A 56,073-nucleotide genomic window follows, 5' to 3' on the forward strand; every position below is an offset into this window, starting at 1 on the left:
CCGAGCCGTCCAGCAGCTCGTCGCTCACCCCGACCACCGTGCGGCCCGCCAGGCTCAGATGGCGGCGCCGACGCAGCCCCATCGGGTGCACCGGGGTCGCCTCGTAGAAGGCCCGCGCCGCCTCCGCCCGCCAGTCCACCAGCACCGGCAGCTCGTCCTCGTCCCGGTGCAGGCCCAGCCGCCCGATCCGCAGCACCATCCCGTCCGCCAGGTCGATCCGGCCGAAGACCAGCCCTCCCTCGGCGCCCTCCAGCCGGCGCACCTCCCCCGCCAGCCGCCCGGCCGCCACCTCCCGCTCGTACACCTCGCCCGCGCTGTCGGCCGCCGACGCGAGCACCCGGCCCAGCTGCTCCCGCGCCCCGGCGAGCCGCTCGTCGAACAGCTCGCCGATGACGGACACCTGCACCCGCTCCAGCTCCACCTGCTGTGCGGCGCTGCCGTGGATCTGTGACAAGAAAGAGCCCCCTCCTCGATTCGACGCACCACTATGCAGAGCTGTTCCGGGAAAGTAAACGTTGATCTTCCGGCACGAATGTGGCCCTCGGGGGACTTCGGGGACTTCGGGGACTTCGAGGGCTTCGGGGGGCTTTGATTTCCGGCGCCGCGTTTTCCGGGAATTCCGGAACGGCCGACCGGGCGCCGCGTTCCGGGGCACCGAGTTCGACGGCGGGTCCCCGAGGTCAGCGCAGGACGGCGAGTTCGGCCACCACGGCGCGGTGGTCGCTGCGCGGCAGGGCGTGCTCGGTGACGTCGACGGCGGTCAGCGCGGGCCCGTGCAGGACGTGGTCGATCTGGATCGCGGCCGGGACGCGGTAGTCGGGGTGGTCCTGGGGCCAGGTCGGGAAGAGGCCGGCGCCGAGTTCCTCATGGGTGTCGGTCAGGCCGGTGTCGATCAGGTCGCGCATCGGCTTGTGGTCCAGGGTGGCGTTGAAGTCGCCCAGCATGACCGCGTTGTGGGCGCGCCCGGGCGCGGCGGCGCGCAGGCGGTGCAGGTCATCGGCCCAGCGACGGGCGTCGCCGACCGGGTAGTAGGTGTGCACGGCGACCAGCCGCACCGGGCGGCCGCCGACCTCGACGGTCAGGTTGGTGGTCGGCCAGGCCGGGTCGGCGGCAGAGCTGACGGGCAGCCGGGTGTAGAGCGCGGTGTCGGTCCCGGCGGGCCGCTCGCGGTGCGGCAGCAGGTCGCGGATGCCGGCCGCGTCCAGCGCGTCGGCGGCGGAGTCGCTCTGCTCCTCGACCGCGAGCACGTCGATCCGCTGGTCGCGCACCAGGTCGACCAGGGACGTCGGCGAGACCTGCCCCATGAAGTTGTTGCTGGTCGCCACGCGCAGCCGGGGCGCGTCGGCGGGCGCGTCCGTCCCGTTCGGGACGAGCCGGGGTATCAGCCACCACAGGTGCAGCACCACCAGCGCGGCCGCGACCCCGGTCAGCCACCGCGCGCGCAGCACCACCACCGCGCGCGCAGCACCACCACCGCCACCAGCAGCAGCACGCCTAGCAGCGCCGCGTACGGCAGCCCGGCCATCGGCAGGGCCAGCACCGTCCCGTCGTCCCATCCGAGCAGCCGCACCCCCGCGAGCGCGGCCGGCCCCAGCAGCAGCACCCCGCACCCGGTCAGCGCGGCGGTACGCCAACGGTTCCGGCTGCCGGGCGGCGTGCTCTTCGACGTACGGTCCGTCACGGTGCTCCTTCCAGGGGTGGACGGCGGCCGTGATCACCGGCCGCCGTTGTGAAGCACGGACGCCCGCGTCCGGGGCCCGGTTCCGCCCCGAAGGCGGAGACCGATCGATGCTTCGTGGCCGAATCGGCCGTCGAACCGGCGGCGGGTACGTTGAACTCCGGCCGGTGTCCGGGACGGCGGACCGGCTACGACGAACCGGCTTCGACGAACCGGGAGATTCGGTGGGCAGCGCCATGGAATGGCTGGAGAAGGTGTTCGGCAACGGATTCTCCGTGACCTTCGCGGAGAGCCTGGAGGCACGGGAACTGCTGCTCAGGCTGGGCTGTGACGCCGAGAGCCTGGAGATGATCGATCAGGAGGACGCCGAGGAACGGCAGCTCGACGACGGCGTCACCATGATCCGGGCCGGTGTGCACGGCGGCTGGGCGTACGCGGTGCAGGCCTGGGGGACGCGGGTGTTCGAGGACGGGGTGCTGGACGTGGTTTCCGCGGGGACACGCGCCGTCGCATTGGTCAGTACGGAAACGATTCCGTACTTCACCTATCGCGAGAACACGGAAGAGGTGTGCGGATTCGATCCGGGCATGCCGTGGATACGTCACGGCAGTGACCCCGACCGGTTCAACGCCCTGATGTCGGAGGTCGGTCTGGACCCCTCCGGGGAGGCGGCCGGGTCCGGGGCGGTGGCCGGGATGCTGGTGCTCGCCGAGCGGGCGTTCGGGCTCGGCCTGCCGTACGCGGACGTGGTCGAGGAGGAACTCCTCGGCGGGGTGGTCCCCGAGTAAGGGGTAGGGTCCGCCCGGATGCGGTACCGGCACAGGCCTGCCGCCTGGACGGCGGGAGAGGCCGGATGACCGGATGGCGGCGGTTCGAGCGGCAGGGGGCCGCCGGGCCCGGGTACTGGGAGATCCGGCGGGAAGGGATCCGCTGCCACATCCGGTGGGGCTCCGACCGGGCCTCGTGCAAGGCGAGTACGACGACGCTCGACGACGAGGAACAGGCACGGCGGCACGCGGCGCGCAAGATCGCCGAACGCCTGCGCAAGGGCTTCACCGAGGTGGAGCCGCCCGCTGATCCGGCCTCGGCCGAGGCGGCGGCGCCCGTCCTGGACATCGTCGCCAAGACCGCCCGGCACCAGCCGGTCGACGGCTTCGACGAGGTCTACCGCAGCGCGCAGACGCCCCGTCACCCCAGGGGCTTCTACGAGTACTACGTGCTGCGCGAGCAGGGGCGCAGCGCGATCCGCTTCGCCGTACGGGCCGACAGCCACCAGGACGGGCCGGTCGCCGCCTTCCTGGAGTTCCTCTGCGCCAGACGCGACCTCGCCTTCGACGGCCGCTCCCACCACAAGGTCCGGCTGCCGAACCCGGTCGGGCCCTTCGACCACGCGCTGTTCTGCTCGCCGGCCCTGGGCCGGGCCTGCGCCGCGTACCCGGCAGCGGCGGCGCGGGTGGCGACGGCCTTCCCCGTGTCCGACTGCGAGATCGGGGACGAGGACCCGGAGGTGCTGGTCGACGCCCGCATCCACGGCCGCGCCGGGCTGCCCCACAGCGACTGGGGGCGATCGCCGCACCCCGTCGTCGACCTGCGCTTCGACATCGAGCCGTCGCACTACCGCCCGTCCTCCCCGTCACGGAAGTTCCGGGTCTACCGGCCGGACGACCTCCGGGCGCTCCTGGACGCGCTGGCGCAGGCATCGCCGCGGAGCTGGCTGGAGGTGCGGAACTTCCGGTGCGAAACGATGCGCCTCGAAGCCGGGACGGCCGTCTCCTTCGCCGACGTGTCGTCCTTCCTGGGCGGCTGAGGGAGCCGGCTGAGCGAGCGTCATCGTGGCCGGACGCCACCGGGGCGACGGCCGCCGCTACACGCGGATCGTCATCAAGAGCCGGTTCCTGGTGAACGCCCGGGTCCAGGCGCTCCACAGCCCGGCGCTGGTGCGTGCCCTGACGGGGGCGGAGCCCGGTGAGGAGAAGGAGTCCGGTGAGGAGAAGGAGCCCGGTGAGGAGAAGGAGCCCGGCGCCCGCTCCCTGTGGCCCCTGGAGCAGGCGGAGAGCTGGGCGCGGTCCTGGAACGCCCGGGCGGGCGCCGAGGAGGAGCTGTGACCGGTACGTCGTGAAACAGGCCGCTCAGCAGGCCCGGGCGTTCAGCCGGCGCCGCAGCGCCACGCGCAGGGCGAAACGGAGCCGGCCGGTGGCCGGGCGGCCGGCGAGGACGGCCTCGAAGCGGCGGTGGTCGCGGGCCGCGCGCAGCACCGCGAGGTCATGGGTACCGGGGGCGGGCGGGGCGGGTTCGGCGCGCTGGGCGGCCCGGTAGCTGTCGAAGAGGTGCTGGTGCAGTGCGTTCATGGGCTCACCGTGCACTCCGGCCGCCCCGCCGGTCCCGTCGATTGACGGCCCTCGTCAATCCGCACACGGACGCCCCCGCCCGGCCCGGCAGAATGGGGACCGTGAGCGTGACCATCGACATCACCGGACTTCCGCACGAGCGGATCACCTTCTGCCCCTCGCCGCTGGCCGAGCTCGGCAACGCGTTGCACGCGCTGGCCGAGCCCGCTCACCACTCCCGGCTGCACGCCTGGACGACGGCCACCTCCGCCGCGCTCAAGCCGGAGCTGGCCGACCGGCTGCTCGAAGCCGAGTTCATGTGGCGCGCCACCCGCTCCGACTTCCTGATGCCGGCCCAGCCCCGGGAGACCCTCGCCGAGGAACTGGACGACCTCGACCGGATGGACGACGAGCGGTTCGTCGGCGCGGCCCTGGAGATCTCGTGCAGCACCAGCCACTACCCCAAGGGCCTGCCGTCGCCGCTGGTCGACGCGTGGGCGCGCCGCCGCGCGCTCGACCTGGCGGCCGCCCGCGGCCCGCGCCAGGCCGCGTTCGTCGAGCGGATGCTCGCCGAACCCACCGCCACCCGCGCCTGGATACGACGCCTGCTGGAAGACTGCGACCAGGCCTTCTTCGCCGACACCTGGCGCCGGGTCGGCGTCCAGCTCGCCGCCGACGCCCGGCACAAGACCGAGCTGCTGCGCCGCAAGGGCCTGGCGGAGGCGCTCACCGCGGCGTCGTCGGCGCTCAGCCTGGAGGAGGACGACAACGGCAGCCGCATCGTCGTCGACAAGCTGGTGCACGGCCGCACCGACGCCCGCGGCACCGCCGTCACCCTGCTGCCGACCATCTTCGGCTGGCCGCACCTGTTCTCCCTCTACTCGCCGGGCTGGCAGCCGGTCATCCAGTACCCGACCGCCTCCCACGAGGTCGGCGGCACCGAGCCGGTGGAGACCGTCAAGCTGCGCCTGGACGCCCTGACCCACCCGATGCGGATGAGCCTGTGCCGCAACCTGTCGCGCGGCGCGTACTCGACGAGCGAGCTGGCCGACGCGTACGGCATCACCGCCCCGGAAGTCTCCCGCCACCTCGCCGTCCTGAAGAAGGCCGGGCTGCTGATCACCCGGCGCCGGGGCCGCTACGTCCTGCACCAGCTCGACCTCTCGGTGGTGGCCCGGATCGGCAGCGACTTCCTGGAGTCGGTGCTGCGCTAAGGGATCCCTACTGCGGCGCCGGAGCAGCGGCTAAGGTCGGCGGCGACACCGCGTGCCGGTCGCCGACCGGGCGAGGCATGGAGGTGTCGGGAGTTGCCCATCGGAGGCATCCCTTGTCAGTCGAGTTGAACCACACGATCGTCCACGCCCGCGACAACCGGGAGTCCGCGGAGTTCTTCACGGACCTGCTGGGCCTTGAGATCACCGGGGAATGGGGCCCCTTCATCGCCGTCCGCCTCGCCAACGGCGTCACGCTGGACTTCGCCGCCATCCCCGCCGACAAGATCACCCCGCAGCACTACGCCTTCCTCGTCTCCGAAGCGGAGTTCGACGCGGCCTACGCGCGCATCACCCGGCGCGGCATCGAACACTACGCCGACCCGCACGGGAAACAGCCCGGCACCATCAACCACAACGACGGCGGCCGCGGCGTCTACTTCACGGACCCGGCCGGGCACGCCATGGAGCTCATCACTGTGCCGTACGGCGGATGGCAGTCGTAGGCGGGTAAGGCCCGGGGCCGCACTCGTGCGGCCCCGGGCCTTCAGCCTGCGCGGCGCGGCCAGCAGGTCATCATCCGGTCGGCGACCGTGACCAGCAGTCGGGCGAGGGCTGTGGCCTCCGCACCGGGAGGCAGACCGTCGGATCCGGAGAAGGCCCGGAGTCGTTCGGCGAGCGTCGTCACCCCGGCCTCCCGCAGCCCGGTGAGGTAGTCCCGTACCGTGGCCGAGCGGGGGTTCACGGCCAGCGCCTCGGCCGTCGGCTGGCCGCAGGCGGTTCCCAGGTAGGAGCCGGGGCCCGCCATGTAGCGCTCGACGACCTTCCGGAACAGGGACTCCTCGTCCCCGAACGCCGCGTAGATGCTGGGGGTGCTCATGCCCATGACCGCCGTGAGGTCGGACATGGCGGTGCCCTCGTAACCCCCGGCTCCAGAAGGCCAGCATGGCCGCGTCCAGCGCGCGCTTGGAGTCGTAACTGCGAGGTCGACCAGTTCACCGCCACCCCGGCGCTATCGACGAGACCAGCCGCCAGATCTACGCCCGCGCCTACGACTCCCCCGCCGCGATCCGCGCAGTCGCCGGCTGGTACCGCACCTGCGCAAAGACCTCCGAGGGCGGCTGCCCCCCCCGCGGCGAGTGCGGGACGACCGGCGACCAACGCCAATTGCCCAGCGATCATCCGGCTGACCCCGGCGAGTGCGGGGACGACCCGGACGAGATGAAGGTCTTGCCCACCCCGCCTGGCTGACCCCCGCGAGTGCGGGGACGACGCGTCCAGCTCCGCCAGAAGCTCCGGCCGGTCCGGCTGACCCCCGCGAGTGCGGGGACGACCTGCCCCGAGAAGAGCGCGAGCGCCTAACCAACGGCTGACCCCCGCGAGTGCGGGGACGACCTGCTGGCGGTGGGTCAGGCGGCGAGGCGGCCCGGCTGACCCCCGCGAGTGCGGGGACGACCCCTTCGCGACCTGCAGCGATGCCGACGCTTTGCTACTTCTTTGCACATGCTGGTGTGCCGCTGCACGAACGTCCTGTCGATGAACGCGGTGAGATGGAGTCGGTGTTGCCGATCATCGTTCCTTCACAGGAACGCCTCGGGGCTGGAGGCGCTTCACCTCGGAGGTGTGCCGGGTGAGGTCGCGCAGGAACGGCCCCTCGCCTCATCGGCCGCAGCTGGTGCACAGCCCGTGTTCCGTCTGCGCCTCAACGGGGTTCCCCAACGGCGGTCACCGGACGACCCGGGCGCCGGGCCGCCGGCAACCGACGTGCTCGGTGATCCAGTCGTAGAGGCCGTCGGCCGCTCCGGCGTAGCGGCCGAGGCCGTACTGTCCGCAGTCGCGGCAGTTCCCGCACACCGGCTCGTCGGGGTCGGCCGGGGCACGGTCGACGGTCTGCTGTTGCGGCTCGCTCACTTCTTCTCCATCGGGGTGAGGCAATTGGGGTGTGCCACGACGGCCCAACCGAGCGGTGCCTGACCGGGGCCGGTCACGGTGTGGACGTGTCCGGCCGGGGTCAGCGGCGGCTCAGGGGAGCCGCAGATGAAGCAGGCCTCCCCGTGTAGACGCGCCGGGCTTATGGCGATGGGGTCAGTCACGATTCGTGTCGGTGTCCCTGTCACGCCCACTACGATCCACGTCGCCAACCCCCGGAAGTGCCACAAGCTGTGGCACTCTCCGCTACACGGCCTTGGCCCATCGCGCGAGCGCCATCACCCGGGTGTCCCGGCCCCGGGTCAGTCGAACCATCGTCGCAAGCTCGGCCCGCACCTGCTCATGCGCACGCACATGCTGCGGTGCGATCTGTCGTGCCACCAGCAGAGACTCGGCGGCGTGCTGCGGGCGCCCGAGTTGAACCTGGGCCCTGCTGAGGTCGATGTAGTAGTGCGAGCGGCGCTCAGCCGGCAGGTCCCGAGGCGGGGCCCACCGTGTCGCGGCGCTAACCGCTTCCCGGAGGTCCTCCGGCTCTCCGAGTTCCACCGCCACCGCCAGCCGGTGGACCTCCAGGGAGTCCGGCCCCACTGCGGTGCCGTCGTAGAGCCGCTCCCGCACCTGGGAGGCCAGGGCCTCCGCTTCTCGCAAGTGGAGTCGCGCGTCGTCCGCCCCCTGCATCCGGTCGGCTACCACCGCAGCCCGCATGTGCAGAGCAGCCGCGGCCGCGGCCAACCGCTCTGACGACGGTGCAGGCATCTGGTCGACGGCAGCCCGCAGCGCACGGAGGCCAGAGCCGAGCTGCTGGGCTGCGAAGAAGACCTCTGTGCGGACGTACGCGGCGGCCGCGTCCAGGGCCGGATCGTTGACGAGCTTGGAAGCCCACCGCATCAGCTCTACCAGGCGGCCGCTGAGGTCGTGGTACCCGTACTTGTACGCCACCGCGTCCGCTGATCGCACTGCCAGTGCCAGGAGCCGGGCTGCCGACGCCCGCTCCCGCCCGTCAGGGGCTTGGTCGACGGCGCGGAAGAGTTCGGCCAGCAGTCCGGGAGCCCGGTCGCCGAGGCGCGCGTACCTGGCCTCCACCCGGTCCTCGACCGCGGCCTCGACGTCGGCCGCGATCTGTTGGAGCGGCCGTACCGGGCCGTCCTCCGGCAGGTCGTACGCTGCGATGACTCGCCGGAGAGCCGGGATGTCCCGGTGTACGCGACTGTCAGTCCGGCGTGTCCCGCCAAGGAGGTCTTCCGGCGTCGACCGGACGGCCCGCGCGAGCGTTTCGAGGACTTGGTCGCTGGGCCGACGCTCGCCGCGCTCGACCTTGCGGAGCATGCTGATGCTCACCCCGGACGCGTCACAGACCTGGCGCCGCGTCAACCCGGCAGCGTACCGGGCAGTTTCGATCTGTTGGCCGAGTACGGCGGCAGTGGTCCCGGGCATGCATTGGCTCCGTTCCGTGGTGGCATGCGGAACGGTACCGGCGCCCGTACGAGGTCGTACTGGGTTTGCCCCGACAGGCACGCCATCGGGGTGGTTCTGCTACGGGCCGACCAACAGCTCAACCAGCTCAGCCAGCGAATCGATGGTCCAGTCCGCATCCGGCGCGGTCGTGGTCAGGCCGATCGGGCCGCGGCGAAGGTGCGCGGCCCGCAGGCCCGCCGCCCGGGCCGGGGTGATGTCGTTCGCCGGGTGGTCGCCGACGTACACGATCTCGTCCGGCTCACCTGGCGCCCACGTGAGAAGCCTCTCGAAGAAGCCGGGCGCTGGCTTCGAGATGCCCCACTCGGCTGAGGTGGCGATGGCGTCCACCGGCAGGTCGAGTCTGCGGAGAAGGCCGGACACGGCGGCGTTCTGGTTGCCCGCGATGCCCACCCACAGTCCCTTGACGCGCAGCCGGGACAGTGCGGGCCGCACGTCCGGGTAGAGGTCGCTCTCGTCCAGGCAGTCACCCCGACCGGCCGCTTGCCGGGCCCGCCACTCCTCCGCGATGTCCACGCCCGGCCGCAAGATCCGGATCGCGTCGGCGTTGTCCCGTCCCTCAGCCAGCACCGCCCCGACCAGAGCCGACATGGTGTGCGTGGGAACGCCGAGCCACCGGGCCCAGTCCCCCCAGTACCTGGTGTCGCTGGTCAGGGTCTCGCCGATGTCGAACACCACGGAGCGCAACATGGCCGCAGCCTAACGACCTGGCCATGCTGCGAGAAGGCGTGGCGTCTCTGAGCTGTGCTGTCCGACCGTAGCTGCCTCAGCGCGGTCGACGCCGAGGGCTGCGCCCGAAGGCAGTGAAACACTCCCATGAGTGCGGGGACGACCCGGGCCGGGGCAGGACGCCGGCGTCGCAGTACGGCTGACCCCTGCGAGTGCAGGGACGACACCGCATCCAGTACCTCCACCACCGTCGCCTCCAACTGACCCCCCGCGGGTGCGGGGAGAACGAGGAATGGGTGATGGTCATCGTGTCCAGCTACGGCTGACCCCCGCGGGTGCGGGGAGAACGGGTCAGGGCGGAGCCGGATCTGAGAATCAACCGGCTGACCCCCGCGGGTGCGGGGAGAACTTGGGCACCCCCGGCGGCAAGAACAAGGGCAACGGCTGACCCCCGCGGGTGCGGGGAGAACCCTTCGCGACCTGCGGCGATGCGGGCGCTTTGCCACTTTTTTGCACATGTTGACGCCCCGCCGCACGAACGCTTCGACGCCGCCGCCGATCGGGTGCGGCGTCAACGCCCGTGCGCATCATCCCATGTGCCGCTTCCGCTACCCCACCCTCAGTGCCCGCTCCCCGATGGCCCACCGGGGCCCGTCCGGCCCGCCCTGCCAGGCCCATTGGGCGGCCGGGGTGACGGTGATGCCGTAGTCGTACCGGTCGGGGCGGCCGAGGTCCTCCCACTGCGCCCACGCCGCCAGTACCTCGTCGCCGATCCGTCGGGGCCCGCCCTGGAGGAGTAGCGGCGGTGAACCCGCGCTGCGGGAGGTGAGGGTGGCCCAGGACTGGTGGCCGTCGTGGATCCAGGCGTTGACGCCGTCCTCGTCGCGGCCGGTGAGCAGGACGGCGTCCGGGACGGCTACCCGTAGGGCGAAGCGCAGGTCCCAGTCGTCGTCGAGCGGGGCCGGGTCGCGGTCGACCTTCCGCCGGGTCTCGGGTTCGGCGTCGCCGCGTACGGCCGTGTACGCGGCGATCGAGGTGTTCGGCTGGGCCGGGGCGTGCCGGTCGCCCATGAACTGGGCGAGGCCCTGGACCCATCCGGTGGCGGACTGGCCGTCGTCGGCGACGGTGAGGGCGACGTGGCCGAGGCGGCCCCAGGGGTAGACGATCCGTCCGCCCGGCCGGACGGCCGTCACCCAGGACCATGGCACGGCCTCCACCGCGTACGTCGCGTGAACGCGGTCGACGAGACCGCCGGGCGGACCGTCGGCGGTGCCGTCGGCCACGGTGACCTCGGTGTCGAGTCCGGCGGCCGCGAGCCGGGTGCGGGCGAACGCGGCCAGGCGTTCGTCCACCTCGGTCGAGACCACCCGCCCCGGCCCGGCCCGCCAGGAGGCCAGGGCCGCCGTCCAGCCTTGGCCGGTGCCGATGTCCCAGACCTGGTGTCCCGGTTCCAGCCGCAGGCTGTCCAGCATGTCCGCCACCGCGAAGGGCGCGGACAGCGACGAGGACGGCCGGTCGTCGGCGAGCTGGGTGATGGCCGCGGCGTAGACGCCGGAGTACAGTTCGCCGGCCCAGCCGTCCGGGTCCACCGCGCGGTCGAGCGGCAGGTAGGCCCAGCCGTCCCACCGCCACAGCCGGTCGGGCGCGAATCCGTCCCGGGGCAGCGCGGCGAAGGCCTCGCGCAGCCACGGCGAGTCGGCCGGCCAGGCCCCGTGCTGCTCCATCTCGGCGTCCAGGCGGGCTCGGCGCCCGGTCAGGTCCTCGTCGCTCACCCTCGCTCAGCCCTTCTTGTGCTTGCCCGTGCCGGCCGGGGGCTTTTCGACCTTGCTGTCGGCGTTGTGCGGCGGAGGCGTTCCCTGCCCCGGGTCCGGTGCCGGCTTCTCGTGCTCACCCATCTCGGGCTTCCCTTCCGTCGGTCTCGAACGGCCGGTTGGTCATCCTGGCGGATCCCCGCGCCACACGGTAGACGGCGCACGGAGGTACCCAGGGGCGCGCGGTCGCCCGGCGCACCATGGCTCGGTTCACCGCCGCCGGGGCCGAGGAGAGGTGCTGGATACGTCTCTGTTCGACCCGGGCTCGCCCGGAGGACGCCCACTTGAACGGAGCGCTCGAACAGCCTCATCATCGGGACCCGGCCCACCTGTCGCGCTGCCCGGAACTCGGCCTCCACGCAGGCGACTTGATGAGCATCGACAACCCCGAGGAGCAGCCGGTGATCAACTTCGACGTACTGACCGACCAAGCCCTGCGCGAGGGCGTCGAGGGGATCGGCGTCGGCGTGGTGGTCCGCGACGCCTCCGGCCGGATCCTGATGATCCGCCGGGCCGCGCACGACGTCCTGCCCGGCCTGTGGGAATACCCGGGCGGCGGCCGGGACGACGACGAAGGCGTGGCGGCCGGCGCCGCCCGCGAGCTGGCCGAGGAGACCGGGCTCGCCGGCCTGCCGCTGGAGTACGTGCGGCACCTGGACTTCACCAACCAGAACGGACGGCGGGTACGGCAGTTCGTCTTCACCACCGTCGTCCCGGACGGCACCCCCATCGCCCTCTCCCCCGACCACGACGACCACCAATGGGCCGACCCGGACGGGCTGCCGCCGACCAGCACCGGCCGGCGCGAGCTGATCCGGTGGCTCACCGACCGCCTGGCCCGCCCCGGTTGGCGGCCCGTCGGCGGCTATCTCGCCACCATCGCCCGGCCCCTCACGTACGGCTGCTTCCTGGTCACCGACCCGCAGGGCCGCGCCCTGGGGCTGCGCTCCGCCGTCGACCCGGGCGTGTGGCACTTCCCGGGCGGCAACGTCGAGCACGGCGAGACCCCGTTCACCACCGCCCTGCGCGAGGCCGAGGAGGAACTGGGCCTCGACCTCGCCGCCGAGAACCCGGAGGCCGTCGCCCGCCGTCGCCTGGTCGCCGTCATCCACGAGCAGGCCGGCGCCGAACACCCCGTACCGGCCTGCGGCTACGTCTTCGACGGCGGCGTCCTCACCGAGGAGCAGCAGGCGCGGATCCGCCTCGACCCCGCCGAGCACACCGAGTGGCGGTTCGAGAGCGCCCACGACTGGCGCACCCTGATGACCCCCGACCGCTACCGGCGGCTCCGGCAGGTGCTGCGCGCCCAGCGCTCCGGTGTCCCGCTCTACCTGGAGCGCCCCGCCCCGGACAGCGACGACTTCGAGGGCGTCCTGGTCTTCGTCACCGACCGCGCGGGCCGACTGCTGATGCACCTGCGCGAAGACCGGCCGGGCATGCCGTGGCCCGGCTACTGGACGCCGATCGGCGGCTGGCGCGAGGCCGACGAGAGCGCCCGGGAGAGCGCGGCGCGCGAGGTCCGGGAGGAGGCCGGCATCGAGATCACCGGGCTGCGGCCCCTCCCCGACCCGCACCCGGACCTCGGCCTCCCGCTCACCCGGGTCCTGCATGCCCACTGGGACGGGGACGACACCGACCTGCGCCTCGGCGACGAGGGCCTGGCCGTCCGGATGGTGCCCCTGGACGAGGTGCTCGACCTGACCGTCCCGCCGTACCTGCGGCACTACCTGCCGCTGCTGGCCGAGATCGCCGCGGGACGGGCGGTCTCGGCCGTCGGCTGGCCCGCCCCACTTCGCGTGCGTCGATCTCCTTCGTGAGCACTGCTCTCCCTCCCCTTTCATCCCTCCCCTTTCGTCCCCCCCGATCGGAGCCCCGCCATGGAGTCCCTGCTTCAGGCCGTGTGCGTCATCGTCCACGACGAGGCGGCGGGCCGGATCGCCTGCGTCCACTACGCGAACGGCAGCTGGTCCACGACCCCGGTGTGGACGGTGCCCGGCGGCAAGGTCGAGGAGGGCGAGCGCCTGGACGAGGCCGCCGCCCGCGAACTGCGGGAGGAGACCGGGCTCACCGTCGCCCCCGAGGAGCTGCGGCTGGTCCACACCGTCCAGGTCAAGGCGGGTTGGGACGGCAGGACCCCGTTCCTGCTCTCCGCGTTCGCCGCCACCCGCTGGCACGGCGAGCTGACCAACCCCGAGCCCGACAAGCACCTCACCGTCGAGTGGAAGGACGCCGCCGCGCTGCCGACCCCGATGTTCCCCACCGCCCACGCCGCCCTCACCGCCTACCTGCACGGCGGCCGGGGCTTCTCCCTCCACGGCTGGGACGGCGACCCGGACCCGCGCGCCCTGGTCGGGGCCGTCGAACCTACGGAGTCCTGACGTGCCCGGCCGCCACCGCCGCCCACCCGCCCCCGGCCCGCTCCACCCGCCTCCCGGTCTCCACCCCGCCGACTAGGGAGCTGTTGGCCTCACACCTGATCACGTCACCAGGCCCGGGGCCGGTGGCGGTCACCGCCCTCGATCTCCTCCGGCCGGTCAACGGACCCGCGGTCCGTCCGCACCAGGATTCCGGGTTCGGGCGCGTTGTCGTCCGGCGGTCCGGACCAGACCCTGCGGGTACGCGGAAGGGGTACTTCCACCAGTCGACCAGGCGGGTGTCCGCGTCACTGACGACCTGGTGGCCGGTGGAGTACCGGTAGTTCTCTGACTGTTCAGCGATGCCGTGGTCCCGGGTGGGCACCAGGGTGCCGTCGACTACCAGCACGGTGCCTCGGCGAACCGGCGGCGAGCCAGTAGGCGACCACCGACAGCGCCCGGTTCTCCAGCGGCAGTTCCCACGGCCGCCCCTGGCCCGGGGGGCCTCGCGGCGCAGCGCGGTCACCAACGTGCCGAAGACGCGCGGGCTCAGCCCGGTAAACGGGGCTATCCAGGACGGTTCCGACGCCGTGATCACACCTGACACGATGGAGATCATTGCAGGGCGAGATCACTTACGGGACAGCCCTTGGGAACGCCCGGCGCTACCGGCTTCCCAGGTGGTCGGCCCCGGGCCCGAGCCGCCTGATCAGCAGTGTGACGCCGAGCTGATCTTGATGCCGGTGAGCGTTTCCACCGCGTCGAAGCTTTCCATCGAGTTGGGGGACAGACAGGTGTACTTCGTCTCGCCGTATTCGATGTAGCGCAGCCACGCAACGTCGTCGTTGCGGGTGTTGTAGACGTAGTTGGCCCCGCGAGCGGCGGTGCTGAGGTTCTGGTAGCCGGATGTGATGTCCTGGTACCGGGCGTCGGGATTCCCGGCGTTCCACCTGATGATGTTCTGGTAGAAGCAGACCTGGGGGTAGTTGCAGCCGTTCCATGAGACGGCGGAGGCGTCGGGGGCCAGGACGAGTGCGGTGCTCGCGAAAGCTGCGAGCGAGGCCGTCACGGCAGCGATGCGCTTCTTGAGTTCCATGGGTCAGAAGTATGTTGGTGGAGGATTCGACTCCGCAGATCAGATCCGGCCGCATCTCTCAGCCGATTCGCCCCTTCCTTGGGGGTGCTGCGCCACGCCCCGCCGCTCCGCCCTGCCGGGTGCTGTGGCCGGAAACCACCGCCGGGTGGTCGGCGGCGAGGGGCCGGGCTGGTCGGGGCCCTTAGAGTCCTGGCCGTGTCGAGAAGGCAGAGCTGGGACAGCCTCCCAGAAGACGTTGTCGCGGCGGTGCGCGAGCACACCGGTTCCATCGACCGGGCCGAGTCCGTGAGCTCCGGGTTCAGCAGCCAGATCGCCGTCATGGTGGACGGCGCTCGCGGCCGGTTCTTCGTCAAGGGGATGAGGACGGACCACGCGGAGGCGTGGACGCAGCAGCGCGAGTGGGCGATCAACCCGTACGTCGTCCCCCTCGGGCCGCGGGCGCTGTGGCGCACGGTCGTGGGCGGCTGGGACCTGGTCGGCTTCGAGCACCTCGCGGGCCGGAGCGCCGGCTACGGCCCGGGATCCGCGGACCTTCCCCTGGTGGTCGAAGCCCTGACGGCTCTGGGGCAGCTGGGCTGTCCCGAGGTGGAGCCGGGGGACGCGGTGGAGCGGTGGGGTGCCTACCTCGACGATCCCGCCGAGGCGGAGCTGTTCGGCGGGGGCGCGCTCCTGCACACCGACTGGAATCCCAGCAACGTCCTCGTCACCGGCCTCGCCACCGGTCCGGACACCGCGCGGCTGGTCGACTGGCCCTGGGCGACCCGCGGCGCCGGGTGGATCGACCCGGCGTGCTGGATCGTCTGGCTGGTCTTCTCCGGGCACGCCGTTCACGAGGCCGAGCAGTGGGCCGCCAAGGTGCCGGTGTGGTCCACCGCGTCCGATCGCGCCCTCGACCTGTTCGCCACCGCCCACGCGAACTACTGGCGGCGCACGGCCGATGATCACCCCAACGCATGGACGTTCGGGCTCCGTGATGCCGCGGTCCGATGGGCCGGATACCGGATGGGCAAGCCGTCGCTTGCCTAATGCCTAACCGGTGCGCCGACCGCCTGGGCGATCGCGCGGCCCGTCACTGGACCTCGACCAAGTCGAGGGTCCTATGGTCAGCGGCCATGGCATCACTCGGTAGCACGGAACCCGTTGTCTCCCCTGCCCCCTCGCGAACGGCTCTTCCCCGGTCGTACCTCCTCTGGCTCGCGGGGACCCGCGCCTCGCTGGTCGGTGACGCGGCCCTCTACTTCGCCCTCGGCTGGGCGGCCAGTGCCCACGGCGGTCAGACGGCCGCGCTGGTGCTGACCGCGATCACCCTGCCGCGGACCGTGCTGCTGTTGCCGGGCGGGGCGGTGGGTGACCGCTTCGGCGCCCGCCGTGTGATGATCGCCGGCGATGTGGCGATGCTCGCGGCCGTACTCGCCCTGGCCGTGGTGGCCCGGACGTGGGGGACGCCGCCATGGATGCTGCTCGGGTTCGCCGCTGTGGTCGGGACCGTCGACGCGTTCTACCTCCCGGCGACGGGAGCCATGCCGCGATGCCTGGTGAGCGGGGAACAGCTTCCCCGGGCGCTGGCCCTGCGGCAGGCCGGTGGCCAGGTGGCCTCCCTGTTGGGGGCCCCGCTGGGGGCGGTGCTGGTGGGGATGGCGGGCTTGAGCGGGACGGCCCTGGTCGACGCGGGCAGCTTCGCCGCCGTCCTGGCCGTCATGGTGTGGGTGCGTCCGGCGGCCGAGGCGAAGCGGCCCTCCCGGACGAAGCGACCCTCCCGGACGAAGCGGCCCCCTCGGACGAAGCGGCCCCCTCGGGCGGAGGGCCTGCTCGCGGGGATCGCCGACGGGGTGAAGCTCGCGGCGACGGATCCCGTCCTTCGACCCGCGCTGCTGCTGACGGCAGCGGCTGCGGCGGTGCTGCTGCCGGCGGTTTCCCTGCTCGGCCCGCTGCTGGCCCGTTCCGAGGGCTGGGGGCCGGGATCGGCGGGCCTGGTCGCGGCGGGGCAGGGCGTCGGAACGTTCCTGGCCGCGCTGCCGGCCGCCCGCCTGGGTCCCATGCGCCGGATCGGCACGGGCGCGAGCCTGGGCCTGGCGCTCGCCGCCGTGGGGCTCGCCGGACTCGCGGCGGCTCCGACCCCTGCCGCAGCCGTGGCCGCGGCAGGGGTCGTCGGTGCGGGATCGGGCATGTTCGCCTGTCACATAGGCCCGCTGGTCCTTGCCGGTGCCCCGGACACGCATGCGTCCCGGGTCCAGTCGCTGCTGACGCTCGTGCAGAGCCTGGCGCTGGTCATGGCGAACAACCTGCTGGGCCGGCTCGCGAGCGCGGCCGGCGCCAGGAGCGCGATCGCGCTGTGCGCTGTCCTCGGCTGCGTCGCCGGAGTCACCGGGCTGGCCTCGGCACCACTGCGGGATCAGCGCCAGGCCCGGTCGTAGGGCCGCCAGACGCCGGGGACGAGCGGGCCGTCAGACGCCGACCAGGGTGTACGTGCCCGTGCCGTCCGGCCTGCCGCTGGCGTACTGGCGGATGAACTCCCCGTCCGCGTACCGGTCGTGGCCCATCATGGAGCCGGTGTACTTGTTCTGCACGCCGATCTTCGAGCTGCCGGGTACGTCGCGGTAGATGAAGAACCGCTGGAGGTCGTCCTCCGCGCAGGTGGCCGTCATCAGGACCGCCCGGTCGGTGGCCGCGTCCGGCGCGGCGATGGTCGCGCACCCGCCGTTGCCCCAGTTCCACAGGGACGCCTCAAGGACCCCGTTGGTCTCCGTCACGTTGCACAGGCGCCAGTTGTCCAGATGGGCGCTGAAGATCGTCGAGGGCCGCAGGCGGACACCGTCGGACGCCAGGAGCGGCGCGCCCCAGGACAGGGGCGTGCCGGGTACGGCGATCTTGTAGACGGCGGTCTCGCAGGTGAGGGCGGCCAGCGAGCCGTGCCCGGTGGCCTTGGGCTGTTCGGCGGACGGGCCGCCGGTGGGAGCCGGGCCCTGCGCGAGGCGGTCCCGCTCCCGCTCCTGCTCGGCCGTCGGGGCGACCTCGCCCGCCGGGTGCTCGGCCTTCGCGGCGGGCGAGCCGCAGGCGAGGAGGCCCTGTGCCTTGGCCATGATGCTGCCGGAGGGCACCTGGTCCTGGCAGCGCACCACGCCTTCCTCAAGGGTGGTGTAGGTGGTGAAGCTGCCGCTGCCGGATCCCTGGATCCACTTCAGCGCCCAACTGCCGTCGCCCTGTTGGACACGGTTGCAGTTGAGGCTTCCGTACGTTCCGGTGACCTTCTTGGTGCCCTTGTAGACGCCGTAGTAGCCGGGCTGGTTGAAGTTCCACGTGACCGAGTTCGACACGCTGCTGGTGGAGGAGTAGCTGACCTTGACGTCCAGGCCCAGGGTCGCGGCGACGGTGCCGAGGGTCTCGACGGAGAAGGTGTCCTGGACGTTGCCGCTGAGGCCGACGGAGACCGTGATGGTGGTCTCGGTGCTGGTGCTGACGGTCTGGTTGCCCGTCGTGCCCTCGGTGACGTACCAGCCCTTGAAGTGGGTGATCGTCGGGGACACCTCGGTGGTCTTGATGTACGGGTGGCGCGTGCCGAGGTCGGCCGCCGTACAGGTGTTGCCAGGCTGGGGCGCGGCCGTGACGGCGGGTGCCGCGGCGGCCGGTGCGGCGGCGAGGCCCACGGCGGTGACCGCTACGGCGGCCGCCTGGGCGGTCACCGCCATGAGTGACGTGCCGATGCGGCTGACGGGTCGTACGGGGCGCATCATCATCCACCCTCCCATGGTCATGTATATGTCAGGCCAGGAATGACTGTAGCGACCACCGGAGGGCGGCGTGAGGCCGGAACCGGCCAGCCCTGACCGCCCGCGCCCTACCGCCCGGGCGCCGTATCGGTGGAATGACCGATGCGCGGCGGCGGGGCGCGCGGCGATAGTCCTCGGGAGGGCGGTCGCGGGGTGGCCGCGGTGCGCCCGGTCTCCGGAAGGGCTCTCCATGGACACGCATGCGGATCTGGTGTTTCTCGACGGGCGGGTGGTCACGGTCGACGCGGAGTTCTCCGTGGCCGAGGCCCTGGCGGTGACCGCAGGGGTGATCAGCGCCGTCGGCCGGCGGGACGAGGTCGTGCCGCTCATCGGGCCCCGCACCCGGGTCGTCGACCTGCGGGGGGCGACGCTGCTGCCCGGCATCAACGACTCCCACCTCCACGGGTGCGCGTTCGGCATGGCGACGCCGCCGCTCTCCCTCGACCTCGGACACCCCGCCGTCTCCTCGCTCGCGGACGTGGCCGAAGCGGTACGGGAGGCGGTCGCGGGGGCCCCGGCCGGGCAGTGGATCACCGGACACGGCTGGGACACCGGCTACCTCGACGAGTGCGTCGGGGATCCGCTGCGGCAGCCCTCGCGGCATGACCTCGACGCGGTGAGCCCGGACCATCCCGTCGTCCTGTACTCCTTCTCCGGACACGCCACCTGGGTCAACTCCAAGGCCCTGGAGCTCATCGGGATCGACCGCAGCACCGTCGCCCCGCCCGGCGGAGCCATCGTCGCGGACGAGGCGGGCGAGCCGACCGGGCTGCTCCACGAGGGGGCTCAGGACCTCGTCCGGAACGCGCTGCCGCCGCTCAGCCGGCCGGAGCGGACCGACGCGATCAGGTCGACCCTCGCCGCCCTCGCCCGGCTCGGCGTGACCAGCTACACCGAGCCCGGCCTCGGCCCCGGCGGCGAGGGCATCATGCGCGGCGCGCTCGGCGGGGAGACCCTCGACGTCTACCGCGAACTGCTGGCCGACGGCGAACTGACCGCCCGCGTCGGCGTCCTGCTGCTGCCCACCGGCATGGCGAGCACCACCGAGGAGTTCGCCCGCGGCCTCGCGGCACTCGCAGGTGAGGCCGGCGGCGCGGACCCGCGCCGCCTCGCGGTCCACGGGGTCAAGGTCTTCGCCGACGGCATCGTCCCCAACAAGACGGCCTGGATGCACGAGCCGTACGTCGGCGGCGGCTGCGGCTCCCTGTGCGTCGGCGGCGACACCGACACCGAACGCACCGCCGGGCACCAGCTCGGCGTCCACGTCACCGGGGACCGGGCCATCGACACCGTCGCGGACGCCTTCGCCGCGGCCATGGCCGAGCACCCCCGGCCCGACGCCCGCCACTACGTCATCCACGGCGACTTCCTCACCGCGCACAGCATGGAGGTGCTGGCCGCGCACGGCTTCGGCGTCAACATGAACCCCACCATCAAGTGGACCGTCTCCGACATGGAGGAGGAGTTCGTCGGCATCGAGCGGGCCGCGTACGCGTGGCCCTACCGCGACGCCATCGACGCCGGCGTGCGGGTCGCGAGCGGATCCGACGCCCCCGTCACGGCCCCGGACTGGCGCCAGGGGGTCGCGACCATGGTGCTGCGCGAGTCGAAGGCCGCGGGCCGGGTCAGCGGCCCGGAGCAGCGCATCGGCCTGGCCGAGGCGATCCGCACCTACACGATCGACGCGGCCTGGCAGGACTTCGCCGACGACTGGAAGGGCTCCCTGGAGCCGGGCAAGGTCGCCGACCTGTGCGTGCTGGACGGGGACCTGCTCGCCGCCGACCCGCGAGACATCCCGTCGATGCCCGTCGTCCTCACCGTCATGGACGGCCGCATCGTGCACGACACCCTTCGCGGCTGACGAAGCCGACTGACGTACGCGACCGACGGCGCCTGACACCCGCGATTGACGCACCCCGGGTCCATGATCATCCTTGGGGAATGGCAGCGGAGCGGAGTGCGGCGGACATCCTGGACGCGGCCGTCCACGTCCGCGAGGCCGCCAGGAGCGCCACGGCCGGCACGACCGGCTTCGACGCGGTCCTGGCGGCTCTGGCGGAGCTGCTCGACTACGACCACGCCTCGCTGGCCCGCTGGGATCCGCTGCGCCGGCGTCACACCACCCTGGCCGGGAGCTACCCGGACGACGCCACCTCGTACATCGAGACGCGGCTCCACCACGACCCGGTGTTTCCCGTGCTCCACAGCCCCGCCCGGGGCGGGCTCTGGCTCGGGGACGTCCCCGGACGGCTCCTGGCGGCCTCCCCGGGCTTCCGGACGGTGCTGTCCCCCCTGGGCATCGAGGACGGCGTGGCCCAGTGCCTGTTCGCCGCCGACGGCCGGTACGTCGGCATGCTCAACGTCAGCAGCCGTCGGCCGGGGCGCGCGCCCGATCCGGCCCGCGCCGCGGTCACCCTGCTCACCGAGGCCCTCGCCGCGGCGGTCGCGCCCACCGCCACCGCCTCCGCCTCCGACTCCGCCCCTGACGCCGCCGCGCGTCGGCCCGGCGGGCTCTCGCCGCGCGAACTCCAGGTGCTGGCCGAACTGACCGCCGGTCGCACCAACCGGGAGATCGCCGAGCGGTTGTTCGTCACGGCCCCGCACCGTGGGCACCCACATCGAGCACATCCTCGCCAAGCTCGACCTCCCCAACCGCGCGGCCGCCGCCGCCCGGGCGGCTGCCTGGGGCATCGAACCCTCCCACTGATCCGGGCGATCCGGCCGTCACGTGATGCCGGGGCTACGTTCCGTGCGCCTCTTTGGTTCCCTCACCCGACCGTGTCGATCAATACAGTCACCCGACATGAGCACCTGACCATGTCGCCTATATGGTTTCTCCCAAGCGACAGCTGGTGCGCAACTGGTGTGCAACGAAAGGCACGTTCATGACTCAGACGTCCGTCGGCCGGGGCCAGGCGATCCCCGAGCGCCCTTCGCTCCCCCTGATCGGCCACGCCCTCGGCCTCCCCGGCGGGGCCGACGCCCTGCTCCACCTGATGAAGGAGTTCAAGGAGCTGGGGCCGATCTACCGGCTGCGGGTCTTCGGGACCGAGACCGTCGCCGTCGGCGGCCACGACCTGGTGGCCGAACTGGCCGACGAGACCCGGTTCCGCAAGAACGTGCACGGGGACCTGGTCGAGGTCCGGCAGATCGCCGGGGACGGCCTGTTCACCGCCTTCCACCACGAGCCGAACTGGCGCAAGGCGCACGACATCCTGATGCCGGCGTTCTCGCTGGGCGCGATGCGCGGCTACCACGGCACGATGCTCAAGGTCGCCCGGTCCCTCATCGGCAAGTGGGACCGGCTCGCCGGGGTGGAGCTGGTGGACGTCCCCGACGACATGACCCGGCTCACCTTCGACACGATCGGACTGTGCGGCTTCGGTTACGACTTCGATTCGTTCCGCCGCAACGACGCCCACCCCTTCGTCGAGGCGATGGCCCGCGCCCTGCACTACACCCAGGAGAAGGGCGAATCCATCCCGGGCTCGGAGTTCTTCAAGCGCAAGCAGGTCGAACGCTTCCGCCGGGACGCCGAACTGATGACGGACCTGGTCGACGACGTCATCCGGCAGCGCAAGGCCTCCGGTGACACCGGCACCGACGACCTCCTCGGCATGATGCTGCACACGAAGGACCCGGTGACGGGCGAGCCGCTGGACGACCTGAACATCCGCCACCAGGTGATCACGTTCCTCATCGCCGGGCACGAGACCACCAGCGGCGCCCTCTCCTTCGCGCTCTACTACCTCACCAAGCACCCTGAGGTCCTCAACCGGGCCCGGGCCGAAGTGGACGCCCTGTGGGGCGACACGGAGAACCCCGAGCCCGACTACGGGGACATCGGCAAGCTCACCTACATCCGCCAGGTGCTCAACGAGAGCCTGCGCCTGTGGCCGACCGCCCCGGGCTTCGCCGTGGAGCCCGTCGAGGACACGGTCATCGGAGGCAAGTACGCCGTGCGCAAGGGCGAATCGCTGATGGTGATCACCCCCGCCCTGCACCGGGACCCCGCCTGGGGCGAGAACGTCGAGCTGTTCGACCCCGAGCGCTTCTCGCCGGAGCGGGAGCAGGCGCGGTCGGTCCACCTCTTCAAGCCGTTCGGCAGCGGCGAACGCGCCTGCATCGGGCGGCAGTTCGCCCTGCACGAGGCCACCCTGCTGCTCGGCCTCCTGGTGCACCGCTACCGTCTGATCGACCACGCCGACTACCAGCTGAAGATCAAGTCGTCGCTCACCATCAAGCCCGACGCGTTCACGCTCCACCTGGCCCGCCGCACCAGCGGCGAGCGCAGGACGCCCGCCCCCGCCCCCGCCACGACCACGACCATGACCACGACCACGGTCCGGCGCGCCGCCGGCACCGCGCTCACCCTGCTGCACGGCTCCAACCTCGGCACCAGCGCGGGCATCGCGCACGACCTCGGCGCCGACGCCGAGGACCACGGCTTCACCCCGTCCGTCGCCTCCCTGGACGAGCGCACCGGCAGGCTCCACGCCGCGGACGGCCCGGTGGTGATCGTGGCCGCCTCGTACAACGGCCGGCCCACCGACGACGCGGCCGAGTTCGTCGCCTGGCTCGACGGCCTGGAGCCCGGCGCGCTCGACGGCCTCCGGTACGCCGTCCTCGGCGTCGGCGACCGCAACTGGGCCGCCACCTACCAGCGCGTCCCCACCCTCATCGACGAGCGCCTGACGGCGGCCGGCGCCACCCCGCTCCTCGACCGCGGAGCCGCCGACGCCTCCGGTGACTTCGCGGGCACGGTCGACCGGTGGACGGCCGACCTGTGGGCCGCGCTGCTCGACCGGTACGGTGCGGCGACGGAGGAGGCCGCCCAAGCCGGCCCGCCCGGGGACGCGGGAGACGAGGCAGCGGGCCAGGGCCAGGGCCTCTACGAACTCCAGGACACCGCCGCATCCGTCACCGCCGGACTCGCCGCCCGCCACGGCCTCCTGCCCATGGAGGTACTCGACGCCCGCGAACTCGTCGACACCGACCACGAACTCGGCCGCTCCAAGCGCTTCCTGAAGCTGCGACTGCCCGAGGGCGTCACGTACCGCACCGCCGACCACCTCGCCCTGCTCCCGAGCAACCCGCAGGCCCTGGTGCAGCGGGTCGCCGACCGCTTCGGCCTGGACCTGGACCGCACCGTCCGGCTGCGCGCCCGCCGCCGCAGCCGCAACACCCTGCCCGTCGACCGGCCGCTGACGCTGCGCCGACTGCTGACCGACTTCGTCGAGCTCCAGGACGCCGCCACCCGGGAGCAGGTCGCCGTGCTCGCCGCGCACACCGCCTGCCCGCCCGAGAAGCAGCCGCTGACCCGACTCGCCACGGCGAGCCCGGAGGAGTTCCGGGAGCGGGTGAGCGCCGCCGGACACAGCGTCCTGGACCTGCTGGAGCGCTACCGCGCCTGCGAGCTGCCCTTCGAGCAGTTCCTCGAACTGCTACCGGTGCTGCGCCCCCGCCACTACTCCGTCTCGTCCTCCGCCGCGGCCCAGCCCCGCGAGGTGGACCTGATGGTCTCGCTGCTCGCCGCACCCCACCGCGGCGGCGAGGGCACCTTCCGCGGCATCGCCTCCCACCATGTGCGGACGATCCGGGCCGGTGACACCGTCCAGGCGCGGATCCTGCCGTGCGGCGAGTCCTTCCGCCTCCCGGCGGACCCGTCCGTCCCGGTGATCCTGGTCAGCGCCGGCACCGGCCTCGCGCCCTTCCGCGGCGCGGTCCTCGACCGGCACCACACCGGCTCGACCGGCACCCTGCTGTGCTACTTCGGCTGCGACCACCCGGACGTGGACTACCTGCACCGGGAGGAGTTCGAGGCGGCGCAGGCGGCCGGGGCCGTCAGCATGCGCCCCACCTTCATGCACGCGCCCGTCGACGGCGCCCGCTTCGTCCAGGAGCGCATCGTCCGCGAGAGCGACGAGGTCCGGGCGGTCCTGGAGGCGGGCGGCCGGGTGTACATCTGCGGCGACGGCCGCCGCATGGCCCCCGCCGTGCGGGAGGCGTTCATGGCCGTCCACCGCGAACACACCGGTGCGGACGAGGAGGAGGCCGCCGCCTGGCTGGCCGAGCTGATCGGGTCCGGCCGCTACGTCGAGGACGTCTGGGCCGGTTGACCCCGGCCGGCGCGAGGCCCACCGCCGTCGACGACGGTGGGCCTCGCCTCACGAGCCTCTGCTCAGTCCGTCGGTACGTCCGCGAGCTCCAGCCGCCCCCCGGCCAGGGCCACGGTCGCCGACACCAGCGCCTGCAGGCCGACCCGCTCGGCGTCCTCGTCCGGCAGACAGAGGCGCTGCATCGTCAGCCCGTCGAAACCGGCGAGGAAGAACCGGGCGACCGTCGCCGCGGGCTGGGCCAACTCGTGCCCCGTCCGCGCCGCCGCCGCGGCCACCAGCTGGGCCGTCACCTCGATGACCCGCCGGTAGTGCTCCTGCCGGGCCTCGGTCAGCCGGGGCGTACGGAGGGCGAACATGGTCAGCTCGGTGAGCAGCTGGTGATTCGTGGCCGGCTCCAGCATGGTGCGCCACAACTCACCGGCCAACGCGGCGATCGTCTCCGCGAACCCGGCGCCCTCCGGCGCCGCCCGCTCCACCCGAGCGGTCAGCTCGTCGGTGATCTGGTCCATGACCGCCCGGTACAGGTCCTCCTTCGTACCGAAGGTGTAGTGCACCGTGGCCTGGGAGACCCCGAGCTCGCCGGCGATCGCCCGGGTGCTGCCGGCGGCGACGCCCTCCCGGGACATGAGGTCGATGGCCGCGTTGATGAGCTGCGGGCGGCGCTCGGCGGCGGTGACATGAGCCATCCGGCGATTATAGGGACTTAGTCCCCCGATTCAGTCGCTCTCTCGCCACCGGCGGCAGGACGGGTTCACGCGGGTCAGCGCGTACCGACGTCCAGCGTCCAGTAGTGCTGGATCTCGGTGCTGCCCGGCGGCCGGGCCTGGTGGAAGTAGCCCACCCCGGCTTCCTGGGCGGCGCAGTTGAGGATGAGGTTGCGGTGCCCCCAATGCCACGCCGCGTCCCGCTGCATCCAGAACTCCATCGCCTGAGCGGGGCTGGGGGCGGGCTCGGGCTGCCCCTGCTGGAAGTAGACGTTCTCCCCGCGGAAGGTCTTGTAGCCCGCGAGGTCCATGGGCTCGCCGTTTTCCCAGACCAGTTTCCCGTCGGGCCCCCGATGCATGTTCGAGTCCTGCTGGACCTGGTCGCTGGGAACGGTGGACAGGTAGCCGCTGTGGTCGTAGGCGATGTCCCTGAGCTGCTGGGAGAACCGGAAGGGGTTGGGGCAGGCGCTCATCACCGCTTCGCCCTGCGGGTCCGGCTCCAGAAGGGGATACAGCTCCGGGTGCGTCCGCGCGCGGTTGACCAGGTCGAAGAGCTCCTGCTCCAGCGGATTCGGCGCGGGGCCGACGCCCGAGGTGACCTGTCCGATGCTGTCGCCGACGTACTCGGTGAACCACAGGTTCCCGTCCGGTCCGGCCGCGATGCCGAACGGGTGGCCGTCCGCGGTGGGCAGCGGGTATTCGGTGACGGATCCGGCCGGGGTGATCCGCCCGATCCGCTCGCCCGTGGACTCGGTGAACCACAGGTCGCCGTCGGCCCCGGCCGCGATGGCGTACGGGGAACTGTCCGGGTTGGGCAGGGGGAATTCGGTGACGGACCCCGCCGGAGTGATCCGCCCGATCCGGTTGCCCCTGGCTTCGGTGAACCACAGGTTCCCGTCCGGGGCGGCCACGATGCCGGTCGGCCCGCTGTCGGGGGTCGGCAGGGGGAACGCGGTGACGGACCCCGTCGGGGTGATCCGCCCGATCCTGCCGCCCCAGTAGTCGGTGAACCACAGGTTCCCGTCCGGTCCCGCCACGATCCCCAGCGGGCGACTGCCGTCGGCGGGCAGGGGGAACTCGGTGAGGGTCCCACTCGGGGTGATCCGTCCGATCGCGCCGTCCCAGTACTCGGTGAACCAGACGTTGCCGTCGGGCCCGGCCGTGATGCCGAACGGGAAGGCGTTCGCATGAGGAACGGCGAATTCGGCGATGTCCCCGGCCGGGGTGATCCGCCCGACCGCGCCGCCGAAGTACTCGGTGAACCACACATTGCCGTCCGGTCCGGCCGCGATGCCGAACGGGAGACTGACCGGGGTGGGCAGCGGGAACTCGGTGACGGACCCGGCCGGGGTGATCCGCCCGAGCCGGCTGCCGGTGGACTCGGTGAACCACACATTGCCGTCCGGCCCGGCGGTGATCCCGAGCGGATGGCTGTTCTGGACGGGCACGGGGTACTCGGCGACGGACCCGCCCGGGGTGATCTGCCCGATCAGCCCCCGGTCGTACTCGGTGAACCACAGGTTCCCGTCCGGCCCCACGACGATCCCCGTCGGCCCGCTGTCCCCGGGGGACAGGGCGACTTCGGTGACCGACCCGGCCGGGGTGATCCGCCCGACCTTGCCGACGAGGTACTCGGTGAACCAGAGGTCACCGTCCGGCCCCGCCACGATCCCCGACGGCTGGCTGCCCGTGGTGAGCACGGGGAACTCGGTGAACTCCCCGTCCGGCGTGATCCGCCCGATCTGGTTGCCGGCGCCCTCGACGAACCACAGGTTGCCGTCCGGCCCGGCCGCGATGTCCCACGGGGAGCTGTTCGCCGTCGGGACGGGGTGCTCGGTGATGCCCCCGTCCGGGGTGATCCGGCCGATCTTGTTGCCGGTGGACTCGACGAACCACAGGTTGCCGTCCGGCCCGGCCGTGATCCCCGTCGGCCCGCTGCCCGCGTCGCTCAGCGGGTGCTCGGTGACGGCCCCGTCCGGGGTGATCCGCCCGATCACGCCGTTGTTGTACTCGGTGAACCACAGATTGCCGTCCGGCCCGGCCGTGATCCCCCACGGGAAGCTGTTCGGGCTCGGGACGCGGTACTCGGCGACGGCCCCGTCCGGGGCGATCCGCCCGATCACGCCGCTGTCGTACTCGGTGAACCACAGGTTGCCGTCCGGCCCGGCCGCGATCCCCGTCGGGCCGCCGTCCGGGGTGGGCAGCGGATATTCGGTGACGGCCCCACCCGGGGTGATCCGCCCGACCAGCCCCCGGTCGTACTCGGTGAACCACAGATTGCCGTCGGGCCCGGCCGCGAGGTCCCACGGGTAGGGAGAGCTGCCCGGCGTGGACAGGACGAACTCGGTGACGACCCCGGGCAGGCCGGTGACCGACGGGCCGGCCTGACGGGAATCCGGCAGACGGCCCGGACGGCGGCCGCGCGCGGTGAAGGGTGTGGGTGTGGGCATGGTCGGCATGGTGGGCATGGGAACACCTCATCCGCGTCCCGTCCTGCTTCCACTTTCAGCCTGTTACGCCGTATGGGTGATCGCAACCGCCACGGCCCCGCCGGGGCCGCCGCTGGGCCGTCGACCGTCCGGCCGGTCCAGGCCGGCGAGGGCAGCGCGGCGGCGGTCAGCCGACCGGCAGTTCGTCGTTCTCCCGGCGGGAGGCCGCGCCGAGCCATGTGCGTGCGACGTCCTCCAGCGATCCGAGCAGCGGGTTGCGGTCGTCAGCGCGCGTGACGAGCACGACCTCGCAGGGATCGACGTCGATGACGGGCACCAGGGCGATGTCCTCGCGCACGGCAGCACGTCGGTCGCCGGCCGGGAAGAGCGCGACGCAGTGGCCGGTGGCGATGAGTTCCAGCTTGTCCTCGAAGCTGTCGTCGATCGCGGGCGGGGGCGGTGCCGGGCGGTCGCCGACCGGCTTGGGCGTGCTCCAGACAACGGGTGTGCCGGCGCAGGTCACCAGTTCCTCGTCCGCCAGAGCGCGCAGGCTGACGGGTCTTCCGTTCGCCAGGCGATGACGTGCCGACATGACGAGTACCCGCGACTCCTCATGGAGCCTGGCCACCCGGAAGCCGTCCGTGGGCAAGGGCAGGGGGCCGTAGGCGAGGAGGGCGTCGACCCGCCCCTCGGCGAGGGCCTGGGTGTCCCGCCAGTCGAGGTGCCGGGTGCGGACCTGGCCGTCGGGGTGCCGGCGGCGCAGCTCCTGCACCCAGGCGGTGATGACCAGTCCTTCGGCGTAGCCGACGGTGATGGCACGGGGCCGGACGGCGGCTCTGGCCGTGTGAGCGGCTCGCTCGGCCTCCTGGAGCAGTGTCCGGGCCCCGGGGAGAAAGGCCTGACCGGCGTCGGTGAGGCTGCTGCCCTGCGGCGAGCGGTCGAAGAGCCGGACACCGAGCTGGGCCTCCAGCCGCTGGATCTGACGGCTCAGCGACGGCTGCGCCAGGTGCAGCCTGGTGGCGGCCCGGCCGAAGTTGCCGTACTCCGCCACGACCGTGAAGTAGCGCACGAGCCGCAGATCGACGTCCATTCGCCCAGGGTACGTCGCGCGCTGCCATACGCCTGGGGCATGGCGGCATGCGGAACAGGTCTTGGACACGGCGCGCGGGTGGGCATTTGGCTGGAGGGCATGACCAGTTATGACGGCAAGAAGATCGTGATCACGGGCGGAAGCAGCGGTATCGGCCTGGCCACGGCCCGGTTGTTCGCGGACGGCGGGGCGCACGTCCTGATCACCGGCCGCACCAGGGCCACCCTGGACGCCGCGTCGGAGCAGTTGGGGAAGCACGCGATCGCCGTCCGTAGCGACGCCGCGTCCCCGAAGGACATCAAGGCGCTGGCCGGTACCGTCCGGGAGCGGTTCGGCACGGTGGACGCGCTGTTCGTCAACGCAGGCGTCACCGCGTCCGCGCCGTTCGACTCGACGACGGAGGAGATGTACGACGAGCTGTTCGACATCAACGTCAAGGGCCCGTACTTCACCGTGCAGGCGTTGGCGCCGCTGTTGCGCGAGGGAAGCGGCGTGGTCCTCACCACGTCGGTGGTGAACGTCCTGGGCCTCGACGCGCTCAGCGTCTACTCGGCGAGCAAAGCGGCCCTGCGGTCGATGACGCGCACCCTGGCCCGTGAGCTGCTGCCGCGCAAGGTGCGCGTCAACGCCGTGAGCCCCGGCCCCGTCGACTCGGGCATCCTGGACCGCTCGTCGCTGCCCGTCGACGTCGTCGAGGCACGGAAGGAGGCCTACCGGAGCACCAACCCGATGCAGCGGCTGGGGACGTCCGAGGAAGTGGCCGCCGCGGTGGCGTACTTGGCGTTCGGAGCGACCTTCTCGACGGGAGCGGAGTTCCCTGTCGACGGAGGGGGTTCGCAACTCTAGTGCCGTGCCGTGTCGATCCCTCGGGGGTTGCCGGTCAGCCGGCGCGGTCGCCAAGGTAGCGGCAAACATTCCGGCGTCGTTCGTAGCCCCCGGGAGGTACCGAAGTCATCCGCCGGGGCTACGTCGTGCGGCGCGGGGTTCCCCCTTCGCCGGCATCGTCGAGCGCCGCCTTCGTCCTGGCCTGTCATCGCGCGGCGAAGGCGGAGGCCGGCCCGCGAATAATCGCTGTTGCGTCTCCGCCGTCCAGTGATAGAACACCCGGGTGAACAAGATCTTGGACTTCCCTGAGCTGCTGCGCCTGATCGACGAGCGGTCAGCGGCCTTCCGCGCCGCGATCGCCGCCGCCCCCAGCCTCGACGTGCAGGTGCCGACCTGCCCCGAGTGGACGCTGCTCGACCTGGTGCACCACCTGGGCGGGGGGCGTCGCGCCTGGGCCGCCACGGTCGCGGCCGGGCCGGACGCCTCGGGCAAGCTGGCGGGAGAGGGCCTGACCGCGCCGCAGGAGCGCGAGGCCCTGCTCGCCTGGCTGGCCGAGTCGACGCAGCAGATGCTGGACGCGTTGCGGGAGGCCGGCCCGGAGCGCGGCTGCTGGGCGTGGTGGGGCGCGTCGCAGTCGCCGCGGACCTGCGGTGCCGTCGCCCGGCACCAGCTCCAGGAGATCGCGATGCACACCTACGACGCCCAGCTCACCGTGGGCGCCCCGGAGCCGCTGCCGCAGGAGGTGGCGCTCGACGGTGTCGAGGACTTCCTGTTCACCTGCTGCACCACGACGGTCGCTTGGCCGCACAAGCCCGCCGTCGTCGACTATCACGTCACCGGGGGCGGCTCCTGGCGCCAGTCACTCTCCGCCGACGGTTCGCGGGCCGTCCGTCTGCCCGAATCCGCTCCCGCCGCCGGCGAGGACCCGGAGTCGGTCGACGCCTCCGTCCGGGGTACGGCGAGCGACCTGGTCCTGTCCTTCTACGGCCGCATCCCGCTGGACTCCCTGGAGCTCGAAGGCGACCGGCACCTCTTCGAGCTGCTGGAAGGGTGGGACATGCAGTAGGACTGCCTGGAGCAACTATCCGATGCGCAGTGGCAGTTCATCGGGCCGTACCTGCCTGTCGGCGGGTACGGCCCGTACTTCGTGCGGCTGCGCCTGGTGGACCACAGCTCCCCCTCGCTCAAACAGCTGACCGGCTCCGGCCCGTCAGCCCCGCAGAGCGAACTCCGCGCGCTCGGACCACACGGTGCCGTCGTACACCAACAGGTGGACGGAACCGACACGCGCCGTGACCGGCAGCCGGCCCGAAAGGTCCGCTTCGATCTCGTCGAACACACCCGGCTCCTGGCCGTACGCCACCGTCAGGTGAGGAACGACGTCGGTGAACCGTCCCCGGAACGGCGGCGCCTCCGGCCATCGGGCGGCCACGGCCAAGGTGAGCGCCTGTAGCCGGTCCTCCCGCACCGGGGCGAGATAGAGCACGCCCGGAAAGCGGCCACAGCCCCGGAACCCGACGTCAAAGGCGCTGTGGGCACCGAGGAGTTCACCGAGTTCGCCCAGAACCTGATCACCGATGCGATCGTGATCCAGGAAGGGATAGAGCACGGTCACGTGCGCTGGAATCCCGACGGCCACGGAAGAGTCGAACCGCTCACGCCATCCACCCACGACCGGCTCGGCTTCGGGCACCTTGATGATCAGCGCCGTCTCGCCCGTCCGATACCCGCCCGCACCGTCCTCAGCCATGAGCGACATGATGCCACCCGATCGATCTTCGTTTCGAGGTCGCGCAGCGTCCTCAGCGCGACGCGGACGTCATGTCCTCTCACCGGCGGCGAGCGCGGCGACGGCCTTGAGGGCTCCGGAGGCGGTGAGGTGGACGCTGTTGACCAGCCGGGTGGTGTGCCGGTCGACGGCGGTCGGCCGGTAGGTGGCGGTTCCCGAGAACGGGCCGAAGTCGCCGTCCACGGTCAGCAGGCCTGGGGGGTCGTACGCGGTGACGCGGAAGTGCTCCTCGGCGGGGCGAGGGAGGTGGCGGGTCTGGCGGTAGGTCCTGCCGACGCCGATCGGTCCCGGGGAGGTCCGCTCGGTGGTGTCGAGCGCGTAGTTCCAGCGGGGGAGGTTCCCGGGCCGCGCGAGGTAGGCGAAGACCTCGTGGGCGTCCATCGGTGCCCGGCCCAGGTGCTTCGTCGACTCCGCGCTGTAGATCCGCGGCACGGCCTCGGCGTCGCCGAAGCCCAGCTCCCGTAGCTCGATCACCCGTCCACCGCTTCGATGAGCTTCGCGAGTTCGGTGGCGGTGGGCCGGTCGTCGGGGGCGGCCAGCAGGACGTAGCGCAGCCGGGCCTGGAGGGCGGGCCAGGGCATCGCGGTGGACAGCGGGATGGCCCGGTGGGCGATGGCCTTGCGGATCTCCTCCAGCGGCGTGCCTTCTTCGAGGCCGGCGGTGAGAGAGGACTGCCGGTGGCGATGCGGTCCAGCAACGCGGCCGGCTGACTCCCGCTGGCGCGGGGAGGACGTGCCCGAGGTCGATTCGATCAAGGTCGACGCCGGCTGACCCCCGCGGGTGCGGGGAGAACAACCGGTACGCGACCGAGGCCGGTGTGGTGGCCGGCTGACTCCCGCGGGTGCGGGGAGGACGTTGCCGGTCGACCGGCAGAGCCTGTGTGGTCCGGCTGACCCCCGCGGGTGCGGGGAGGACTGTAGGGGATGATGGACACAGGTCCACCTCAACGGCTGACCCCCGCGGGTGCGGGGAGGACCCAGGCACTACCAGGTCCCCCGACCGCTCGCCCGGCTGACCCCCGCGGGTGCGGGGAGGACTTCTGGTAGCCGAACGCGCCGTGGTCGGTGATCGGCTGACCCCCGCGGGTGCGGGGAGGACCCTTGAGCGCGATGCGCAGTTCCTCGGGGGTGAGGCTGACCCCCGCGGGTGCGGAGAGGACAATCCCGACGACTGCCGACCGTGCCGCAGAATCGGCTGACCCCCGCGGGTGCGGGGAGGACTACTCGTTCGTGATCTCGCAGGCCGGCGAGATCGGCTGACCCCCGCGGGTGCGGGGAGGACCGGTGATCGGCGGCGTCCTGGACGTCCTCCAGCGGCTGACCCCCGCGGGTGCGGGGAGGACAGCTGCTGGTCGTCGGGCAGCTGCTGGTCGTCCGGCTGACCCCCGCGGGTGCGGGGAGGACCCCGCACCACCGAGGGCGTGCACATGGCCGAATGGCTGACCCCCGCGGGTGCGGGGAGGACGTCATCACCAACAAGAGCACGCAAGCGGTGAACGGCTGACCCCCGCGGGTGCGGGGAGGACGCGTCGCCGACCGCCTCCACGGCGGCCGCCAGCGGCTGACCCCCGCGGGTGCGGGGAGGACTCGCCGCCAGGGCCGAGCTCGAACTCCTCCAGCGGCTGACCCCCGCGGGTGCGGGGAGGACGGGCCGCCGGCGCCGCTGTTCACCCCGCGCGGCGGCTGACCCCCGCGGGTGCGGGGAGGACGTCGTCATCGACTGCTCCAAGTTCAGCCAGGACGGCTGACCCCCGCGGGTGCGGGGAGGACCCTTTTTGAGCTGGGGCGATGTGGCGGCTTTGCCAGTTCTTTGCGTGCTTGGGTGCGGCGGCCCTTGAACGTTGCGCGTGGGTGTTGAGGTGTCAAAGGGCTTGCGGGGCATCCTATGCGTCCGGGCGCGCATCCGCGGTCGGAAGCGGCGCTTGTCAGCGGCCGTCGCCCGCCGCGTGGCGGAGGCGGGCGAGGGTGCGGGCGTCGCTGAGGAGTGGGGCGTCGAACGCGCGGGAGCCGGTGTGGATGGCGTGCATCACCCGGGTCAGGAAGCGGTGCATGCTGTCGGCGGGCGGTAGTCGGTGGGCGTGCTGCGCCCCGTCGCGGTGGACCGTCAGGGTGGGGGCGGTGTCCGGCGGTAGGGAGAAGGGGCGCTCGATGTCGACGGCCTCGTCGGGGCCCAGGAGCTGCAGGGTGTTGCGGTAGGTGCTGGTGAAGCCGAAGTGGCCGATGGCCGTCCTGCCGCCGGGGTAGCGGGCGAGGGCGCTGTAGGAGAGGTCGAGGCCGTCCGGTGTGCGGTCGGTGACCATGACGCTGACCTCTTCGGGTTCGTGGCCCCACAGGACGCGGCCGAGGGAGGCGAGGTAGGGGCCGGTGTCGAGGAGGGCGCCGCCGCCCTTGGCGCGGTCGTGGCGGAAGTCGGTGGCCGGGACCGGTGGGGTGAAGACGGCGACGGCCTTGGTGGCCTCGGCCGCGTGGCGGGTGATCACCGAGAACATCGGGTGGAAGGCGTAGCAGGTGGCTTCCGCGAGGAGCAGGGATGAGCGGCGGGCCAGGTCCACCAGCCGTTCGGCGGTCGGGAGGTCGGGCAGGGCGGGTTTGTCGACCACCACGTGCCAGCCGTGGTCGAGCGCGTGCCGGACGGCGTCGGCGTGTTCGTCGTTGGTCAAGGACACGTAGGCCAGGCCGGGCGGGTGCGTCTTCAGCGCGAGGCGCCAATCGCGGTGGAGGGCATCGGTGGCGTGGCGGCTGGCGATGGAGACGGCGGTGATCCCGGCTACCGCCGCGGCGGCGGGCAGGATCCGGCGGCGGGCGAATCGGGACAGTCCGATCAGCAGCAGGTCCACGAGGTCAGCTCCCGTAGATGCGTTCGGCCACGGCCAGTTTGGCGGCCCGCAGGTGTGCCAGCCGTTCGGCGTCGAAGCCGCCGCCGGTGGGGCGGTCGGGGATGGCCGGCCCGTGCAGCAGCTGCCAGGAGGAGCCGGCGTCGATCAGTGAGCGGTGTTTGACGTCGTAGTAGTCGGGTCGTACGACCAGTGCCAGGCCGGGGGCGCCGGCTGCGGCGGAGACCGCGTGGGGGTGGAAGCGGGTACTGATCCAGCACTGGCCGGGGCGGGCGGGCAGTCCGTGGGCGAGGACGTCGTCGAGCGAGTAGCGGCGGGCGCCGGGCAGCAGTTCGTGGGCGGCGGCCAGGACGTCCCGGTCCTTGTCCGGCGAGCACTCCAGGAGGCCCACGTCCGTCACCTTCCACGCGCGCAGCAGCGAGGCGATGAGCCGGACGGTTTCGGGAACAGAGCCGGCGAGCAACGACTGCGCGCACACCATGGCCTCCGGCACCTCCTCGTCCGCCGGACGCACCAGGTGGGGCCCGTACCCGAGGAAGACGTCGTCGCAGTGGTCGGGCGAGGGGGTGAGCCCGGCGAGGCGGGCGGAGGGCGCGTCCCGGACGTCGACCACGTCGAAGCGCCCGACCAGGGAGCGGGTCAGGGCCATGGAGGCGGCCGGTGGCCAGAGGCCCTGGCCGGTCATCGCCGTCCGGGCGCCGGTCGTCTCGGCGGCGGTGGCGATGCCCGCGAGCAGGCCGGTGAAGGCCGGCCAGATGGCGTTGAGGTAGCCGCCGCCGAGCAGGTGCAGGACGTCCGCGCGGTGCAGGAAGGCCGACGCGGAGGACCGTACGGCCTCCGCCACCCCGGCCGGGTCCCCGTCGGGCCAGTGGCGCAGGCACAACGGCCAGAGCACGCTGGTGAACCGGGCCCGAGGGTGGGCCCCGCCCAGGTGCGCGGCGGCCGCCTCGGGGTAGAGGCAGTCCACGACCACGTCGGCGTCGGGGGCCACCCGGGCCAGGTGGCGCAGCCAGGTGAGGGCGATGAGTTCGTCGCCGTAGTTGGGGATGCCGGCCGGGCAGACCAGGTACACGAGAGCGGTCATGCGCGACGGCCCCGGTGCAGCGCCGTCAGCTCCTCCAGCCGGGTGACGCAGTCCGTCGGCGCGGGGTCGGCCATCAGGTCGGTGTGCAGTCGCTGCGCTCCCTCCCGGAAGGCGGGCTCGGTGAGTACCCGGACCAGCGCCTTGCACAGGCTTGTGCCGTCGAGCCCGGCCAGGTCGAGCGACAGCCCGGCCCGGTAGGCGGCGACCTGGCGGGCGGTGGCGCTCTCGTCCCACAGTGGCTGCGGGACGACGATCTGCGGCACCCGGAAGGCGGCGGCCGAGGCGAAGGTGCCGCGGCCGCCCTGGTGGACGATCGCCGAGCAGGTCGGCAGGAGCTGGTCGAACGGCACGTAGCCGACGGCCCGTACGTTGGGCGGGAGCGGCACGGGACTGTCCGTCAGGGTGACCAGCACCTCCGCGTCCAGGCCGCCCGCCGCGTCGAGGAAGTCCCGCAGCGGGAACGCGGACTCCCGGCGGTGGATCTCCTGCCTGGTCACGCCGAGGGTCAGCACGACCCTGGGCCGCCGGGGGCGCTCGCACAGCCACGGGGCGAGCACCGCCGAGCCGCTGAAGGGGATCCGGCGCACCGGGACGCTGCGCCCGGGCAGCTCGTACGGGTGCGGCCGGCCCAGGTCGACGGACCACTGACCCAGCAGGAGGTCCTCGCCGTACGGCAGCCCGTACGGGGCGAGCATCGGCCGCAGCCAGTCGGCGTAGGAGTCCCCCGGTGTCCGGGTCCGGAGCATCCCGACGGTGTCCGTGCCCCAGACGATCCGGGCGTGGGCGGCGCCGCACAGCCGCGCGGCCACGGGGGCGGGGAAGGCCAGCATGTCCCACAGGACGAGGTCCGGCTGCCAGGAGCGGGTGAAGGAGACGAGCTTCCTCAGCAGGCCGCACTGCTCCCCCACCTCGGTGCCGGGCGCGTACACCTCCGTGTACAGGTAGCGCAGCGCCGCCCGGAACCGCTCCCACTCGCCCTCGGCGGCCTGCTCCGGGTCCAGGGCCAGGAAGCCGGACTCGTTGTGGGCACCCGGGCGCACCGGAGAGACGTCCCCCTCACGGCCCAGCGGGACGGCGGTCAGTCCGGAGGCGGTGATGTGCCCGGTGGCGTCCCGTTCCGGACCCCAGTCGCCGGTCAGGACGACGTCGTGCCCGGCGCCGCGCAGCGCCCACGCGAGCGGGATCACCGCGTTGAGGTGGGCCTTCACCGGGAGGGACACGAAGACGATCCGCATGCGCAGCTCCGAGGAGGCGAGAGTCCGAGAAGGCGAGGGTCCGAGAAGGCGAGACAGGGTCGGCTTCACCCTGGCCGGGCCCGCGGCCGGGCGCACATCCACCTGGGCCAATCGAGTCCGGTTCGGGGTAGGCGCCGTGGCGCGCGGGTTACACCTCCGTTCTGCCGCCATCCCGAAGCCATCCCGAAGCCATCCCGAACGGAGGAGCAGGGGCCATGGACGAGCCGACCGATGTGGTCCGCGCCGCCGTCATCGGAGCGGGGTTCCTGGGCAGCGCCCTGGCGGCCGGCGCCGAGCGCCGGGGCTGGGACGTCACCGTCATCGGGCGCTCCGACCCGTACGGCCTGCACCGCGGACCCGCCACGACGGTCAGGCTGGTCCGCGGCAGCGGCGCCGACGAGCTGCCCGCCGTCCTCACCCGAAGCCGACGCCCGGACGCCGTCGTCGTCGCCGCCGGCGGCCGCTTCCCCGTCCCCTCGGCGCACGAGCCGCAGGCCGACGCCGTGGACACCCTGTCGCTGCTGATCAACGTCTGCGAGGCCGTGCGCACCCTGAGCCCGGCCACCCTGATCGTCTTCCTCTCCTCGGCCGGCGGCGTCTACGCGCCGGGCGCGGCCCCGGGGCTGCGGGCCGAGAGCCACCGGGCGCGGCCGACCTCCCCGTACGGCATGTCGCGGCTGATGGGTGAGCACTACCTGGAGTTCTACCGGCGGGTGCACGGCCTGCGGTGCTGCGCCCTGCGCTGTTCCAACGTCTACGGCCGGCTCCTGCCGAGTTCCCGGGGGCAGGGCGTGGTGTCGGCGGCGTTCCGCTGCGCCCTGACCGGAGAACCGTTTCGGCTGCACGGCAGCGGGGAGCAGCGCCGGGACTTCCTGCACGTGGACGACTTCGTCCGGGCGGTCCTCGACCTGCTCGCGCTGCGCCGGGAGCTGCCGGGCACCGTCAACCTCGGTTCCGGGGTGGGCTACTCGGTGGCCGAGGTGGTCGACCGGGTCTCCGCCGTGATGCGCCGGACCATCCCCGTCGTACGGGGGCCGAGCGCCGGCACCGACGTCGGCAGCCTGGTGGTGGACGCCTCGCTGCTGCGCTCGCTGGTCGACTTCGCGCCGCTGCCTCCCGAGGCGGGTATCGAGCTGATGGGCCGCACCCTGCGGACAGGCGCGGGGGGCTGAGCGGGATGTCGGTCCTCGTCACGGGCGCCGAGGACTTCCTCGCCTCGGCGCACACGGTGGACACGCCGCTGACCCCGGACCCGGAGGCCTTCCTCCGGGAGCGCGCCGCCGCCTCCGCGTTCCGGGTGGAGCAGGTGCCGCTGGGTGCGCTGACCGACTGGCACCTCGGCGAGGACCGGATCGGCCACCGCTCGGGCCGCTTCTTCACCGTCGAAGGCCTCGCGGTGCGGACGAACTTCGGCAGCACCCCGCACTGGTGCCAGCCGGTCATCGTGCAGCCCGACATCGGCGTCCTCGGCATCCTGGTCAAGCGCATCGAAGGCGTCCGGCACTTCCTGATGCAGACGAAGATGGAGCCGGGCAACAGCGCGCTGGTGCAGTACTCCGCGACCGTGCAGGCCACCCCCAGCAACTACCAGCGGGTGCACGGCGGGAAGGCGACCCCGTACCTGGACTACTTCCTGCGCCCCGGCCGGCGGGCCGTCGTCTTCGACCAGCTGCTGTCCGAGCACTCCTCCTGGTACCTCTACAAGCGCAACCGCAACATGATCGTCGAGATCCCGCCCCACGAGGAGGTGCCGGTCGGCGAGGAGTTCACCTGGCTGACCCTGGGCCAGCTGCGGCGGCTGCTCGCGCTCGGCAACCGGGTGAACATGAACGCGCGCACGGTGCTCTCCGCCATCACGTACGCGACGCGCACGTACGCGACGCGCACGGACGCGGCGCGCCAACGCGGAGAGTGCCAGGGCTTCCACGCCGAGGTCGTCCGCTCCCACCAGCGGCAGACCTCGGACGGCGACCTCGCCCGCGCGATGACCTGGCTGATCGACCAGAAGGCCAGGTTCGACCTCGACGTGCGCCGGATCGCGCTGCGGGAGATGGCCGGGTGGACCTGCGACGAGCAGAGCATCCGGCACGACGAGGGCCGCTACTTCCAGATCGTCGGACTGTCGGTCGGGGCCACCAGCCGCGAGGTGGCCGCGTGGGCGCAGCCGATGCTGCGCCCCAACCCCGGCAACGTCGTCGCCTTCGTCTGCCGGTGCCGCCGGGGCACCCTGGAGTTCCTGGTCCAGGCGATGGCCCAGCCCGGTGCCACCGACCGGGTCGAGCTGGCCGCGACGATCCAGCTGACCCCGGGGAACTACGACGGGCCGCAGGACCACCCGCCGCTGGCCGGGCTGCTGGACTGCGACCCGTCGTGGCGGGTGGTGGACGCGGTGCAGTCCGAGGACGGCGGGCGCTTCCAGCACGCCGACACCCGGCACGTGGTGATCCGGGTCCCGGATGACGAGGCGGTCGAGGCGCCGGCCCACTACCGGTGGATGTCCCTGGGGCTGCTCAACCGGCTGATGCGGCTGGGCTACTACGTCAACGTGGAGACCCGCAGCCTGATGGCCTGCCTGCTGTGACGCAGGTGAGTGTCAACGGCCGCTCTCTCCGTACTCGGCCAGGCCGGAGGCGCGGAAGGCCGCGTTGTCGTGGATGCCGATGACGTACCCGTCGAGATCCCGGAAGTAGAACACCCGCTGGCCCAGGTGGTCCGTCAGCGGGCCCTTGACGACCTCGGCCCGGCCGGAGACCAGGGCGTGGAAGGCGTCGAAGTCGTCGACGGTCAGGTACAGCATGCCGGCCAGGCTGATCGGGGTGTCGGCGAGCGCGGGCAGCCACCGCTTCAGGTCGGCGTTGCTGTACAGCAGCCCGCAGAAGGCGCCCCGGTGCAGCAGCAGGTGGACGTCGTCGCCGGGGGTGGCGATGCTGGAGTCCACCTCGAATCCGAGGCCCCGGTAGAACGCGATGCTGGCGGCGGTGTCCCGCACGCTGATGCAGGTGGTGAACGGCATACGGCAACCTCCCGGGCGCGACGGGGCGCCTCACGAATCCTGTGGAGCTCACGAATCCCGGTGGACCTCACGAGTCCCCGTAGAACTGCCGCGCCCACCGGCGGTACCGGCCGATCGGGCCGTCACCCGGCGCCAGCCGCGGCCCTGCCTGGTACTTCTGGTAGTGCCACACCGGCAGGTCCAGGGAGCTGCCGGCCGCGTGGACGAGGAAGAAGGCATCGCGCAGCAGCAGCGAGGCCGCCGCGCCGACGGGCCGCGACAGCGCCCGCGGGACGCCCTTGACCGGCCCGGCCGTCGCCGTGGCGGCGATCCGGAAGTGGCTCAGCCAGGGCTCGATAGGGGTGGGCAGGGCGAAGAACCGGGCGGCGGCCCCGCGCCACGGCAGCTCGCACTCGATGACCGTCAGACCGAGCCCGTGGACCGAGAAGGCGTAGTCGACGCGGACCAGGCCGAGGCGAGGGAGCGTCCGGGTGACCTGGAAGCGGCCGGTGCAGACCGGGCCGGCGAAGGACACCTCGGGGGCCGTCCCGAGGGTCGCTCCGTGGAGCTGCTCCAGGTGCCCGAAGTCGACCACGTTCTCGGTCATCTGCTGCGGATGGCTCGCGACCTCGAACACCCTCCCGCGCGGGAGCGGCCGGCCCACCGGGAGCACCGGCGGCTCCCAGCTCGGCGGCGAGCCGTCCCGGGTGCCCCACACCAGGATCAGCCCGCCGCTCTCGCGCACCGGCAGCGTGCCGAGCGCCGCCCGGGGCGCCGTCTGCCCGTACGAGGTGCGCCGGCAGGGCCCGTCCAGGCTGAACACGAACCGGTGGAAGCCGCAGGTGATCTCCTCGCCCCGGACACTGCCCATCACCCCGAGGTGGGCGCCCAGGTGCGGGCAGTGCGGGCGCAGGGCGCGCAGCACGCCGCTCGCGCCGCGGGCCAGGACCACGTCCTCGCCCATCAGCCGGCGCGTCACCACCCGGCCCCGGCCGACCTCGTGACCGAAGCCGAGGCAGAACCAGCCGTCGGGGTAGGGCAGCGGCGCCGCCGGGTACGCCCGGTGGGCCGCCGTGGCGCCCGGGGGCCTGCGGAGCGGCCTCACCAGTGCACCGGGAGGGCGGCCAGCCCGCCGGTCAGCGCGCCGTGGCGCATCCGCGGCCCGTCAGCGTCGACGGCCGGACGCAGCGTCGGGAGACGGGTGACCAGCTGGGTGAACACCGCCTGGAGCTCGATCCGGGCCAGCGGCGCGCCGAGGCAGTAGCGGGCGCCGTGCCCGAAGGTGACGTGCGCCGGGGCCGGGCGGGCGAGGTCGAGCCGGTCCGGGTCGGGGAAGACGGCGGGGTCGTGGTTGGCGGCGCCGTGGCCCAGCAGCACCAGGTCCCCGGCCCGTACGGCGGTGCCGTCGATGTCCAGGTCCTCGCGCGCGTAGCGGGGGATGCCGCCGGCGGTGCCCTTGGCCGAGGCGCGCAGGATCTCCTCGACGGCCTTCGGCACCAGCCCGGGATCGGCCACCAAGGCCCGCCACTGCTCGGGGTTCGCCAGCAGCAGCAGCGCCCCCAGCCCGATGTGCACCACGGTGGTCTCGTGCCCGGCGAACAGCAGGGCCATCGACAGCCCGGCGGCCTCCTCGTCGCCGACGCCCTCGGCCGCGGCCAGCCGGGAGATCACGTCGTCGCCCGGCTGGGCGCGCTTGCGGGCGACCAGCTCGCGCCCGTAGGCGAACAGCTCGCCCACCCCGCGCTGCGAACGGGCCCGGTCGCCGGTGTCGGCGGCGGCCTCGGTGGCCGCGCGGAAGAGGTCGCGGTCCTCGTACGGGACGCCCAGCAGCTCGCAGATCACCAGGACCGGCAGCGGCACGGCGAGCCCGGCGTGCAGGTCGGCCGGCGGGCCGTGCCCGGTCAGCTCGTCCAGCAGGCCCGCCGTCAGGGCCTCGACGCGCGGGCGCAGCTCCCGCATCCGCCGGGGCGAGAAGTGCGGTTGCAGCAGCGTACGGATGCGCGCGTGGTCGGCGGCCTCGGTGTCGAAGTCGCCGAGCACCGCGTCGAACAGGGTCTCGCCGGTGCGGGCCGCGGTCTCGGGCGTCGGGTGGGAGCGGCCGAGCCTCGGGTCGTCCAGCAGCCGGCGGACCCGCGCGTGGCCGGTGACCAGCCACGCCTCGTCCCCCAGCGCGGTGCGCACCCGGTGCACCGGGCCCCGGGCCTGGAGCTCGCGCAGCCGGGGCGCGAGGCGCAGCGGGTCGTGCTGGTCGAACGGCAGCTGCGCCGCGACGGTCATGGCGCCCTCCACGGGGGTGGCTCAGTCCCGCGGTCGCCGGGCGGCGACGAGGAGGTAGCCGAGCAGGTCCGTGTCGATGACGGCCTGGGGGTTGAAGTAGCACTGGGCCTCGGTGTCCTCCGGCGCCAGGTGCAGGTCCTTCGCCTGCTCCGCCAGGGCGGCGAAGGACCGGGGCACGGTCTCCTCGGTGATGTCCAGCATCTCGACGAACTCCAGGCCCGCCGCCCGCAGGATCGCCGGGTAGTCGTCGAGCGGCACGGTCGTCGAGCCCATGGTCTGCCGCAGCGGGTGGGTGGCGGGGGACGGCGAGCGGCGTCGGAAGAAGTCGGTCAGCACGACCCTGCCGCCGGGGCGCAGCACCCGGCGCATCTCCCGCAGGACCCGCCCCCGGTCGGGCATGTGGGGCATCGACTCGATCGCGAGGACGGCGTCGAAGGAGGCGTCGGCGTACGGCAGGTCCATGGCGTCGGCCTGCCGGAAGGACACCTGGCCCCGGAGGCCGGCGGTGTGCGCCAGCTCGTCGGCGCGGGCGATCTGCTCCCGGCTGACCGCGATGCCCGTCACCTCGGCGCCGGTGCGGCGGGCGATCCGTACGGCCGGGGCGCCCACCCCGCAGCCGACGTCCAGCAGGCGGGCCCCGGAGCCGAGCCGCAGGCGCTGCGCCATGACGTCGGTGAGCCGGTCGGTGGCCTGGTCGTACGTCAGCTCGCTGTGCGGGCCGTCCCAGTAGCCGAGGTGGGCGTTGTAGCCGTGCCCGTTCCCCAGGAGGTCGGCGCCGAGCAGGGTCATCCGGTCGTACATCCGCCCGACCTCCTCGGGTACGGGAGCGTTCGGCGCCGGGACGCGTTCTGCCATCTGTCCTCCTGGGGGTGACCGCCGTCGTCTGCCGCACGATCACTATCGCGTGCGGCCGGGGGCCGAAACACCGCGCGGGCGATCGGCACCGTACGGGGGAGCGGGCGCGTCGTGCGGGTACTCCACTTGTCCGAGGAACGCCGCCGGTCTCCAGGCGACGGGCGGCGCCGCGAGCGGCCCGGGCGGCCGTCCCAGGAGCCGGGCGGCACCGCTTTGACCACGCCTGATACCGTGCCAACGCCGTGGTGCACGGGAAACCGGTCGAAGTCCGGTGCGGCCCTCGCCACTGTTGCCGCGGAGTGTCGCGGCCCTCGCTGACCGGCTTGCCCAGCGGTCAGGGCCACTGGGCGGGTCACAAGAGCCGCTTGGGAAGGTCGGTCGCGGCGCGTCGATGCGGAAGCCAGGAGACCGGCCACGGCGCGACATGTTCCACGAGGGTTTTGGAGAACACGTGCCCAGCGGTCAGCCGCGTCCGTTTCGTTCCATATGTTCCGCTCGTCCCACCGGTGCGATGCGCGCCGGCCGGGTGCTCGGGGCCTTCCTGTTCATCGGCGTGCTCGGAGCCTGCACCGGCGCCCCCGCGCCCGTCGCGTCCGGCGGGGCGACCGGAAGCGCCGGGCCGGTCAGCGTGGACAACTGCGGGACCACCGTGTCCGTCGGCGCACCGCCCGAGCGGCTGGTGACGCTCAACCAGGGTGCCACCGAGGTGGCCCTGGCCCTCGGCCTGCAGTCCCGCATGGCCGGTACCGCCTACCTCGACGATGCCGTCCCGGAGAAGTGGAAGGCGGCCTACGACTCCGTCCCGGTGCTCTCCAAGAAGTACCCGACGAAGGAGAACCTCCTCGCGGCCCGTCCCGACTTCCTGTACGCCTCCTACTCCAGCGCGTACACCGACAAGGTCGCGGGCACCCGGGAGGAACTGCGGGGCCAGGGCATCCCGTCCTACGTGTCCCCGTTCGGCTGCTCGGACAAGTCCCTGGTGCCGCCGACGACCTGGCAGGCGGCGTGGGGCGAGCTGAACGACGTCGCCAAGGTCTTCGGTGTCACGGACCGGGCCGCCGCGATCCGGCAGCAGCAGGAGCAGCAGCTGGCCCAGCTGACCGCGACGGCCGCGGGCAAGGGCCTGAAGGTCCTGTGGTACGACTCGGACACCAAGACGCCGTTCGTCGGCGCCGGCCACGGCGGACCCCAGCTGGTGCTCGACGCCGTGGGCGCCACCAACGTCTTCGGGGACCTGCCCGGCGGCTGGCAGACCGTGAGCTGGGAGAAGGTCGTCGCGGCGGACCCGGACGCCATCGTGCTCGCGGACGCCGACTGGGACTCGGCCCAGTCCAGGATCGACTACCTGGAGAACGACCCCGTCCTGAGCCGGCTCGCGGCCGTGCGGCGCAAGGCCTTCGTGGTGCTGCCGTTCTCGGAGTCCACCCCCGGCGTGCTGCTCGCCGACGGCGCCGCCAAGGTGTCCGCCGGACTGAGCCGGCTGCGCCCGGGTTCATGACCACCGCGCCCCACCCCGTCGCGCGGCGCTCCGGCCGGGGCCGCGCGACGGCGGTCCTGGCCGTCGGCGTGGCCCTGCTGCTGACCACCGTGCTCCTCGGCCTGGCCGTGGGCTCGCAGCCCGAGCCGCTCCGGACGGTGATCGACGTCGTCCTGCGCCGTCTCGGGCTGGGCGACCCGCACGTGACCCTGCTGGACGACCGGATCGTCTGGCAGCTGCGGCTGCCCAGGGTCCTGGGAGCGGCCGCCACCGGCGCCGGCCTCGCGGTCTGCGGCGCGGTGCTGCAGACGCTGACCGGCAACGACCTGGCCGACCCGTTCCTGCTCGGGATCTCCGACGGAGCCGCCGCCGGCGCGGTCACCGTGATCGTCCTCGGCGTCGGGGTGACCGGCGCCGAGGGCACCGGAGCGGTGGCGACGGCGGCCTTCGCCGGCGCGCTGCTCGCCGCCGCCGTCGTCCTGGCCCTGGCCGGGGCGCGCACCCGGTCGCTGCCGACCACCCGGACCGTGCTCGCCGGCATCGCGGTGGGACAGATGTGCGGGGCCTACACCTCGTTCGTCGTGATGGTCCTCGGGGACCGCAACGCGGCGCGCGGTGTCATGGAGTGGACGCTGGGCTCGGTCGCCGGCGTGCGCTGGCCCACCGCCGTCTTCCTGACGGCGGTCGCGCTGGCCGGTGTCACGGTCCTGGCCTCCTCGGCCCGCGACCTGGACGCCTTCGCCTTCGGCGAGACCTCCGCCCGCTCCCTCGGCGTCCACGTCGAGCGCACCCGCTGGGTCCTCGTCGCCACCGCCGCGCTGGTGACCGCGTGCCTGGTCGCCCACACCGGCGTCATCGGGTTCCTCGGCCTGGTCGTACCGCACGTGGTCCGTCTCGTCTGCGGCCCGCGCCACGCCCTGCTGCTGCCCGTGTCGGCCCTGATGGGCGCGTCCCTCCTGGTCGGCAGCGACATCGTGGCGCGCTCGGTCCTCCCCGAGCGGGAGATCCCCGTCGGCGTCATCACGGCCGGGCTCGGAGCGCCCTTCTTCGCCTGGCTGCTGTGGCGCCAGGGGCGGGCCGACGGGAGGGCACAGTGACGCCGGCGCCCCCCGTCGGGCTGCGCGCGGAAGGGCTGCGGGTGCGCGTCGGCGCGGCCACCCTGCTGGACGAGGTCTCGCTCGCGTTCGGCCCCGGCCGGGTCACCGGCCTGCTCGGGCCCAACGGCGCCGGGAAGACCACCCTGCTGCGCGCGGTCGCCGGACTGACCCGGCCGAGCGCGGGGCGGGTCCTCCTGGACGGGGAGGACCTCCACGCGCTCACGGCCCGCCGACGAGCACGGCAGATGGCCTTCATGGAGCAGCAGGCGGACACCCGGCTGTCGCTGCCGGTCCGTCAGGTCATCGAGCTCGGACGCACGCCGCACCGCGGCCGCTGGCCCGTGCCGACGACCGCCGCCGCCGACGCCCACGAGCGGTCCGTGTTCGCCGACGCCGTCGCCGCGGCCGACGTCGGCCACCTGCTCGACCGGTCCTGGCCGACGCTGTCGGGCGGCGAGCGGCAGCGGGTCCAGCTCGCGCGGGCGCTGGTGCAGGAGCCCGGGGTGCTCCTGCTCGACGAGCCCACCAACCACCTCGACCTGCGCCACCAGCTCGGCTTCCTGGAAACCGTCCGCGGGCTGGGCATCACCACGGTGGCCGCGCTGCACGACCTCGAACTCGCCGCCGCCTACTGCGACGAGGTCGCCGTCCTGCTCGACGGCCGACTGGTCGCCCACGGGCCGGTCTCCGAGGTGCTCACCTCGCCCATGGTCGCGCGCGTCTACGGCGTCGACGTCACCGTGGAGCGACACCCCCGGCACGACAGACCGCACATCCGCTGGAACGGACTGCTCCACCGAAAGGACTTCCCAATCGTGATGTCAAGCCGCAGCCGTGACGGGAGGTGAATCTTGATAGCACTGTCCGTCACGGATCATCGCCCACAGGACGTTGAGCCTGCGCCGGGCGAGAGCGAGCAGGGCCTGCTTGTGGCCCTTCCCCTCGGCCCGTTTGCGCTGGTAGTAGGCCTTGGAGGCGGGGCACGTCGTGGTGCTGACCATGGCCGAGAGGTACATGCTCCGCAGCCGGCCGCGGTGGTATCGCTTGGGCCTGCGGAGGTTGCCGCTGACGCGGCCGGAGTCGCGGGGTCTGGGGGCGAGGCCGGCGAACCCGGCCAGACGATCAGCACTGCCGAAGGCGTCCATGTCACCGCCGGTGGCGGCGATGAACTCGGCTCCGAGCCTGGGGCCCATGCCCGGCAGACTGCGGATCACCTCGGCGTGCGGATGCTCGCGAAACCGGGCCTCGATCAGGGCGTCGAGCTCGGCGATCTCCTCATCAAGGGCCATCACTCCCTTCGCGAGGCGGGCGACCATGGCGGCGGCCAGCTTCTCCCCGGGCAGCGCGGTCAGCTGGGCCTGGGCGGCCTCCACAGCCGTCTTCGCAAGCGCGGCGGCGCCGCGGACCTTGCGGTTCCTCAGCCAGGTCTCGATCCGTTTGGCGCCGGCCCGGCGGATCGCGGCCGGGGTCTGGTAGCCGGTCAGCAGCATGACCGGACCCTTGTTCACGAGCTCCAGCGAACGCTCCAACGCGGGGAAAATCTCCAGCAGTTGGGCCCGGAGTCGGTTGATCTGCCGAGTGCGGTCGAAGACTACGTCCAAGCGCCGAGTGGTCAGCGTCCGCAGGTCGACGGCGACCTCGTCACCCGGCCGCAGCAGCCCGAGGTCCTTGCGCATGCGGGCCTGGTCGGCGATGACGAAGGCGTCCTTCGCATCCGTCTTGCCCTCGCCGCCCTTGTAGGTGGCCGAGGCCCGGTAGACCGCGAGGCCGGTCAGGTAGGCCATGGGCTGGTCGTGGCCGAGCAACAGGCCGACCAGCAGTGCGGCACCGCCATGGTTGAGGTCGACAGCCCACAGCACGTCGGTGGATATCGCCAGGACGTCGCCGATCAGCTCCAGCAGCTCGGCCTCGCCGTTCAGAACCCGGCGGGACAGCAGCCGCTCACCGTCGGCGTTGATGACCACGCAGTGGTGGTGTTCCTTGCCGATGTCCACCCCGGCCCAGATCTCGGGCACGTTCCCCTCCGCCAGCTCGCAGTGTCACCTCACACCCGCAGACGACCTCGCCGACGTTGTCCTACAGCAGCGATCGAGTCGCGTCTCCCAATTGGCGGTCGAGCCGTCGCGAGGCTCCGGGCGGCCAAGTCCTTTGAGCCATCCGACGGCGGCCCGCTCATCAGCCATACCCAGAACCCCTGGGCGCTCCGATCTTACGAATGACCCGAGCTGACCCACATCCAGAAAGGTAGGACCACGCCATGACCTCCCCCGTCCCGGATGCCCCCGCCCGCCGCAGTGCCGTGCTCCTGGTCGGCATGTCGGCCGGGGAGGCCGTCCGTCGCGACGAACTCCTCCGGGCGGCGGCGACGCACCGGGCCTCGATCGCCTTCCTCCAGCAGGCGGACCCCTCGCTGTCGGCCGAGCTGACCAGGCTGGCCGACGCGGGCGCCGAGACCGTGGTCGTGATCGGCGTCCGCCTCGCGGCTCCCGGCCCGGCCCACTCCTGGCTACGGCGGATCGCCGCGCACTGGTGGCGCGAGCGCGCGGGCCACCGTCCCGAACTCCTCGTCGCGACCCGCCTCGCCGACTCGCCGGAGGCGGTCGCCACGGTGGCCGCGGTGACGAAGGCCGTCACCGGCGCGGAACCCGGCATCACCTCCGCGGCCTGGGAGGACGTCCCCGGCCACCGGCACCAGGCCCTGGTGTGCCGCGGCCCGCGGTGCGCGGCCATGGGCGCGGAGGAGGTGCTGCGCACGCTGATGCACGACCTGACCGAGCAGGGCCTCGGCGACGACGACGTGCTCCTCACCCAGACGGGGTGCCAGTTCCCCTGCAACCAGGGCCCCGTCGTCACCGTGCAGCCGGACGACGTCTGGTACGGGAAGGTCGACCCGGCTGTCGCCGGCCGCATCGTCACCGAGCACCTCGCCGGCGGCCGGCCGGTCGAGTCCCACCGGCTCCCCCGCCACCGGGGGGAACAGGCGGGCCGGCACGACGGCTGATCGCGAGCACGGGGGCGCCGCCCGGCCGCGGGCCAGGGCGGCGCCCCCGCCCTACACGGCCGTTCGCCGCTCCCGCAGGGACATCGGCAGCGAGCGCAGGTGGGAGGAGAGGCGCGGGGCCAGGCGGGTGCGGGCGCCGGGGAGGGGGTCGAGCTGCCAGCGGGCGGTGATCGAGGCCAGGGCGAGGGTGGCCTCGATGGTGGCGAAGACCTCGCCGATGCACTTGCGGGCGCCGCCGCCGAAGGGGGTGAACACCCCCCGGGGCAGCCGGTCGGTGTCGTCGCGCCAGCGGTCGGGGTCGAAGCGTTCGGGGTCGGGGAAGAGGTCGGCCCGGTGGTGCACGATGTGCGGGCTGTACAGGACGACGGAGCCGGCCGGGAGGCGGTGGCCGGCCAGCTCGACGGGCCGGGTGGTGACCCTGGTGAACAGCCAGCCCGGCGGGTACAGGCGCAGCGTCTCCAGCAGCACCCGGCGGGTCAGGTCCAGGGCGGGGAGGTCGTCGTGCCCGGCGATGCGCCCGCCGAGCACGGCGTCGACCTCGGCGTGGAGGCGTTCGCGCACGCCGGGGTTGCGGGCGAGCAGGTACAGCGCCCAGGAGAGCAGCGGGGCGGTGGTCTCGCTGCCGCCGAGGTAGAAGGTGAAGACCTGGTCGTGGATCTCCGCCTCGGTCAGGGCCCGTCCGTCGTCGTCGCGGACGGCCAGCAGGATGGACAGCAGGTCCCCGTGGTCCACGCCGGTGCGCCGGTAGTCGGTGGTGAGCCGGGCGACGTAGTGCCGCAGCCGTCGGCGGGCCCGTTCGAAGCGGCGGTTGCCGGGGGTGGGCAGGTGGTTGAGCCAGCGCCAGGGCAGGATCATCCGGCGCATCATGCCGGTCAGGGCGTCGTGCATGCACTGGCGCAGTTCGGCGAAGGTCGCGTCGTCGAGGTGCGCGGCGAACAGGGTGCGGGTCGCGAGGGTGGCGGTGAGCCCGTTCATCTCGGCCAGCACGTCGAGCCGGCGGCCCGGGCGCCAGCCGTCGAGCATCGCGGTGATCTCCGAGGACATCACCTCGGCGTACAGGGGCAGCCGGTCGCGGTGGAAGGCCGGCTGGAGCAGCCGGCGCTGGCGGCGGTGGTCGCGGTGCGGGCAGGTCGCCAGCCCGTTGCCGGCCAGGGTCCGCACGAGGTCGAAGATCGCGCCGCCCTTGTCGTACGTCCGGTCGTCGACGAGGACCTGGTGGACGAGGTCCGGATCGCAGAGCACGTGGAACGGCACCGGGCCGAGCTTGATCCTGACCAGGTCGCCGTGCGCGGGCAGGGAGGCCAGGAAGTCCAGCGGCCGGCGGCCGAGCGGCAGCGCGTGGCCGAGGACGGGCAGCGCGCCCGGGGCGGTCCTGCCACGGCCCGTCATGCCCGTTCGCCCTCGGTGTCCTTCTTGCGGGCGACCCAACAGCCCATGACCAGCTTGCCCTGCTCGATGCCCTCGCGCAGGGCCGGCATCGAGCCCGCGATCAGGCGCTCGAAGCCGTCCGCGAGGTCGTCGTCGGGCGGCTGGTGGTCCTGCCAGTTGGGGGCGATGTCGCCGTGGTCCTCGTAGCGGGACACCGACTCGACCTCGAACCCGGCGGCCTCCAGGTGCTCCGGGAGCGCGCCGAACGGGATGACGTCCGGGATGGCGAAGCCCTGGCACATCGGCTCCACCCAGCGCGCGTGGTCCGCCGCCGAGAGGCCGTCGGCGCAGAACCAGTCGACCCCGGTGAAGCCGCCGCCGGGGCGCAGCACCCGGGCGACCTGGGCGTAGGCGCGGGGCTTGTCGGGGGTGTAGCACAGGGCCTCGATGGAGAAGGCGCCGTCGAACTCGGCGGGAGCGAACGGCAGCGCCATCGCGTCCGCCTCCAGGAAGGTCAGCCGCCGCCCGATCTCGCTGTCGCGGTGCAGCGAGCGGGCGACCTCCACCTGGTGGCCGCAGATGTTCACGCCCGTCACCTCGGCGCCGGTGCGCCGCGCGATCGCCGCGGCCGGGCCGCCGATGCCGCAGCCGACGTCCAGCAGCCGGTCCCCCGCGGTGAAGCCGCCCCGGTCGGCCAGCCAGTGCTGGAGGGCGCGCTGCGCCTCCGGCAGGCCCTGGCCCTCGGTGAACCAGGTGAGGTGGAAGGAGTCCGACCAGATCTCGCGGCAGACCTCCGTCACCAGTTCGTAGTAGCGGTCGACGACGCGGGCGTAGTGGTCCTGCCGGTCGGCGGGGGTCCGTACCAGCCGGAGGTACTCGGAGGTGTGCATGCGACGTCCTTTCGGCTGCGGGCTTCGGAGGGTCAAGCGCAGGGGGCGAGGGTGAAGAAGCGCCGCTGCCACAGGGCGTGCAGCTCGGCCCTGGTCCGGTCGGTCAGGCCGGCGGCGGCCGCGCGGGCGAGCGCGCCGACCGTCTGCCGGCCGTCCGCCCGCTCCAGGAGCGCGAACAGCTCCGGGGACACCTCGGCGCGCGGGCCGGTGGCGTAGTCCAGGAGGATCTCGTGGGAGACGGCCCGGCCCGCCCGGATGCTCTTCTCCAGCTTGGTGACCGGCCGCGGGGAGAGCACCAGGCCGTCGAGGGCGAGCAGGAAGCCGGGGCGCCGGCGGACCAGGAAGTCCTCCACCACGAGGCAGTCGAGGTCCGTGGTGAGCAGGCAGGTCAGCGCGTCCTCGACGCTCTGGACGACCGGTTCGGCGTTGTTGTTCATCGAGGTGTTGAGCAGCACCGGGGTGCCGGTGAGGGCGCCGAAGCGGGTGACGAGGCGGTGGACGCGCTCGTTCACCTCCGGGGCGACGATCTGGAGTCGGGCGGTGCCGTCGACATGGGTGACGGCGCCGAGCCCCTCCCGGTGCTCGGGGCGCACCCGCATCACGAAGGACATGAAGTCGTGGTTCGCGGCCGTGTCGGTCAGCTCGAAGTACGTGGCGGCGGCCTCGGGCACGACCATCGGGGCGAAGGGCCGGAAGCCCTCCCGCTTCTTGATCATCGCGTTGATCCGGGTGCGGTTGTCCGCCGGCCGGGGATCGGCGAGGATGCTGCGGTTGCCCAGCGCCCGCGGGCCGAACTCGGAGCGGCCCTGGGCCCAGCCGACGACGGCGCCCTGCGCGAGCAGCCCGGCCGTCGTCTCGACCACGTCCGCCGGCCGCTCGTACTCGACCAGCGGGCCCCACGCCGCCAGCTTCTCCTCCACGGCTCGGGCGCTACCCAGGCCGGGGCCCCAACTCGCGCTGCGCAGCCGCTCCTTGAGCCGTACCGGGCTGCCGCCCAGCGCCTCCTGGGCGAGCAGGGCCGCGCCCTCCGCCGTACCCGCGTCATGGGAGGCCGGGTGGACGAACACCTCGGTGAACAGCCCCGAGCGCAGGACGGCGCCGTTGAGGCTGCAGTTCTGGGCGACGCCGCCGCTGAACACCAGCCTGGTGTGCCGGGTGGCCAGGCTCCAGTGCCTAAGGACGTGCAGCACGATCCGCTCCAGCGTCTCCTGGAGTCCGGCGGCGAAGTCCTTGTGCTGCCGCTCCAGCGGGGCGCCGGAGCGCCGGGGCGCCAGGCCGTGGGCGAAGAACAGGTTGCCGACGAAGTCGAGGGACAGCGCGTGCGGCGGCAGCTCGTAGTCCCCGTTCGGCCCCAGCGAGTACATCGACTCGAACACCGGGCGGTAGACGGCGGCGTCCCCGTACGGGGCCAGGCCCATCACCTTGTACTCGTCGCCGAAACGGAACCCCAGGTGGCGGGTGGCGCCCAGGTAGAGCAGGCCCAGCGACTTGTGCATGGCGAACCTGTGGACCGGCTCCAGCGTGCCGTCGGTGGCGCTGAAGACCGTTCCCGAGCAGTCCTCCCCCATCCCGTCGAGGACGACGACCAGCGCCTCCACCATCCCGGAGCGCGCGAAGCCGGACGCCGCGTGGGCGCGGTGGTGCGACGCGTAGTACAGCCGGTCGTCGGGAAGCTCCCAGCCAAGCGCCTCCCGCAGCCGGTCCTTGATGAGTCGGCGTGAATAGCGCAGCGGAACGGCGGGATTGTCGACGTAGAGGCCGTTGAGCATGAGATCGATATAGTGCTCGGGAAAGTAATAGCCCACCGCGTCGATTTCGTCCGGAGTGGCACCGGCGATGTCGAGGCAGGCCCGAACGGCATTGACCGGGAATTTCGTCGTGTGCTTGATCCGGTTGAGGCGCTCCTCCTCGACCGCCGCGACCAGGACGCCGTCCCGCACCAGGGCCGCGGCCGCGTCATGGTACAGGTACTCGCGCAGGCCGGGCACGATATCGGAGCTTTCGGGGGAGAAATTGCCGTTCAGTCCCAGCGTCAGCATGTTCGCCAACGTAATGGCGGGAATCGGGGGCGGCAACCGGGGCGGCGGGGGGTGTCGAATTCCTACTCGTTCGGATGAATTCGGCGCGAAATCGCTTGCCGGGGAGGGGGTGAGGCCAGGGCGCGGGCGCGGAGGTGCGGAAACCCGGGTGACGCCGCCGCGCCCGGTAGGCACCATCGCTGTCGACGCCTCAGATGACCGCCGACCGGCTGCTCGCCGCCGTCGAACAGCTGCGCGGACACACGCGCGACCGGCGCGAGGCCCCCGAACACGTCCCGGCGGTGCGCACCGACCCGGCGTGAGCGCAGGCCGGCCCCGTCAGCGGGTGGCGTCGACGGCGATCCCGACGAGCTGGAGGATCGCGTGCCCCCCGGCCGTCGCGGCGATCAGGACGCCGAACACCACGGCGGTGAACACCGTGAACGCCTCGTCGGCCCGACTGCGCGACTGGGTGCGGCGCCGCAGCCGGACGACGATGAGGATCGCGATGAACGCCGTCGCGCTGATCGTGTACTGCACCGGCCGCCCCCTGCTGTTGACGTTGCGTTAACCCTTGGTTACCGGGTGAGCATGCCAGAGCGGCCCGTCGCCCGGGGCCGGTTCGGGGAAATCGGACGATCCCCGGCTCGATCGGCTCGGCGGCCGCGGCCGTCCCGGTTGTCGCGAAGCCTTGACAGTGCGTCACGGGCTGAGAACCCTGGTGCCGTACTCCAGGGACGTGAGGGGCATGGCATGCCATGGGTTGACGAGAGCGGGCACCACCGGGGGTTCCCGGCGGCGGTGCTGGCGGACGGCAGCGAGCCGGAGCCGTTGCCGGACGGGCGCACCACCTGGTGGCTCTACAACGGTGCGGATGGTCCTCGGGCCGCCGCGGTGCGCGGTGGTTGCAGCTGCGGCTGGCGGGGCGAGCGGGTGCACCTGCTGGACTTCGGTGACGATCAGGCGACCGAGGCGGTGGGTGAGGCGACCGGGCCGTTCGCGGACTGGGAGCGGCACGTCGACCTGGCCGAGGGTGTGGTGTCGCGCGAGGTCGAGGAACTGGTCGCGGCGCTGGTGGACCGGATCTGTGACCTGACGGAGAGCAAGCCGTACGCCGCCGCCCGTGCGGCCGCCCGGTTCGAGCGGGCCGCGGGTGCGACCGCGCTGCTGGCCGGCCGCAAGGCCCGCGACAACCTGATGACCTGGGAGTACATCGGCCGCGCCTTCGGCTGCGGGCCGGAGGCCGCGCGGGAGCGGTTCGGCGAGACGCTGCCCGACGTCGACCAGGGCGATGAGGCGTAGGTCGTCAGCCTTCCCGCGTCGCGCGGGCGGCCGGAGGCGGGCGCCGACCGGCTGATCGCGCGCACCGCGAGCTGGCGTCGAGGCACCGGTCACGCGAGCATCGGGCCATGACGGCCACCGGGTCCCGCCGGGTGTTCACGGCAGATGCGCGCGATCCTGGACGTGAGCGGCCCGTGCCGCCGAACCGTGCGCGGGAGGCCCGGCCGAGGCCTCGGCCCGTCGTGCCCGTTCGCGCACCGTGACAGGGGCGCACAGACCGCGACCGGAGGACCCGACCGGAGGGTCCGAGTGGAGGTCATACGGCTGATGAGCGGCATCGAGCACGAATCGGCAGGAGCGCGGGACACGACCGAGGGCCGCGTCTACACCGTCACCGGCGGCGACTGGGACGAGGTTGCCGATGACGCACAGCGACGAGAACGGGCAGCGGACGACGAGCGGATCATCGTCAACATGGGTCCGCAGCACCCGTCCACGCACGGTGTGTTGCGGCTGATCCTGGAGATCGACGGCGAGACGGTGAAGGAGGCCCGCTGCGGCATCGGCTACCTCCACACCGGCATCGAGAAGAACATGGAGTTCCGCAATTGGGTCCAGGGCACCACCTTCGTGACCCGGATGGACTACCTGACCCCGCTGTTCAACGAGACGGCCTACTGCCTGGCGGTCGAGAAGCTGCTCGGCATCACCGGCGACGTCCCGGAGCGCGCCACCGTCATCCGCGTGATGATGATGGAGCTCAACCGGATCGCCTCGCACCTGGTGGCGCTGGCCGCCGGAGGGATGGAGATCGGCTCCACCACGCTGATGGTCTACGGCTTCCGGGACCGCGAGGTCATCCTCGACGTCTTCGAGCTGGTGACGGGCCTGCGCATGAACCACGGCTACGTCCGGCCGGGCGGCCTGGCGCAGGACCTGCCCCCGGGCGCGCCGGACCAGATCCGCGAGGCGGTCACACTGCTGCGCTCGCGGATGCCGGAGTACGACAAGCTGGCGACCCACAACCCCGCCTTCAAGGCCCGGCTGGTCGATGTCGGCTTCCTGGACCTGCCCGGCTGTCTGGCCCTCGGCGCCACCGGCCCGATCCTGCGGGCCACCGGCCTGCCGCACGACCTGCGCAAGACCGATCCGTACTGCGGGTACGAGGACTACGACTTCGAGGTCGCGATCGCGGACAGCGCCGACTCCTACGGCCGGTTCCTGATCCGGCTGGAGGAGATGAAGCAGTCGCTGCGGATCGTCGAGCAGTGCCTGGACCGGCTGCGGCCCGGCCCGGTCATGGTGGCCGACAAGAAGATCGCCTGGCCCGCCCAACTGGCCGTCGGCCCGGACGGGATGGGCAACTCCCTCGACCACATCCGCAAGATCATGGGCACCTCGATGGAGGCCCTGATCCACCACTTCAAGCTGGTCACCGAGGGCTTCCGGGTCCCGGTCGGCCAGGCGTACGCGGCGGTCGAGTCGCCCAAGGGCGAGCTGGGCGTGCACGTGGTCAGCGACGGCGGGACGCGCCCGTACCGGGTCCACTTCCGGGACCCGTCGTTCACCAATCTTCAGACGATGGCGGCGATGTGCGAGGGCGGCCAGGTCGCGGACGTCATCGTCGCGGTGGCGAGCATCGACCCGGTGATGGGGGGCGTGGACAGATGACCGTCGCACCGCAGGCGTGCCACTGGGCGGGCCGCTGGGCGGGCCGGCGAATCGGGTGGTTCGCGCTGATCGAGGACCGCTCTGGTCAGAAGCCCGCCGTGTCGAGTTCGAGGTCCAGCGGCGACGGGAGCCGCAGCGTCGTACCGAAGGGGTGAGGGCCTTCGACCAGGGTGTAGCCGAGCCGGCCCGGCTGGGAGAAGAGGGTGCAGGTGCGTTCCTGGCGGTCGACCAGGAGGTACACGGGAGCGCCGAACTGCGAGTAGCGCCGGCGCTTGGCCGACCGGTCGGTGTCGCCGTTCGACGGCGAGGTCACCTCGACGACGAGCACGGTCTGGTCGGGCAGGAGAGCCCCCTCGGTCTTCGCGAGTTCGGCGGGCACGACGGCGAGGTCGGGGACGTAGTAGTTCTCCGTACCCGGCAGGTCGAGGTTCCCGGAACCTGCGCGCAGGCCGAGTTCGCGCATGCGGGGACCGATCTGCTCGCGGATCAGGTCGACGGCGGTCTCGTGGGCCCAGGACGGTGACACGGGGGTGATGACTCCCTCGACGATTTCGACGCGGTCACCCGCGATGTGCTGAATCGCGTACTTCAGTGCCTGTTCCGGGTTCGGCACCTGGCTGTAGTCACCCGGGCCGGCATGCGCTGTGGTCACCTGCGGTTCTCCTGTCCGGATCTCAGTCCTCGGAAAGGACCGGTGACGGTTGGTCGGATCGGCTGCGGCCC

The 56,073-nt window shown here is 72.7% G+C and carries 51 protein-coding genes, 1 pseudogene, 2 CRISPR repeat arrays and 1 riboswitch (1 of these 55 only partly in view); of the genes and pseudogenes, 22 read left to right on the forward strand and 30 right to left on the reverse strand.

Translation table 11 applies throughout. From position 1 onward, the window contains the following. The 3 genes from QWJ13_RS29395 to QWJ13_RS29405 form a co-directional block, all read right to left on the reverse strand. On the reverse strand, window positions 1-454 hold the start of the coding sequence (locus tag QWJ13_RS29395) for a HelD family protein (protein ID WP_316528269.1). The gene continues 1,649 nt to the left of window position 1, outside the view; 454 of the gene's 2,103 nt are visible here — the first part of the coding sequence; its start codon is at window positions 452-454; the stop codon falls past the left edge of the window. A gap of 226 nt (window positions 455-680) precedes the next feature. Next, window positions 681-1,454, reverse strand: coding sequence for an endonuclease/exonuclease/phosphatase family protein (locus QWJ13_RS29400; RefSeq protein WP_316528270.1), 774 nt, complete (start codon window positions 1,452-1,454; stop codon window positions 681-683). Continuing rightward, window positions 1,427-1,681, reverse strand: coding sequence for a hypothetical protein (locus QWJ13_RS29405; RefSeq protein WP_316528271.1), 255 nt, complete (start codon window positions 1,679-1,681; stop codon window positions 1,427-1,429). The genes QWJ13_RS29400 and QWJ13_RS29405 overlap by 28 nt, the downstream gene beginning before the upstream one ends. A 221-nt stretch (window positions 1,682-1,902) precedes the next feature. On the opposite strand from QWJ13_RS29405, the gene QWJ13_RS29410 reads away from it, so the two are divergent. From QWJ13_RS29410 to QWJ13_RS29420, 3 genes are all read left to right on the forward strand, one after another. Then, a complete protein-coding gene (locus QWJ13_RS29410; protein ID WP_316528273.1) occupies window positions 1,903-2,466 on the forward strand; it encodes a DUF6461 domain-containing protein in 564 nt (187 codons plus the stop codon). A gap of 65 nt (window positions 2,467-2,531) precedes the next feature. Further along, window positions 2,532-3,485 (forward strand): WGR domain-containing protein, encoded by a 954-nt coding sequence (locus QWJ13_RS29415; protein WP_316528274.1) that lies wholly within the window; start codon window positions 2,532-2,534, stop codon window positions 3,483-3,485. Between the two features lie 25 nt (window positions 3,486-3,510). Then, on the forward strand, window positions 3,511-3,783 hold the full coding sequence (locus tag QWJ13_RS29420) for a hypothetical protein (protein ID WP_316528276.1): 273 nt from the start codon (window positions 3,511-3,513) through the stop codon (window positions 3,781-3,783). A 24-nt stretch (window positions 3,784-3,807) separates the two neighbouring features. Here the strand turns inward: QWJ13_RS29420 and QWJ13_RS29425 are convergent, their stop codons facing one another. After that, window positions 3,808-4,026 (reverse strand): hypothetical protein, encoded by a 219-nt coding sequence (locus QWJ13_RS29425; RefSeq protein ID WP_316528277.1) that lies wholly within the window; start codon window positions 4,024-4,026, stop codon window positions 3,808-3,810. Window positions 4,027-4,118: 92 nt separating this feature from the next. On the opposite strand from QWJ13_RS29425, the gene QWJ13_RS29430 reads away from it, so the two are divergent. Both QWJ13_RS29430 and QWJ13_RS29435 read left to right on the forward strand, forming a co-directional pair. Beyond that, window positions 4,119-5,219: a DUF5937 family protein gene (locus QWJ13_RS29430; RefSeq protein ID WP_316528279.1), complete on the forward strand. Its 1,101-nt coding sequence runs from the start codon at window positions 4,119-4,121 to the stop codon at window positions 5,217-5,219. A 113-nt stretch (window positions 5,220-5,332) separates the two neighbouring features. After that, window positions 5,333-5,722, forward strand: a complete 390-nt coding sequence (locus QWJ13_RS29435) for a VOC family protein (protein ID WP_316528280.1) — start codon at window positions 5,333-5,335, stop codon at window positions 5,720-5,722. A 41-nt stretch (window positions 5,723-5,763) separates the two neighbouring features. Here QWJ13_RS29435 and QWJ13_RS29440 read toward each other — a convergent pair whose 3' ends face one another. The 5 genes from QWJ13_RS29440 to QWJ13_RS29460 all read right to left on the reverse strand — a co-directional run bounded on the left by QWJ13_RS29440 (window position 5,764) and on the right by QWJ13_RS29460 (window position 11,059). Then, the gene (locus QWJ13_RS29440; RefSeq protein WP_316528281.1) at window positions 5,764-6,123 is read right to left on the reverse strand and encodes a hypothetical protein; all 360 of its coding nucleotides are present in this window, start codon (window positions 6,121-6,123) and stop codon (window positions 5,764-5,766) included. A 277-nt stretch (window positions 6,124-6,400) separates the two neighbouring features. After that, a CRISPR array of direct repeats spans window positions 6,401-6,672; the repeat unit is 28 nt; unit sequence GGCTGACCCCCGCGAGTGCGGGGACGAC. 269 nt (window positions 6,673-6,941) lie between these two features. Next, entirely contained in the window at window positions 6,942-7,127 is a 186-nt protein-coding gene (locus QWJ13_RS29445) for a hypothetical protein (protein WP_316528282.1), read from the reverse strand. Between the two features lie 264 nt (window positions 7,128-7,391). Continuing rightward, entirely contained in the window at window positions 7,392-8,579 is a 1,188-nt protein-coding gene (locus QWJ13_RS29450) for a helix-turn-helix domain-containing protein (protein WP_316528283.1), read from the reverse strand. A 99-nt stretch (window positions 8,580-8,678) separates the two neighbouring features. Next, window positions 8,679-9,308 (reverse strand): HAD family hydrolase, encoded by a 630-nt coding sequence (locus QWJ13_RS29455; protein ID WP_316528284.1) that lies wholly within the window; start codon window positions 9,306-9,308, stop codon window positions 8,679-8,681. A 587-nt stretch (window positions 9,309-9,895) separates the two neighbouring features. Next, a complete protein-coding gene (locus QWJ13_RS29460) occupies window positions 9,896-11,059 on the reverse strand; it encodes a methyltransferase domain-containing protein (protein ID WP_316528285.1) in 1,164 nt (387 codons plus the stop codon). Between the two features lie 410 nt (window positions 11,060-11,469). Here QWJ13_RS29460 and QWJ13_RS29465 point away from each other — a divergent pair, with 410 nt between their 5' ends. Both QWJ13_RS29465 and QWJ13_RS29470 read left to right on the forward strand, forming a co-directional pair. After that, window positions 11,470-12,915: an NUDIX hydrolase gene (locus QWJ13_RS29465; RefSeq protein WP_316528286.1), complete on the forward strand. Its 1,446-nt coding sequence runs from the start codon at window positions 11,470-11,472 to the stop codon at window positions 12,913-12,915. 60 nt (window positions 12,916-12,975) lie between these two features. After that, entirely contained in the window at window positions 12,976-13,476 is a 501-nt protein-coding gene (locus QWJ13_RS29470) for an NUDIX domain-containing protein (RefSeq protein WP_316528287.1), read from the forward strand. A 261-nt stretch (window positions 13,477-13,737) separates the two neighbouring features. Here the strand turns inward: QWJ13_RS29470 and QWJ13_RS29475 are convergent. Next, window positions 13,738-14,059, reverse strand: a pseudogene (locus QWJ13_RS29475) (IS5/IS1182 family transposase); the annotation flags it as partial. A gap of 102 nt (window positions 14,060-14,161) precedes the next feature. Continuing rightward, complete coding sequence (locus QWJ13_RS29480) at window positions 14,162-14,548, reverse strand: hypothetical protein (protein WP_316528288.1); 387 nt, start codon at window positions 14,546-14,548, stop codon at window positions 14,162-14,164. A 195-nt stretch (window positions 14,549-14,743) separates the two neighbouring features. On the opposite strand from QWJ13_RS29480, the gene QWJ13_RS29485 reads away from it, so the two are divergent. After that, window positions 14,744-15,574 (forward strand): aminoglycoside phosphotransferase, encoded by an 831-nt coding sequence (locus QWJ13_RS29485; protein WP_316528290.1) that lies wholly within the window; start codon window positions 14,744-14,746, stop codon window positions 15,572-15,574. Window positions 15,575-15,660: 86 nt separating this feature from the next. Beyond that, window positions 15,661-16,962, forward strand: a complete 1,302-nt coding sequence (locus tag QWJ13_RS29490; protein ID WP_316528292.1) for an MFS transporter — start codon at window positions 15,661-15,663, stop codon at window positions 16,960-16,962. A 30-nt stretch (window positions 16,963-16,992) separates the two neighbouring features. Here QWJ13_RS29490 and QWJ13_RS29495 read toward each other — a convergent pair whose 3' ends face one another. Further along, window positions 16,993-18,276 carry a hypothetical protein gene (locus tag QWJ13_RS29495; protein ID WP_316528478.1) on the reverse strand — a complete coding sequence of 428 codons (1,284 nt, stop codon included), beginning with the start codon at window positions 18,274-18,276 and terminating at the stop codon, window positions 16,993-16,995. A gap of 229 nt (window positions 18,277-18,505) precedes the next feature. Between QWJ13_RS29495 and QWJ13_RS29500 the strand changes: the two genes are divergently transcribed. From QWJ13_RS29500 to QWJ13_RS29510, 3 genes are all read left to right on the forward strand, one after another. After that, the gene (locus QWJ13_RS29500; protein WP_316528293.1) at window positions 18,506-20,176 is read left to right on the forward strand and encodes an amidohydrolase; all 1,671 of its coding nucleotides are present in this window, start codon (window positions 18,506-18,508) and stop codon (window positions 20,174-20,176) included. 80 nt (window positions 20,177-20,256) lie between these two features. Next, the gene (locus tag QWJ13_RS29505) at window positions 20,257-21,204 is read left to right on the forward strand and encodes a helix-turn-helix transcriptional regulator (RefSeq protein WP_316528294.1); all 948 of its coding nucleotides are present in this window, start codon (window positions 20,257-20,259) and stop codon (window positions 21,202-21,204) included. After that, window positions 21,201-24,434, forward strand: coding sequence for a bifunctional cytochrome P450/NADPH--P450 reductase (locus QWJ13_RS29510; RefSeq protein ID WP_316528295.1), 3,234 nt, complete (start codon window positions 21,201-21,203; stop codon window positions 24,432-24,434). Before QWJ13_RS29505 ends, QWJ13_RS29510 begins: the two co-directional genes overlap by 4 nt. A 62-nt stretch (window positions 24,435-24,496) precedes the next feature. Here the strand turns inward: QWJ13_RS29510 and QWJ13_RS29515 are convergent, their stop codons facing one another. The 3 genes from QWJ13_RS29515 to QWJ13_RS29525 all read right to left on the reverse strand — a co-directional run bounded on the left by QWJ13_RS29515 (window position 24,497) and on the right by QWJ13_RS29525 (window position 28,657). Next, the gene (locus QWJ13_RS29515) at window positions 24,497-25,120 is read right to left on the reverse strand and encodes a TetR/AcrR family transcriptional regulator (protein WP_316528297.1); all 624 of its coding nucleotides are present in this window, start codon (window positions 25,118-25,120) and stop codon (window positions 24,497-24,499) included. A gap of 74 nt (window positions 25,121-25,194) precedes the next feature. Then, entirely contained in the window at window positions 25,195-27,588 is a 2,394-nt protein-coding gene (locus tag QWJ13_RS29520; RefSeq protein WP_316528298.1) for a virginiamycin B lyase family protein, read from the reverse strand. A gap of 166 nt (window positions 27,589-27,754) precedes the next feature. Continuing rightward, window positions 27,755-28,657: a LysR family transcriptional regulator gene (locus tag QWJ13_RS29525; RefSeq protein ID WP_316528299.1), complete on the reverse strand. Its 903-nt coding sequence runs from the start codon at window positions 28,655-28,657 to the stop codon at window positions 27,755-27,757. 99 nt (window positions 28,658-28,756) lie between these two features. Between QWJ13_RS29525 and QWJ13_RS29530 the strand changes: the two genes are divergently transcribed. Next, complete coding sequence (locus QWJ13_RS29530; protein ID WP_316528300.1) at window positions 28,757-29,503, forward strand: SDR family oxidoreductase; 747 nt, start codon at window positions 28,757-28,759, stop codon at window positions 29,501-29,503. A gap of 262 nt (window positions 29,504-29,765) precedes the next feature. After that, a complete protein-coding gene (locus QWJ13_RS29535) occupies window positions 29,766-30,548 on the forward strand; it encodes a maleylpyruvate isomerase N-terminal domain-containing protein (protein WP_316528301.1) in 783 nt (260 codons plus the stop codon). Window positions 30,549-30,692: 144 nt separating this feature from the next. Here the strand turns inward: QWJ13_RS29535 and QWJ13_RS29540 are convergent, their stop codons facing one another. The 5 genes from QWJ13_RS29540 to QWJ13_RS29560 all read right to left on the reverse strand — a co-directional run bounded on the left by QWJ13_RS29540 (window position 30,693) and on the right by QWJ13_RS29560 (window position 36,423). Continuing rightward, entirely contained in the window at window positions 30,693-31,232 is a 540-nt protein-coding gene (locus QWJ13_RS29540; RefSeq protein ID WP_316528302.1) for a 2'-5' RNA ligase family protein, read from the reverse strand. A gap of 69 nt (window positions 31,233-31,301) precedes the next feature. Continuing rightward, on the reverse strand, window positions 31,302-31,745 hold the full coding sequence (locus QWJ13_RS29545) for an SRPBCC family protein (RefSeq protein WP_316528303.1): 444 nt from the start codon (window positions 31,743-31,745) through the stop codon (window positions 31,302-31,304). 229 nt (window positions 31,746-31,974) lie between these two features. Then, a CRISPR array of direct repeats spans window positions 31,975-33,040; the repeat unit is 29 nt; unit sequence CGGCTGACCCCCGCGGGTGCGGGGAGGAC. Window positions 33,041-33,195: 155 nt separating this feature from the next. Next, window positions 33,196-34,107, reverse strand: coding sequence for a Gfo/Idh/MocA family protein (locus QWJ13_RS29550; protein ID WP_316528304.1), 912 nt, complete (start codon window positions 34,105-34,107; stop codon window positions 33,196-33,198). Between the two features lie 4 nt (window positions 34,108-34,111). After that, a complete protein-coding gene (locus tag QWJ13_RS29555) occupies window positions 34,112-35,188 on the reverse strand; it encodes a polysaccharide pyruvyl transferase family protein (RefSeq protein WP_316528305.1) in 1,077 nt (358 codons plus the stop codon). Next, complete coding sequence (locus QWJ13_RS29560) at window positions 35,185-36,423, reverse strand: nucleotide disphospho-sugar-binding domain-containing protein (protein ID WP_316528307.1); 1,239 nt, start codon at window positions 36,421-36,423, stop codon at window positions 35,185-35,187. The genes QWJ13_RS29555 and QWJ13_RS29560 overlap by 4 nt, the downstream gene beginning before the upstream one ends. Window positions 36,424-36,638: 215 nt before the next feature. Here QWJ13_RS29560 and QWJ13_RS29565 point away from each other — a divergent pair, with 215 nt between their 5' ends. Next, window positions 36,639-37,595, forward strand: a complete 957-nt coding sequence (locus QWJ13_RS29565; RefSeq protein ID WP_316528308.1) for an NAD-dependent epimerase/dehydratase family protein — start codon at window positions 36,639-36,641, stop codon at window positions 37,593-37,595. Window positions 37,596-37,600: 5 nt separating this feature from the next. Beyond that, complete coding sequence (locus QWJ13_RS29570; protein WP_316528309.1) at window positions 37,601-39,004, forward strand: NDP-hexose 2,3-dehydratase family protein; 1,404 nt, start codon at window positions 37,601-37,603, stop codon at window positions 39,002-39,004. 12 nt (window positions 39,005-39,016) lie between these two features. Here QWJ13_RS29570 and QWJ13_RS29575 read toward each other — a convergent pair whose 3' ends face one another. The 4 genes from QWJ13_RS29575 to QWJ13_RS29590 form a co-directional block, all read right to left on the reverse strand. Beyond that, on the reverse strand, window positions 39,017-39,436 hold the full coding sequence (locus QWJ13_RS29575) for a VOC family protein (RefSeq protein ID WP_316528310.1): 420 nt from the start codon (window positions 39,434-39,436) through the stop codon (window positions 39,017-39,019). A 67-nt stretch (window positions 39,437-39,503) separates the two neighbouring features. Next, complete coding sequence (locus QWJ13_RS29580) at window positions 39,504-40,520, reverse strand: Rieske 2Fe-2S domain-containing protein (protein ID WP_316528312.1); 1,017 nt, start codon at window positions 40,518-40,520, stop codon at window positions 39,504-39,506. Then, a complete protein-coding gene (locus QWJ13_RS29585) occupies window positions 40,517-41,692 on the reverse strand; it encodes a cytochrome P450 (RefSeq protein ID WP_316528313.1) in 1,176 nt (391 codons plus the stop codon). Before QWJ13_RS29585 ends, QWJ13_RS29580 begins: the two co-directional genes overlap by 4 nt. Before the next feature lie 21 nt (window positions 41,693-41,713). Further along, a complete protein-coding gene (locus QWJ13_RS29590) occupies window positions 41,714-42,547 on the reverse strand; it encodes an SAM-dependent methyltransferase (protein ID WP_316528314.1) in 834 nt (277 codons plus the stop codon). 226 nt (window positions 42,548-42,773) lie between these two features. Continuing rightward, a riboswitch (cobalamin riboswitch) is annotated at window positions 42,774-42,978 on the forward strand. Window positions 42,979-43,058: 80 nt separating this feature from the next. On the opposite strand from QWJ13_RS29590, the gene QWJ13_RS29595 reads away from it, so the two are divergent. From QWJ13_RS29595 to QWJ13_RS29605, 3 genes are read left to right on the forward strand one after another with little or no spacing between them, the layout of a single operon-like run. Next, the gene (locus QWJ13_RS29595) at window positions 43,059-44,045 is read left to right on the forward strand and encodes an ABC transporter substrate-binding protein (RefSeq protein WP_316528315.1); all 987 of its coding nucleotides are present in this window, start codon (window positions 43,059-43,061) and stop codon (window positions 44,043-44,045) included. Beyond that, entirely contained in the window at window positions 44,042-45,121 is a 1,080-nt protein-coding gene (locus tag QWJ13_RS29600; protein ID WP_316528316.1) for a FecCD family ABC transporter permease, read from the forward strand. The genes QWJ13_RS29595 and QWJ13_RS29600 overlap by 4 nt, the downstream gene beginning before the upstream one ends. After that, window positions 45,118-45,969 carry an ABC transporter ATP-binding protein gene (locus QWJ13_RS29605; RefSeq protein WP_316528318.1) on the forward strand — a complete coding sequence of 284 codons (852 nt, stop codon included), beginning with the start codon at window positions 45,118-45,120 and terminating at the stop codon, window positions 45,967-45,969. Before QWJ13_RS29600 ends, QWJ13_RS29605 begins: the two co-directional genes overlap by 4 nt. On the opposite strand, the gene QWJ13_RS29610 is transcribed toward QWJ13_RS29605, so the two are convergent. Beyond that, a complete protein-coding gene (locus tag QWJ13_RS29610; RefSeq protein ID WP_316528320.1) occupies window positions 45,943-47,136 on the reverse strand; it encodes an IS110 family RNA-guided transposase in 1,194 nt (397 codons plus the stop codon). The genes QWJ13_RS29605 and QWJ13_RS29610 overlap by 27 nt on opposite strands. A 242-nt stretch (window positions 47,137-47,378) precedes the next feature. Between QWJ13_RS29610 and QWJ13_RS29615 the strand changes: the two genes are divergently transcribed. Then, window positions 47,379-48,122 (forward strand): (2Fe-2S) ferredoxin domain-containing protein, encoded by a 744-nt coding sequence (locus QWJ13_RS29615; RefSeq protein ID WP_316528322.1) that lies wholly within the window; start codon window positions 47,379-47,381, stop codon window positions 48,120-48,122. Window positions 48,123-48,173: 51 nt separating this feature from the next. Here the strand turns inward: QWJ13_RS29615 and QWJ13_RS29620 are convergent, their stop codons facing one another. The 4 genes from QWJ13_RS29620 to QWJ13_RS29635 form a co-directional block, all read right to left on the reverse strand. Continuing rightward, window positions 48,174-49,511 (reverse strand): cytochrome P450, encoded by a 1,338-nt coding sequence (locus QWJ13_RS29620; RefSeq protein WP_316528323.1) that lies wholly within the window; start codon window positions 49,509-49,511, stop codon window positions 48,174-48,176. Next, the gene (locus QWJ13_RS29625) at window positions 49,508-50,380 is read right to left on the reverse strand and encodes an SAM-dependent methyltransferase (protein ID WP_316528325.1); all 873 of its coding nucleotides are present in this window, start codon (window positions 50,378-50,380) and stop codon (window positions 49,508-49,510) included. The genes QWJ13_RS29620 and QWJ13_RS29625 overlap by 4 nt, the downstream gene beginning before the upstream one ends. Before the next feature lie 32 nt (window positions 50,381-50,412). After that, entirely contained in the window at window positions 50,413-52,419 is a 2,007-nt protein-coding gene (locus QWJ13_RS29630; RefSeq protein ID WP_316528326.1) for a carbamoyltransferase family protein, read from the reverse strand. Between the two features lie 318 nt (window positions 52,420-52,737). Continuing rightward, complete coding sequence (locus QWJ13_RS29635; RefSeq protein WP_316528327.1) at window positions 52,738-52,938, reverse strand: hypothetical protein; 201 nt, start codon at window positions 52,936-52,938, stop codon at window positions 52,738-52,740. Window positions 52,939-53,151: 213 nt separating this feature from the next. Between QWJ13_RS29635 and QWJ13_RS29640 the strand changes: the two genes are divergently transcribed. Further along, window positions 53,152-53,700, forward strand: coding sequence for a hypothetical protein (locus QWJ13_RS29640; protein ID WP_316528328.1), 549 nt, complete (start codon window positions 53,152-53,154; stop codon window positions 53,698-53,700). A gap of 306 nt (window positions 53,701-54,006) precedes the next feature. Next, window positions 54,007-55,350: an NADH-quinone oxidoreductase subunit D gene (locus tag QWJ13_RS29645; RefSeq protein ID WP_316528329.1), complete on the forward strand. Its 1,344-nt coding sequence runs from the start codon at window positions 54,007-54,009 to the stop codon at window positions 55,348-55,350. An 85-nt stretch (window positions 55,351-55,435) separates the two neighbouring features. Here the strand turns inward: QWJ13_RS29645 and QWJ13_RS29650 are convergent, their stop codons facing one another. Continuing rightward, the gene (locus QWJ13_RS29650; protein ID WP_316528330.1) at window positions 55,436-56,002 is read right to left on the reverse strand and encodes a Uma2 family endonuclease; all 567 of its coding nucleotides are present in this window, start codon (window positions 56,000-56,002) and stop codon (window positions 55,436-55,438) included. Window positions 56,003-56,073: the final 71 nt, after the last annotated feature.

This window comes from Kitasatospora brasiliensis, from assembly GCF_032654805.1.
Classification (GTDB): domain Bacteria; phylum Actinomycetota; class Actinomycetes; order Streptomycetales; family Streptomycetaceae; genus Kitasatospora; species Kitasatospora brasiliensis.

Coding starts and splice junctions, on each gene's coding strand:
- QWJ13_RS29415 (WP_316528274.1), top strand. CDS start 2,532: ATGACCGGATGGCGGCGGTTCGAGCGGCAGGGGGCCGCCGGGCCCGGG.
- QWJ13_RS29425 (WP_316528277.1), bottom strand. CDS start 4,026: ATGAACGCACTGCACCAGCACCTCTTCGACAGCTACCGGGCCGCCCAG.
- QWJ13_RS29430 (WP_316528279.1), top strand. CDS start 4,119: ATGGGGACCGTGAGCGTGACCATCGACATCACCGGACTTCCGCACGAG.
- QWJ13_RS29440 (WP_316528281.1), bottom strand. CDS start 6,123: ATGTCCGACCTCACGGCGGTCATGGGCATGAGCACCCCCAGCATCTAC.
- QWJ13_RS29450 (WP_316528283.1), bottom strand. CDS start 8,579: ATGCCCGGGACCACTGCCGCCGTACTCGGCCAACAGATCGAAACTGCC.
- QWJ13_RS29455 (WP_316528284.1), bottom strand. CDS start 9,308: ATGTTGCGCTCCGTGGTGTTCGACATCGGCGAGACCCTGACCAGCGAC.
- QWJ13_RS29465 (WP_316528286.1), top strand. CDS start 11,470: ATGAGCATCGACAACCCCGAGGAGCAGCCGGTGATCAACTTCGACGTA.
- QWJ13_RS29470 (WP_316528287.1), top strand. CDS start 12,976: ATGGAGTCCCTGCTTCAGGCCGTGTGCGTCATCGTCCACGACGAGGCG.
- QWJ13_RS29480 (WP_316528288.1), bottom strand. CDS start 14,548: ATGGAACTCAAGAAGCGCATCGCTGCCGTGACGGCCTCGCTCGCAGCT.
- QWJ13_RS29490 (WP_316528292.1), top strand. CDS start 15,661: ATGGCATCACTCGGTAGCACGGAACCCGTTGTCTCCCCTGCCCCCTCG.
- QWJ13_RS29495 (WP_316528478.1), bottom strand. CDS start 18,276: ATGCGCCCCGTACGACCCGTCAGCCGCATCGGCACGTCACTCATGGCG.
- QWJ13_RS29500 (WP_316528293.1), top strand. CDS start 18,506: ATGGACACGCATGCGGATCTGGTGTTTCTCGACGGGCGGGTGGTCACG.
- QWJ13_RS29505 (WP_316528294.1), top strand. CDS start 20,257: ATGGCAGCGGAGCGGAGTGCGGCGGACATCCTGGACGCGGCCGTCCAC.
- QWJ13_RS29510 (WP_316528295.1), top strand. CDS start 21,201: ATGACTCAGACGTCCGTCGGCCGGGGCCAGGCGATCCCCGAGCGCCCT.
- QWJ13_RS29515 (WP_316528297.1), bottom strand. CDS start 25,120: ATGGCTCATGTCACCGCCGCCGAGCGCCGCCCGCAGCTCATCAACGCG.
- QWJ13_RS29520 (WP_316528298.1), bottom strand. CDS start 27,588: ATGCCCACACCCACACCCTTCACCGCGCGCGGCCGCCGTCCGGGCCGT.
- QWJ13_RS29525 (WP_316528299.1), bottom strand. CDS start 28,657: ATGGACGTCGATCTGCGGCTCGTGCGCTACTTCACGGTCGTGGCGGAG.
- QWJ13_RS29530 (WP_316528300.1), top strand. CDS start 28,757: ATGACCAGTTATGACGGCAAGAAGATCGTGATCACGGGCGGAAGCAGC.
- QWJ13_RS29540 (WP_316528302.1), bottom strand. CDS start 31,232: ATGGCTGAGGACGGTGCGGGCGGGTATCGGACGGGCGAGACGGCGCTG.
- QWJ13_RS29555 (WP_316528305.1), bottom strand. CDS start 35,188: ATGACCGCTCTCGTGTACCTGGTCTGCCCGGCCGGCATCCCCAACTAC.
- QWJ13_RS29560 (WP_316528307.1), bottom strand. CDS start 36,423: ATGCGGATCGTCTTCGTGTCCCTCCCGGTGAAGGCCCACCTCAACGCG.
- QWJ13_RS29565 (WP_316528308.1), top strand. CDS start 36,639: ATGGACGAGCCGACCGATGTGGTCCGCGCCGCCGTCATCGGAGCGGGG.
- QWJ13_RS29570 (WP_316528309.1), top strand. CDS start 37,601: ATGTCGGTCCTCGTCACGGGCGCCGAGGACTTCCTCGCCTCGGCGCAC.
- QWJ13_RS29575 (WP_316528310.1), bottom strand. CDS start 39,436: ATGCCGTTCACCACCTGCATCAGCGTGCGGGACACCGCCGCCAGCATC.
- QWJ13_RS29585 (WP_316528313.1), bottom strand. CDS start 41,692: ATGACCGTCGCGGCGCAGCTGCCGTTCGACCAGCACGACCCGCTGCGC.
- QWJ13_RS29590 (WP_316528314.1), bottom strand. CDS start 42,547: ATGGCAGAACGCGTCCCGGCGCCGAACGCTCCCGTACCCGAGGAGGTC.
- QWJ13_RS29595 (WP_316528315.1), top strand. CDS start 43,059: ATGCGCGCCGGCCGGGTGCTCGGGGCCTTCCTGTTCATCGGCGTGCTC.
- QWJ13_RS29600 (WP_316528316.1), top strand. CDS start 44,042: ATGACCACCGCGCCCCACCCCGTCGCGCGGCGCTCCGGCCGGGGCCGC.
- QWJ13_RS29615 (WP_316528322.1), top strand. CDS start 47,379: ATGACCTCCCCCGTCCCGGATGCCCCCGCCCGCCGCAGTGCCGTGCTC.
- QWJ13_RS29620 (WP_316528323.1), bottom strand. CDS start 49,511: ATGACGGGCCGTGGCAGGACCGCCCCGGGCGCGCTGCCCGTCCTCGGC.
- QWJ13_RS29625 (WP_316528325.1), bottom strand. CDS start 50,380: ATGCACACCTCCGAGTACCTCCGGCTGGTACGGACCCCCGCCGACCGG.
- QWJ13_RS29630 (WP_316528326.1), bottom strand. CDS start 52,419: ATGCTGACGCTGGGACTGAACGGCAATTTCTCCCCCGAAAGCTCCGAT.
- QWJ13_RS29640 (WP_316528328.1), top strand. CDS start 53,152: ATGCCATGGGTTGACGAGAGCGGGCACCACCGGGGGTTCCCGGCGGCG.
- QWJ13_RS29645 (WP_316528329.1), top strand. CDS start 54,007: ATGAGCGGCATCGAGCACGAATCGGCAGGAGCGCGGGACACGACCGAG.